Source organism: Thalassospira sp. GB04J01 (assembly GCF_000751115.1).
GTDB classification, from domain to species: Bacteria; Pseudomonadota; Alphaproteobacteria; order Rhodospirillales; family Thalassospiraceae; genus Thalassospira; species Thalassospira lucentensis.
Map to the genome: position 1 here is coordinate 172,668 of NZ_CCDX020000009.1, position 57,671 is coordinate 230,338.

Sequence of the window (57,671 nt, forward strand, 5' to 3'; positions counted from 1 at the left end):
CCTGATTGTCGAATGCGAACCCCACACGCATGAAGACATTCTCTGTGCCGCCATCCTGCATGACGTGATCGAGGATTGCGGCGCGACCCGCGATGAAATTGCCGCCTGTTTCAATGATACGGTCGCCGATATCGTGCTGGAAGTCAGCGATGACAAGGCCTTGCCGCGTGATGAGCGTAAAGCACAGCAGATCGAAACTGCCCCCGACCTGACCGAGGCGGCCAAACTGGTCCGCCTTGCCGATAAGGTCGCCAATGTCGGGGCGATGTTGACCGACACCCCGATTGGCTGGGACGAGGACCAAATCCTTGCCTATGTCAGTTGGGCCGAGGCGGTTGTCGCCCCGTGCCGTGTGGTCAGTGACAATCTGTCAGAACGCTTTGACGCAATTGCGCGCGATGTCCGGGCCTTCCACACCCCCGAAGAACAACAAAAGGCAGAAGCCGGGGTTTAATCCAGCCTCTGCCTTTATTTAAATCTAAGATTATATATCTGATCTTAGGTAGATATTTTATACTGTAAAGACAATCGATCCGTTGGTTTTACGGCCTTCAAGATCATCATGGGCCTGCTTGGCATCTGCCAACGGATAGGTCGCGGTAATGTCGATTTTGACCGCCCCGGATTTCAGCACATCAAACAGATCATTGGCCGTGGCCAGCAATTCTTCGCGCGTTGCGGTATAGTGGAAGATGCTGGGTCGGGTCAGGAAATAGGCACCGGGAGCCAGCGCCTTGATCGGCACGGGCGGGACAGGCCCGGATGACTGACCAAAAGTAACCATCATGCCCAGCCGTTTCAGGCATTTGAGCGAATCATCGAACGTGTCTTTCCCGACCGAATCGTAAACAACTTCAACGCCTTGACCCTTGGTGATTTCCATCACCCGTTCGGACACGACCTCATCACGGTACAGGATCGGGTAATCGCAGCCCTTTGCTTTGGCAATTTCGGCCTTTTCGGGCGATCCAACTGTGCCAATCACGGTCGCACCCAGATGCTTGGCCCACTGACAGACAATCTGGCCAACACCGCCTGCGGCGGCATGGATCAGGATGGTGTCACCCTTTTTAACGGTGTAGGTCCGGCGCAAAAGGTACTGTGCGGTCATGCCCTGCAGCATGGCGGCCGCGGCCAGCTCGAAACTGACATCATCGGGAATTTTGACCAGCCCCTTGGCCGGCATGACGCGTGCCTCGGCATAGGCACCCAGCGGCTGTGCGGCATAAGCCACCCGATCCCCAACCGAAAGGTCGGTCACCCCGGCACCAATCGCCTCAATCACGCCAGCCCCCTCAAGCCCAAGCCCGGATGGCAGGGACGGGGCCGGATACACCCCGGAGCGGAAATAAATATCGATATAGTTCAGGCCGACAGCCTTCTGCGCCAGGCGGACTTCACCTTCGCCCGGTGCACCAACCTCGACGTCTTCAAAGCGCAGCACATCACTGCCGCCGGTTTCATGAAAGCGGAATGCTTTGGTCATTTAAGACCTCCCGTTATTTGTTCGCGTTCTGTGAACGTCTGTTGCGTCAATGGCAGGAGTGTAGGTCAGATGTCACTGATTTGCAGCAGGGGATTACGCCGAACTGTTGTGCAGTGATGCAGACGACATGGGGCTCGCGCCAGACGACTGAAAATGTCGGTGGCTTCTTGCGGGCTCCTGACTCATCCTGTCATGAGTTTCTGCTAAGCTTCTTTACAACGGGTTTTGCTCTTGATGAGCAGAAGCTTATGCGTTTTCGGGCGTAATTTGGTCTTTAACGGGGAGTTTTATGATGTCTGTGATCAGTCACATCACATTGGGAACAAACGATAAATCGCGTTCTAAAGCCTTTTATGACGCCGCTCTGGGGGCCATCGGCTTTAAACGCGTGCCCAAGCCCGCTGAAAAGCCGCTGGCGTATGACCGTAATGGGCAAATGCCGACCATTTATATCTATACGCCCGAGGATGGCCGCCCGGCGACTTGGGGCAATGGCACCCATGTCGCCTTTACCGCCGACACCCGCCAACAGGTCGATGCCTTTCACGCCGCTGCACTGGAAAATGGTGGCATGGATGAAGGCCAACCGGGATTGCGCAGCCACTACGGCCCGAATTACTACGCGGCCTACGTTCGTGATCCCGATGGCAATAAATTACAGGCAGTCTGTTACGCCAGCGATGAGGCCAGATAAAGCCGGGACTCTGCGCAACGATTAGGCGGTACCGGATTAAAGATCAAAACTGCCCTGATCATCGCCAAGCGGAAGGTCGACACCCTCGATCTTTAAAAGTGCCCGCTTGGTTTCAAGCCCACCATCGCCGGAATAGCCGCCCGGCTTGTCGCCCGATGCCAGAACCCGGTGGCAGGGAATGATGATCGGGATCGGGTTAAGCCCGCAGGCCGTGCCAACCGATTGAAACGCCTTGGGCGATCCTGCGGCGGTGGCAAGGTCCTTATAGGTCGCGGTTTTTCCGGCCGGGATTTTGCACATGGCGTCCCAGACCGCCTTTTGGAAATCGGTGCCATCCGGGGCAAGCGGCAGATCAAAATCACCGCGTTTTCCGGCAAAATAATCCGCAAGCTGCGCTTTGGCGTCTTCGAGAACCGGACTTGTTTCCATCTCTTCGACAAAACCCCAGTCGAGTGCGACGATCACACCGTCAAATTCAAAGATGGTCAGCGGGCCAACCGGGCTGTTGATCGAAATCTGGGGCATGGTCTGTCGTGATCCTGTTAAAGACGGGCAGGGGCATGTGCTGCGGTGGCGCATATCCTCTTGCCCGTCAAAGCCGTGTATAAGTGCCTTATGCCGCCTTGGCCGGTAGGTCGGCAAGCAATTTGGTAAGGTCATCAGGTGTCGTCACCGGGGCGGAGCATACCGGCCCCTGACAGACATAGGCGGTTTCCTTGCCATCAATCGCGGTTTTGCCAGATGCCGGGTGACCCGCGGGCAGGGTATCGGTTTCTGACAGGATGGTGATCGCCCGGTTGGGCAGATAGGCGGCAAAGATCGCACGGCGCATCTCAAGATAAATCTGGCTGCGGTCCTTGGCAATCAGGACAATCTGCACCGGGTTTTGCAGCATTTCCGCGGCCAGAAGCAATCCCGGCATATTGGGGAACTGTTCGGTCAAACGCCCGCCAAAGGCCGACAGGGTGATTTCCGTGCGGTCGCGATAGGTCGTATCCCCGGTCAGCGCATAAAGCTTGGCCAAATTCTGCGCCATAATCGCATTGCCCGACGGGACTGCGTTATCCATATGCGGTTTCTGGCGGACAATCAGGTCCGTGGCATCCGAGGCCGACTGGAAATAGCCACCCTTGGCATCGGCAAACAGGGTTTCGACAGTTTCTGACCATGCAACCGCCTCACGCAGATAGGCATCCTCGCCAAAGCATTCAAACAGGCGCAAAGCAGCCCGGATCATATGGGCGTAATCCTCCAACATTCCGGTATGCTGGGCTTTGCCATCGCGGTAACTGTGCAAGAATCGGTCGCCGTCCGTCAGGGTGCTGGTGACGAAGTTATAGGCCAGCTTGGCATAATCGAGCCAATCGGCCCGCTTGAACGTCATGGCGGCTTCGGCCATGGCGGCAATTGTCATCGCGTTCCAGTCGGTCAGTGCCTTGTCATCCCAGCCCGGACGGATGCGCTTGGCGCGTTCGGTCAGCAATATTTGGCGCAGGCTCGCCAGTTTTTCCTCGATCTCCTCATCGGCAAGGCCCAAGCCCGACTGGGTGCGGTTAAGGATGGTATTGCCTTCCCAGTTGCCGTCTTTTGACACGTCATAGAATTTCTTGAACAGATCGGCGTCATCGCCCAAAAGCGCGTCAATTTCGGCCTCTGTCCAGACATAGAACTTGCCTTCAACGCCTTCGCTGTCGGCATCAAGGCTGGCGGTAAAGGCGCCACCGGTGATGCGCATTTCGCGCAAAATCCATGTGATGGTTTCTTCCACCCGTTTGGCATAAAGCGGATTGGCGTCGATGCGCCAGACATCGCACAAAAGATCAATCAGCTGCGCATTGTCATAGAGCATCTTTTCAAAATGCGGCACCAGCCATTGGTCATCCACGGCATAGCGGGCAAACCCGCCGCCCAGATGGTCATAAATGCCGCCCTGACACATGCGATCAAGGCTGTGTTTGACGATGCGTTTAAGTTCATCATCGTCGCTTCGCACCCCGGTCCGCCAGATCAGCGACAATAGGCTGGGCTGCGGGAATTTCGGCGCACCGGTTGTGCCGCCATTTTTGGCATCCATGATCTGCAAACAGCCATGCCCGCAGCGATCAATCATTTCCAAGCTCGGAACGGCACCATTGGCCCCGCTGTTCATTTTTTGAAGGGCTTGGGAAATCTGCGTGACGTTGTGGCGGATATCTTCGGGCTTTTCGGCATAAAGCTTGGCGATGGTTTTAAGGACCTCGTCAAACCCGGGGCGGCCATAACGCGCGGTTTTGGGAAAATACGTCCCGCCCCAGAACGGTTCCCCATCCGGGGTCAAAAACATGGTCAGCGGCCAGCCGCCCTGTTGACCGAGTAACGCCAGCGCATTTTGATACACCGCATCAAGATCGGGGCGTTCTTCACGGTCAAGCTTGATGTTGACGAACAGATCATTCATCAGCCCGGCCATCGCATCATCTTCGAAGCTTTCATGGGCCATGACATGGCACCAGTGGCACGCCGCATAGCCCACAGACAGAAGGATCGGCTTGTTGGCGGCCTTGGCCGCAGCCAGAACCTCCGTGCTCCAGGGCTGCCAGTGCACCGGGTTATCTGCATGCTGGCGCAGATAGGGGCTGGTTTCTGATCCAAGATTGTTTGTCGCGAGATCCATGTCATTTCCTGTGCCGCCAATCGGGTGGCCGGCGTTTGGTGGGCAGGTGCGAATCAGGTGGCGTTCATGATCCGTAACTCTTTGTTATGGTGTTTATCCTAAGGGTAGAACCATCATACTTAAAGGCCAACGGCGGTAATTCTTTGTCGGGTGACCCGATAAAGTGGTTTTTGCGGCGCGGATTTGCCGATTATGCCCGATTATGATTGAGATGCCGCCGGGGCAAGTCATAATGATTGCGACCAGACAACAGAAAAGAACAAGGAGATCGGGGCGATGAAAGTAACCGTCGATATAGATTGCAGCCCGGAAGAACTGCGCACCTTCTTTGGCTTGCCGGACGTTCAGCCGATGCAACAGGCGATGATGAAAGAAATCGAAGACCGCATGAAAGCCAATCTTGCGGCGATGGACCCCGAAACCATGGTCAATACCTGGCTGCCCCAGGGCATGCAGAACTGGGATCAGATGCAAAAGGCCTTCTGGGGCCAGTTCAACGCCACCGGACAAACCGGGCAGGGTGGAAAACCGGGCAAAAAAAGCGATAAGGACTGAATTGTTGAGCGACCATTACTATCAGGCACATGTGTTTGTCTGTCAGAACGAACGCCCAAACGGGCATGAGCGTGGATGCTGCAATTCCAAGGGTGCCACCAAACTGCGCAATTATATGAAGGTGCGTGCCAAGGAACTGGGCCTGCCGATGACCCGGATCAACACCGCCGGGTGCCTTGATCGCTGCGAATTGGGGCCGGTGATGGTAATTTACCCCGAAGGCACGTGGTATCGCTATGACACCATGGAAGACATCGACACCATCCTGACGGACCACCTTGTCGGTGGGCAGGTGGTGGAACGGTTGCGGCTTGCGGTGGATCAATGACGATCCTGACGTCGTCACGGTCCCGGGTTTCTAAGGTTTTGACCGCCAAATTTTCCGGCACCGATTGCTGTGTCGTGACTCCTGAGCAGCCATCATCTCAAACCGTCACTCCCGCGTAGGCGGGAGTCCATGGTGCTACAAGCGCCGACCGCTTGTCTTCGTGCCTATGAGAACGCCGTCTGGATACCCGCCGTCGCGGGCATGACGGGTGACGGGGAAAACTCTCTGAGACAGTTTTTTATTCTTCTGTTCCGGCCTTAAAGACCTGTTGGTATTTAAAGCGATATGTTGACCTTTCGGTCTGTCTGACCGATATCGACAGCACAGATTGAACCGATCGCGTTGCCACGCCATGACGCAGGCCGCATTGGTGCCACAGCCAAAACGACGGACAGATCATGATTGCACACCAAAACACCATTTTTGCCCTGTCATCCGGGGCCGGACGCGCCGGCGTTGCCGTCATCCGTCTTTCGGGTCCTGCGGCGGGCCAGACGCTCTGTGCGTTGCTGGGCCGTGATCACCTGCCCAAACCACGCCAGGCGGTCTATGCGCCGATCCGTGATCCGCAAACCGGCGAACGGCTTGATGATGCGGTGGCGATCTATTTTGCCGGTCCGGCCAGCTTTACCGGCGAAGATGTGGTGGAGCTTCATACCCACGGTGGGCGGGCCGTCATTGACGGGGTGCTGGAATGCCTGTCGCGCCAACCGGGTCTGCGGATTGCCGAACCGGGCGAATATACCAAGCGCGCCTTTGAAAACGGCAAGATGGACCTGACCGCGGCCGAAGGTATTGCCGATTTGATCGATGCCGAAACCGCCGCCCAGCGCCGTCAGGCGGTGCGCCAGATGGCCGGGGAATTGGGCGCGCTTTATGAAGATTGGCGCGCGCGCCTGATGAAGGCGCTAGCCCATATCGAGGCTGATATTGATTTCCCCGACGAAGATTTGCCCGACGGGATTGTGCCGGTGGTGCGCGGTGATTTGATCGCGGTGGGCGAGGCAATCACCCGCCATCTGGCCGACAATCGCCGGGGTGAACGCCTGCGCGAAGGGTTCCAGATTGTCATCCTTGGCGCGCCCAATGCCGGAAAATCAAGCTTGCTTAACCGTCTTGCCCAGCGCGATGCCGCGATTGTGTCGGAAATTGCCGGAACGACGCGCGACATGATCGAGGTTCACCTTGATCTGGGTGGGTTCCCCGTCACCATGGTTGATACCGCCGGCTTGCGCGAAAGTGGTGATGTGATTGAAACCGAAGGCGTGCGGCGTGCGACGGCACGGGCCGATAATGCCGATTTGCGCCTTGTGGTGATTGACCGCGACGACTGGCCGACCATTGATCCCGAAGCCGCCCGTTTGATTGATGGCAGCACGATATTGTTGATCAACAAGGTCGATGATCTTGGCAGCGCCGATATTCCCAAGGTCTGGAACGGGACATCGGCGGGTGGGGCCAAGCTGGAGCTTCCCGTTTTGCCCATATCGGCCATGACCGGGCAGGGGATGGAAAGTCTCTTGCAACTGCTGGAGACTCGCGTAAAAGAAGGGCTCGATTTTGCCGGTCCCGTACCCCTGACACGGTTGCGGCACCGCCGGGCACTTGAAAGTGCCAGCGACCATCTGGATCGCGGAATGAAGACCGATATCGCCGAACTTGCTGCTGAGGATGTACGCCTCGCGGTGCGGGAAATCGGCAAGATTACCGGACGTGTCGATGTAGAAGACTTGCTCGATATTATCTTCGGCGACTTCTGTATCGGCAAATAGGATTACCAGAAAGTGTTTCACGTGAAACATCGGCTGTTCCGATGACGCGTGTTTGACGTTTAGAACCCCTAAAAGGTTCGATCCCGCAAAACGACGGCGGGGGGATGGAATGAGGAAGTCGATGTCTCAGACTGAGCAGCATAACCGTTTTGATGTGATTGTGGTTGGCGGAGGCCATGCCGGTTGCGAAGCCGCGGCTGCCGCTGCGCGCATGGGGGCCAACACCGCACTGGTCACGCACCGTGCCGATCGCATTGGGGAAATGTCGTGTAACCCGGCCATCGGTGGTCTGGGCAAGGGGCATATGGTTCGCGAAGTTGATGCGCTGGACGGGGTGATGGGACGTGCGATTGACCGCGCAGGCATTCAATTCCGCATGCTTAACCGTTCCAAAGGACCGGCCGTACGCGGACCGCGTGCGCAGGCCGACCGCAAGCTGTATCGTCAGGCTGTGCAGGATATTCTGGCCGAGCAGGAAAACCTCACCATCCTTGAAGGCGGTGTTGAGGATCTGATCATTGATGAGAACCATCGCGTTTCGGGTGTGATCACTGGCGATGGCAGCAGCTATCATGCGGGTGCCGTCGTTCTGACCACCGGCACGTTTTTACGCGGGCTTATTCATATTGGCGAGAAAACCACGCCGGCCGGCCGCATTGGCGATGCCCCGTCGATGGGACTTTCCGAGACGCTGGAAAAATACGATTTCAAACTGGGCCGTCTTAAAACCGGGACACCGGCGCGCCTTGATGGCCGCACCATTGATTGGGCCAGCCTGCAGGAACAGCCGGGCGATACACCACCCGATCCGTTTTCCTTCTTAACCTCTGAAATCACCGTGCCGCAAATCCCGTGTCATTTGACCTGGACGACCGAGGCGACCCACGACATCATTCGCGCCAATCTGCACCGCGCGCCAATGTATAGCGGCCAGATCAACAGCAGCGGCCCGCGCTATTGCCCGTCGATTGAAGATAAGGTCGTGCGTTTTGCTGAGAAAAATCAGCACCAGATTTTCCTTGAACCCGAAGGGCTCGATGATCCGACGGTGTATCCAAACGGCATTTCGACGTCTTTGCCTGAGGACGTTCAGCTCGCCATGCTGGTGACCATTCCGGGTCTGGAAAAGGTTGAAATCTTCCGCCCGGGTTATGCGGTGGAATATGATTTTGTTGATCCGCGTGAATTGCGCCATACGCTGGAAACCAAAAAAATCGCCGGGCTATTTTTTGCCGGGCAGATCAATGGCACGACCGGCTATGAAGAAGCCGCCGGGCAGGGGCTGGTTGCCGGGGTCAACGCTGCCCTGTTGTGTGATGGCAGCGAACGTGAATTCCGGCTTGATCGGGCGGACGCCTATATCGGTGTGATGATCGACGATCTGGTAACCCAGGGGACCCGCGAACCCTATCGCATGTTCACATCCCGCGCCGAATACCGTTTGATGTTGCGCGCCGATAACGCTGATCAGCGGTTGACGGATCGCGGGCTTGAAATTGGCTGTGTGGCCTCACCCCGTGAACAGGTCTGGGGCGATAAAAAAGCCGCCCTTCAGGCTGCCAAGAGTGATGTGTCCAGTTTGGCCGAAACACCCAATACGCTGGTGAAATTTGGCATCAAGATCAATCTTGATGGCGTGCGCCGCAGTGCCTATGACCTGCTGGCCTATCCTGATATCGACTTTGACACCCTGACACAGGTCTGGCCGCAGCTCGCCACGATTGATCCCGCGATCAAGGAGCAGGTGGCGATTGACGCGCAATATAAAGGCTACCTTGACCGTCAGTCGGCCGATATTGCCGCCTTCCGCCGGGACGAGGAATTGCGCCTGCCACGCGGTCTTGATTTCGATAAGGTCGGTGGGCTGTCAGCGGAAATTCGCATTAAGCTGAAAGAAATCCAGCCGGAAACCATCGGCGCCGCGTCGCGGATTCCCGGTGTGACCCCGGCGGCGGTGACCGCCCTGTTGGGCCATATCAAAAGCCACAAGCATCAGGTCAAAAACGCCCGCAGCGCATAAAGGCTGTAAGCCGATAAGCGATTAGCCGAGCGAGGCAACCCCGACGCCTCCAACAAAATTCGTACCATCGACAAAGATCAACAGCCCGGTCGGTTTACTCCGATCGGGCTGTTTTCGTTTAGGTTAGTGCAACCGAACATCACACCTAAAGCGCCAAGCCGTATCTGCGTCCTTACGGGGTAACCTTTGAAGGAGAGGGGGCGAGGTCATCTGAAGGAAGTAAGTTATCTTTCAGTAAGATCAAGCCGCGCCCTCAAACGCCAAGAATCCATTTTCTGCCCGTCGCAAAGGGTCATCTGGCTAAACGGACACCTGTTCTCATTTTGGGGTAAGCCTGAGGGGGTTGATGTCAGAAGGGAAGCGATCTCTGAGGAAGAAGGTTGCCAAATTCTCGACAGGATACGAACGTCACGCCTCTGAGGTTGAGGGCGGCTTGGGGCTGACTTGGCGGCAAAGAATTTCAGCAAAGATTATTTTGTTGGACAGGCAGCGGTTTGGCGGACATCGCTGCCAGCGACCAACCCAGCGACCAACCCAGCGACCAACCCAGCGACCAACCCAGCGACCAACCCAGCGACCAACCCAGCGACCAAGAGGTAAAGGGTAGGTGTCTTGATATTCAGATACGTGCCCGCGAGCGCATTCTCATGAAGAAGCAAGCCGATGCAGTTTTCTGACAAAAAACATTCTTCTCAATGTTTCACGTGAAACATTTTGGCAAAAATTGATCCATTTTTGCTGCTCTGGGAGATAAAAAGATGCGTCAATGTGAAGTCAAAGCTGGCGTGTTTTGAAAACGCGGCGTATAAATCGTTTATGCAATCCATTTCCGAACCCGTAAAAACATGGTTTGAGCGCGATTTGAGTGTTTCACGTGAAACATTGGACCGCTTGAGCCAGTATGCAGACCTCGTTGTGAAGTGGCAGCCGCGGATTAACATTGTCGGCGCCAGCACAGCAGAAGACGTTTGGGGACGTCATTTACAGGATTCTGCGCAGCTTTGGCCGCATCTTCAGGACGTCGCGACCACTGGTAAAATCGTCGATTTTGGATCCGGGGCCGGTTTTCCCGGTATTGTCCTTGCCATTTTAGGGGCAGGGAATGTCACGATGATGGAATCCAACACCAAGAAAACCGTCTTTCTGATGGAAGCAGCACGGGTGTGTGGTGTTCTTGGGCAGACCAAGATTGCCCGCGAGCGAATCGAAGCGGCCCAGCCGTGCGAAGCCGATGTGGTGACGGCGCGTGCTTTCGCGCCCCTGCCAAAACTGTTGGAATTTGGCCAAAGACACCTGAAACCGGGTGGCCACTATGTGTTGCTAAAAGGACGTGCCTTTGAGGATGAACTGGCGGACGCACGCGACGCTGGTTGGACATTTGATGTAACCACGCATGCCAGCCTGGTCGATCCGGACGGCGTTGTGATGATCTTAAAAGGAGTAAGCCGGTGACCGACGTAATTGACTTGCCGCTTTCGACCAAAGCCAAGGGTGAAGGACATCGCCCGCGCATCATTTCGGTGGCCAATCAGAAGGGTGGGGTTGGTAAAACAACGACAACGATCAATCTGGCGACCGCCTTGGCGGCGGTCAACCAGCGGGTTTTGATTGTTGATCTTGACCCGCAGGGCAATGCCAGCACCGGTCTTGGGCTGCGCCCGTCAGATCGTCAGATCAGTTCCTATGACGTGTTGATCAATGGCAACACCCTTGAAGAAGCGCGGATTGATACGCCGATCCCGCGTCTGAGCATTGTGCCCGCGGGTATGGATTTGACGGGGGCGGAGATTGAGCTGGTTGATTTTGAACGCCGCGAAACCCAGTTGAAGGAATCGTTGGCCCGGTTGCCGCATGACGTTGATTACGTGCTGATTGACTGCCCGCCGTCTTTGGGGCTTTTGACGCTGAACGCGCTGGTGGCGTCTGACGCAGTTTTGGTGCCATTGCAGTGTGAGTTCTTTGCACTTGAAGGCATCAGTCATCTGGTACGTACGATCAAGCGGGTCAAAAAGGCCTTTAACCCGGACCTTGAGATTCAGGGTATTGTCCTGACCATGTATGACAAGCGTAATAACCTGTCTGCACAAGTTGCCAATGATGTGCGTGATTATTTTGGCGATGTGGTTTATCGCACGGTGATTCCGCGCAATGTTCGGGTGTCCGAGGCACCAAGTCACGGCACGCCGGTTCTGGTTTACGATATGAAATGCCCCGGTTCACGGGCCTATCTTAATCTCGCCAGTGAAGTCTTGAAACGCGAAGGGGTGAAAGCATGAGCGAAGCAAAAAAACGTGGGTTGGGTCGCGGGCTGTCGGCCCTTCTGGGTGAAGAAGACGAGGATGTCGGGGTTGCCGTTGCCGCCAATGCCGACGCGGCGGTCGCACACCCGGGGCCGGGTGGCACGACGCAGCATATTGCGATTACCGATCTGAAACCGTCGCCGTTCCAGCCGCGCAGTAATTTTGACGATGAAGCAATCGATGACCTCGCGGCCTCAATCCGCGAGAAGGGTATTATCCAGCCGATTCTCGTCCGCGCGTCGTCAACCGGCGAAACCACCTATGAAATCATTGCTGGCGAACGGCGCTGGCGCGCCGCACAGCGCGCCCAGCTGCATGAAGTACCGGTTTTGGTGCGCGACTTTGATGATCGCGAAACGGCTGAAATTGCCCTGATCGAGAACCTGCAGCGTCAGGATCTTTCGCCGCTGGAAGAAGCTGAGGGCTATAACCGCCTGATGAGCGAGTTTGCCCATACCCAGGAAGCGCTGGGTCAGGCGCTGGGGAAAAGCCGAAGCCACATCGCCAACAGTTTGCGCCTGCTGGCCCTTGCGGCACCGATCAAGCAGATGCTGTCAGACAAGGTTTTAAGTGCTGGTCATGCGCGCGCTTTGCTGGGTGCTGAGAATGCGGTCGAGTTGGCAACCCAGATTGTCAAAAAAGGCCTGAACGTCCGTCAGACGGAAAAACTGGTGAAAACCGACGGCGGCAAAACAGCCCGTCCGAAGAAGTCATCAGGCGGGCGTTCGGCCGACAAAGACCCAGATACAGTGTCTTTGGAACGCGATCTTAGCAACATGTTGGGGTTGGCGGTTAATATCGACTTTGACGGGGCGGCGGGGAAAATTTCGATCCGCTATGAAACGCTTGAGCAGCTTGACGATATTTTGCAGCGCCTGACCCACGGCAAGGCGGGGGAAATGGCGGGTGATGACTCCAGTGGTGATCCGTCTGATTCGGATGAAAACGAATTCGACTCGATGTTTATCGAAGACGATGAAGCCGGTAGCGGTGCGGAAAATGATGATGAGGATGCGCTGACGGTTGAGCTCGAATCGATTGCCGATGCGGTGCACGGCACTGAAGACAGGGCTGGGGACGTGCTGGACGACGACCTGATCATGGATGATGAGCCCGAAGGGGATGCGCCGATCGAACAGGAAGAGGTTGGCGAAGACGCGCTGGAGGAGGTAGCCGATGGCACCGGAAAAAAGCCGGAACGTAAAATCCGCATGCAAGATCTTGATCGCGACAAGATGAACGCGCTTAAGGCGCTTAAGCAAGAGCAGGATAAAGCCAGAGCCAAGGCCAACGGGACTGAGGTTGTAGTGAAGCGCATTCTTTAGGGTTTAAAGCCCGGCATACCGTCTCAGCGTCGATTTGAACCGGGTTATAGACTCATACGAAAAGAGAAGGGCTTTAGAAACCGGGGACTCGGCGCTATACAGCCGCTCCGAGCACTTTTGTCGCGCATCCAGGGTGTTGAGTCATGTCATTTACAGGTTAAGTCAGGCTTTTGCCGAGGCTGCCCTGTGATGTTTTAGCGGCGTGCCTGCTTTTGTCGGGCGACGGCGATCTTTATCATGGCACGGTGCGCGATGGTTTCAGGGACGGCAAGGCCGCTTTTGCAGTCTTTTTCGGCCTCGAGCAGGATTTGCAGTGCGCGTTGCAAGGTTGGAACGGCCCAATTGTTCAGGTTGGCCCGGAACTGATCGGCGGCCTTGAAAAACAGCGGCGGGCGCAGGGATTTCATTGCTTGTTCCGTATTGGTCCCTTGGGTGATCTGTCCCTTGACCAGATGCAGTTTCTGGAAATATCCGAGCATCATGCGAAGCGCCCCGACGGGATTGAGCCCTTCTTCGGTCAGGCGGGTGAGGGCAGTGTCGAGATTGACGACATTCCCCTGTGAAACAGCTTGAATGACATCGTCATAGTGGCGGGCTGAGCTGTCGCCAACGCAATCCATCGCATCGGCCAGTGTGACCTGACCGTCCTTGAGCGCATAAAGGGCGAGTTTTTCAAGTTCGCTTCGCGATATCATGCGGTCCGAACCAAGATTGGCGACCAGGTAACGGGTGGCATCGCGGTCAATGCGCAGTTTGTGATCATCCATCACCGTACTGATCAGGCCTTCGAGATCGCGGCCGCTGTCGGCATAGCACGGCAGCGCCATGCCGTTACCGGCCTTTTCAACCGCCTGACGCAATTTGGAACGGGTCGGCAAACTGCCGGCTTCGATTACGATCAGCGCGTCACCCGCAGGGTCTTTGAGGAAGTCGGCAATTGCCGGTGCCTGTGCATCGCCAATGTCGCGCAGGCGGATGACGCGGCGTCCGCCGCCAAAGCTGATGGCGGCGGCTTCATCGCGCAGGCGGCTGCTGTCTTCTTTAAGCTGGGCACTGCCCATTTCGATAACTCTGAACGGGTCCTTGAGGTCTTCGACGACCGTTTTGGCAAGCTTTACCGCACGTTCGCGCACAAGACCTTCGTCCTCGCCATAGATCAGCACCAGCTGTGCCTTGGCGTCTGGCGCACGGAGAAAGGTTTCGACCTGGGCTGCCTTGAGTTTCATGGGTTAGATACGTCTTCCAGAGAAGGTCTTACGGATTGGCGCGCAGGCCAACCGCAACCTGATTGGCGATTTGCTGTGCCAGATTACGCGCGGCGTCACGACGGGCGGCTTTTTCTGCTTCGAGGCTGGCAAAGTCCGAATCGACAATGTTGTAACTAGTGCGTGCCCTTACGAAGCCCTGACGCAACAGTGTGGCGTCGGACTTGCGGGTTAGTTGATAGGTTGCTTCAAGCAAATAGTCGGCAATTGTTGCTTCGTTGTCTTTGGTAAAGCCCTGTTCGCTGGTCGACTCGGATACTTGGACGTTCAATGTGTAAGCAGGATTGGAAGCCTGACCGCGGGGGGTAAGGGTTTCGATTAAAAGGTTGCGCGTAATTTGGCCGACACGGTCATTGATCAGGGTGACTTCGACCTGTGACATATCTACAGCGGTGCTTTGTCCACTGCGATCTTCCGCATAGAGCGGGCGAAAGCCGCAGGCACTCAGAGACATCAGGGCAATGAGGGTGAGTGCAGGGAAAAGGGCGCGCAATTTCATTCAATAGAACCTTTTATCCAAGGAGCTTTTATCAGACCGTGGCGACACAATAGGTCGTAACCGATAAAAGGGCAAAACAGAGTGAGATTGGCAAGGAAAGAATGAAGAGCATCCGGGCTTTCCGAGAGGCTATTTTGCATGCTTTGTGTCTCGGAACGAGCTGTCAGGTTTTGAAACATTGTCCGAAGATTGGCGATTGCGACGTTACTCCGTCCTGCCACCAGTGGCGGATATAGTGTGGCAAAGGTGCTTTTGGGTGTTACTGGCATTGGCTTAACACATTCGCTCGTCGGTGTTGCATCAGCCAATGTACGCCAGACCAGACGCAGCCAGCGCCAATGGCCAATCAGAGAGTTTTGCGTGATCAGCAGCGGTCTGTGCAGCGGGACATCTGCCAGCAAGGCAAGGGTGAGGACATCAAGACCGACTTCCTGACACATCGTTCGGGCATCTGGTACAACAAAATCCGTGGTGACTTTCCCTGAAGTGGTCGGGGTTGCGACAAGTTCTCCGCCTGCCATTGAGGTAATGGACTCGGCAAGTATCTGGCGCAGGGGGCTGAGCGGTCCGGAAAGTGCTGCATATATATTGGGGCGTTGCTGTGCAACGAAGAACCCCCAATCGCGCATCAGCGAATGGGGGTTGTATTCAGGCGATAAATATAAAGAGGTATCAGCCATTAGCCTACTCGGCGGTTGCGCTATCGATTCGCAACTGGCGGGCCCGGGTCAGAATGGCGTCTTCCATTGATGTGACAGTGCCCGGTTCGACCACGGCATCCTGCCACTGGTTGGGGCCGACATTGACCTGCCGGAAAACTGAAACCTTGATCGCGTCTGACCGAAGGGCTGTGCCGAGGATATAGGCCGTCAGTTTGAAACGCTCATCTGGCGTTTCACCGGGCGTGTACCAGTCGGTAATGATCACGCCGCCAAACGGGTCGGCTGAGTTAAGTGGCATGAAAGACAAGGTGTCGAGTGTGGCGCGCCATAAGAAGCTGTTCACGCCAATACCGGAACCGGTGCCTTTCTGCGCATCTTCTCCGCCAAACAGGTTCAGACTATCACCAAAGACGGTGCCACGCTCTTTTTCCTGCGCGCGGGTCATGGCGCGACCATTGATCCGTTCGTCCGTGTTTGCGGACCCGGGAAACTGGTCATAGTCGACAGAACTTGAAGAACAGCCCGCCAGCACGACAGCGAATCCGGCGCAAAGTACCAAAGATTTAAACGAAGACAAGGTCACCATTTTCGGCCTTTAAGATCATTGGAATGCAAAATTTCTGCGAATATAGGGCGGATCGGGTTTGTGATCAAAGAAAACCGGTGTGCTTTTTGTGCCACAGTGTTTGAGCAATGTATCATTTTGGACACAGTGTTGCTTGACGGTGCGATCATTTGGTGGCTCCATGCTTCTCGAACCGGGCGGCATAAGCTGTCCAAATAATTTTTGTAGCGTAAAACGCTTGCAAAGACGTTGAGGGAAAAGATGAAAAAGATTCTTGTTGCTTCCAGCGCACTCGTCGCTGTCGCATTCGCAGGCCAGGCACAGGCTTCCGAGAAAATCAGCCTGTCGGTTGGTGGTTACATGGAACAGTGGATTGGTGTTGCTGATCAGGACCGTGGTGAATCACGTAACGCTTTCCAGTCCGACACCGAAGTTCACTTCTCGGGTTCGACCACCCTTGATAACGGTATCGAAGTTGGTGCCAAAATCGAACTCGAAGGTGAAGGCGGCAACGCAGGCACCATGGTTGACGAACAGTACCTGTACGTTAATGGCGGCTTCGGTCAGGTCAAACTCGGTGCCGAAGACGGCGCTGCTGCTGACATGGGCATCACCGGTCCTTCTGTTGGCCCGGTTGGCGTCAACGATGGCGATCTGCCGAACTGGGTTGCTATCAATGCTTTCCCTGACACCGTTCCGGCTGGTGGCGATTCCAAGCGTCTGACCTATTACACCCCGGTTATGGGTGGTTTCCGCGCTGGTTTGTCCTATGCGGATGATGACTCTTCGGAAAACAGTGACACGGTGACAACCGGTGACAACCGCGTTTCCGGTGGTCTTGAATTCCGTCACGACTTCGACGGTGTTTCCCTTGGTGTTTCGCTTGTTGGTGAGCACATGGGTGAAGGCGAATGGTACGGCCTCGGCGCAACCGTTGGCTTTGGTAACTTCACCGTTGGTGGTTCTGTTTCTGAAACCGATGGCGAATTCGGCCAGGGTCAATCAGCCACCCAGGTTAGTGACACTACCGATTTCGAAATCGGCGTTGCTTATGCAATGGATGCAGCGTCTGTGTCCCTTAGCTATGGCTATGGTGAGAACGAAAGCACCGCAGCTGGTTCCACCGATGCAGCGACCAGCGGCGTTGATGAAATCAACACCGTTGACCTCGGCCTTGCTTACACGCTTGGCGCTGGCGTAACCTGGAAGTCTTCTATCTTCTGGTTCGATGACAAAGGTCAGAATGCTGGCAATGCTGACGACAATGACGGTTACGGCGCTGTTACCGGTCTTGCTCTTTCCTTCTAATCCTTATCGGATTAGCTGAAAAGTTGAAGGGGGTGGATTTTCCACCCCCTTCTTTTTTTGTTTGTTGCTATGTTGAGCAAATCCTAAAGCGATCAAACTTCTGGTGGGACGTTAGGATTTTGCGGCTAATAGATTTCTTCGCGGTTTCGGGTTCTAGATAAGTGGGTTGTTGGGCTTTCCGACCGTTTTTTAACGATGGCTTACGTCAAACCGGTTCTGGCAAAATCGTTCAAGTGGTTTCCCCAAGGTAAGAGGCTAGGTCCTAGACCATCCACAACGTCCACACATGCCGCATTATCATTTCCTCAATCGCTAAATCCCTGTGATTTTTCAATCGACTGTAGAGAATATGTTTTTCATCATATTTAAATGACCATTATTTATTTATATCGCTTATTTATGTGATTTTCTGATCATGCAGGTGTTTAATAGTAAAACAATAAGACGATTGATCAGTAAAAAGATCCACTTTACGGCTGGTTACGTGACAAAAATGCAACATTGCGATATATAAATAACTAATGGTCATTTATTGATATTGACCAAGGGTCATTTGATTGGTTTTATGGCTCTCGACAGATCGAAGGGCCGCTCGGTTCATTCCCCTTCGTCTCAAACCAATTTTTATCTCGAGGGTTACGATGAAAAAGATTCTTTTTGCTTCCAGCGCACTCGCCGCTGTTGCTTTTGCCGGTTCCGCACAGGCGTCCGAAAAAATCCAGCTTGAAGTTGGTGGTTACATGGAACAGTGGGCAGGTTTCTCTGACCAGGACAACACCCCGTCAGGTGGCCGTAACAATGCGTTCCAGTCCGATACCGAAGTTCACTTCTCGGGCAAAACCACCCTTGATAACGGCATTGAAGTTGGTGCCAAAATCGAGCTCGAAGGCGAAACCTCTGGTGACCAGATTGACGAACAGTACCTGTTCGTAAACGGTGGCTTTGGTCGCATCGAAATGGGTAAGAACGACAGTGCAGCTGATGCAATGGCTTTGCAGGCACCGTCGGTTGGTCCGGTTGGCGTCAACGATGGTGATTTGTCAAACTGGGTCGATGCATATTTGATCGATACCATCCGTTCGAGTGGCGATCAGAACCGCGTTAGCTACTTCACCCCGTCCTTCGGTGGTTTCCGTGCCGGTGCGTCGTATGCTGACGACAGCCAGCGCAATGGTAGCGGCGGCTACAATGGCACAGACGGCAGCGGTGATAGCATCGTATCTGGTGCACTTGCCTTTGATCATGACTTCAACGGTGTTGCTCTTGGTCTTTCGGCTACCGGTGAACATTCTGAAGACGGTTACTGGTACGGTCTTGGTTCGACTGTTGGCTTTGGCAACTTCACCGTTGGTGGTTCTTACGGCCACACCGAAGACGACTATGGTCTGAACGCCACCAATCAAGATCTCGATGCATTTGACCTTGGTGTTTCCTATGCGATGGACGCAGCAACCGTGTCCTTGGGCTATGGTTACGAAGAAGTTGACAACAGCGGTGATATCAGCACGGTTGACCTCGGCATGGCTTACACCCTTGGTGCAGGCGTGACCTGGAAATCTTCTGTCTATTGGTTTGACCAGGAAGCAGACAGCACCAACAATTCTGCTACCAGCGGCATCAGCGGCGACAATGACGGCTACGGCGTTGTTACCGGTCTGCGTCTCGACTTCTAATTCTTCGGAATTGGATTACAGATGTGAAGGAGGTGGCTTTGGCCGCCTCCTTCTTTTTTGTCTGTTTGACGTGTTTGATACCGATGATTGCACCGATTTAGACGCGATGACTTATGGCGTCGTCGGCATTTTCAAATCTTCGTCCAGCACTTGAAAAATCGCATCTTGATCAGACTGCAAATGCGAGACACAGGGCACGGTTGATTCGACAACCAGCTTTTCGGCCAAAGCTTTGTTGCTGGCCGCTGGAAGATCGCCCAGTTGGTCAAATGGCACTTTGAGGCTACCCATGCAGCCGATCTGGCCATCGGATGTTGCGCGTAGTTTCGCAAGCCCACAGGGGGCCGCACAAAAGTCGCCACGATAGGTGCTTTGCCAGTTGCGTAAATTTGTGTGGCGTCCTTGCAGGACCTTGGCCGCGGCGGACGTGTAAATCCCAAGGCCCGGTGTTTGAAACAGCTTGGTGATATGGGCCGGGCCGCTGTCGGCCAGCACGACGTAATCCTGCTTTTCCGTAAAACCGATCAGTTCGCCAATCGTGCGAAACCCGTCAATCACCGTGACATTTTCAAGCTCATCGGCGGCAATGCTGTCATTATAGGCGCGCATGACCCCCTGATAGGCATTTAAAATAAGCGTGACCTGATGCCCGGCATTTCCGAGCATCTGTGCGATGTCGCGCACCAATGCCGGGGGCAGGGTGCGCAACGGTGATGACGCCATGGGCAAAATGCCGATGTTCATGCCTGGCTTTGCCATTGGTTGGCGCGCCGGCAGGGCAATGGGTGATATTGCAAAGGCCGTGCACAGAGATTCTTCGGGGTTAACCGGCATCTGGGCGATTGTATCCCAGCCTTCCATTTCGCTGAGATCAATCACGTGATCAAAGCGGGCGAGCTGTTTTGACGATATGAACAGTTGGAAGATTTCGATGTCGGCAACCGTGGCGAAAATATCCGATGCGCTGGCACTGTTAAGCACAGCGATTTTTGCATCCGGGTATTTTTGGGCAAAGGCGCGAAAGAACAACACCATGCCAACACAATCGCCCAGTGCATCATCGGGGATCAGAAACAAAACACTGGATTTGGCAAAGTCGGTTTCCGACCATGCCGCACGGGGCAATACCCGGGGGTGGAAGGCATCGGACTTGATCTGGACCGAGGGTGCTGTCGCCAAGGCCTGCTGGCGCAGCAAGGATGTGGTGCGCGTGAAATAAATCGGACTGCCGTCCGAGGATTGGCCCAGTGTCGGGCTGACATTGGGCAGGCCGAACTGAAATGGCACCTTGGATGCGAATCGGGTGAATTTCTTGCGGGCAGGATGCAGCTTATGGTGCGGTTTTGCGGGCATTGCGGGGCGATACTCCATGCACCGGCGGGGGTGATCAAGCCCCAGAAAACCCGATCCCGGCCAAAGACGCAAGGGCTGAGCCGCGCAGTTTCCCAACATTTTCGCGATTGATTCCACCAAGTCCAATCGGGCTGATGGCGTGATGTGCACAGATGCGCGCAACACGTTGAACAACGCCAAACGGCATGGTGGATGCGCCGGGGTGGCTTTGGGTCGCAAAAACCGGCGAAATGAATAGGCCGTCGGGGCGAAAGCTTGCCGGTAAAAGGCACAGTTTGCGCGCCGTCGTCATGCTGTGACAGGCTGATGTGACGATCAGCCCGTCTGGGATTTGTCGATACATCGATGGCGATTGCCAGATGCGATATTCGGGCAAATGCACCCCGTCGGCCCCAAGGGTCAGTGCGAGTGCAACGTCATTGGCAATCAGCATCCGGTGGCCCAGACGGCGGCATTGCGAACGCAGTTTTGCCGCAAGGCTGGCCCGGTCAGGGTGATCATAATGGCGAAAAACCACCATGCTGTGACGGGGCAGTTTTGTAATTGCCGCAACCGGATCGGGCAGTCGGTGATCATCGGTCATGAGGATAACCGGTGGGAAAAGGCCATTGGTAACGCGGTTGCGCAAATTCAGTTGGTGTGCCTGCTTTAACAGGGAGGCGTCCATTGATAGTATCCCGATTTCGTAAGGCGTATTTCAAACCATTAGGACCCATCATCCATGAGCGATCATGATCTGTCATCTGGCAATAGTGATGTTGCACAGAACCTGCGCGATATTCAGGACAATATCAATGCCGCCTGTAAGGCGGTTGATCGCGATCCAGATGCGGTGACGCTGGTCTGTGTATCCAAAAACCACGAAGCAGATCATGTGCGCACGGCATTGGTTGAAGGACGACGGGTTTTTGGTGAAAACCGGGTGCAGGAAGCGGCGGGAAAATGGCCGGGCTTGCGCGATGAATTTCCCGATGTGGAATTGCATCTGATCGGGCCGCTTCAAACCAATAAGGTCAAGGACGCTGCCCGATTGTTTGATGTGATTGAGACGGTGGACCGGCCAAAACTGGCGCGCGCCTTGGCAAAGCACCGTGATGCGACCGGTTCTTGCCCGGATTTGTTCATTCAGATCAATACAGGTGAAGAACCGCAAAAGGCTGGAATTGCACCCGCCGATGCGGATGAATTTATCGCCATGTGCCGCGATGAGCTGAATTTGCCGATTACAGGATTGATGTGCATTCCGCCGGTCGATGAAGAACCGGCACCGCATTTTTTATTGCTGGGCAAGATTGCCGATCGTCACGGGATTGCGATCAGAAGCATGGGCATGAGTGGTGATTACGAGGCCGCAATTCGGTTTGGTGCGACACATGTCCGGGTTGGGACCGCAATTTTTGGATCTCGAGGGTATTAATTGGCAGATCAGGCGGTTTTAAAGGGGCATAATTTAATTTTCGTCCTGAAAACCGGCAAAAATGGCGTTTAAAATGCGATATTCCTGTTAATTACAGATAAAATCGGATTTTTCGGGTTTCTGTGGATAATCGGCGCGATATCCAAGACGCGCGGCAATCAAGTTTGTGACAAAAAATCCCGCTTTTTATTGCGGGATTTTTTTAAACCGATGATCACGCGATATTTCAACCTTACGGGATCAGCTTGTAACCGCCCGGCTCGGTGACCAGAATCGTCGCGTTTGACGGATCTTTTTCGATTTTCTGACGCAGGCGATAGACATGGGTTTCAAGCGTGTGGGTGGTGACCCCAGCGTTATAGCCCCAGACTTCATCAAGCAGGGTTTCGCGGGTCACCGGTTTGTCGCCTGCCCGGAACAGGAATTTCAGGATCGAGGTTTCCTTTTCCGTCAGGCGGACTTTCTTTTCACTGACCGTTTCGATCAGAATTTTTGCACTGGGCTGGAAGCTATAGGGGCCAATGACAAAGACCGCGTCTTCGCTTTGTTCGTGCTGACGGATGTGGGCGCGGATGCGCGCCAAAAGCACGTTGAGGCGGAACGGCTTGGTGACATAATCATTGGCGCCTGATTCAAGGCCAAGGATGGTGTCGGAATCACTATTGGCCCCGGTCAGCATGATAATCGGGGATTTGACGCCCGCACGGCGCATCAGTTTACAGACATCGCGGCCATCCATATCGGGCAGCCCGACATCAAGCAAAATCATGTCAAAATAGGCTTCTTTCGCGGCATCGAGTGCATCCTTGCCACTGTTGGCGACAACACATTCGAATTCCTCGTGCAGTCGAAGCTGCTCGGTCAAAGACTGGCTGAGTGCTGCATCATCTTCAACGACGAGAACCTGTTTACCTGTCGACATTCACCATCCCTTGCTGCTTGTCAGATCCCGGATCAATTTCTTGATCAGACATGGCGCTTCGGCGCGCCATTGTTTTTGTGGAATATCCGTTCATGCGCCGCCATATATCTGGGGAGAGCGTCGCATAATGCTATTTCAAGAACAAACTGTTTTCGTTTTAACCCATTGACCTCTGCCCGACCCGGATTAATTAATACATCCCAACCACCAAACGCTATGCTCTGTTGGTTGGCCGCGTCACAAAACCTTGAAAGATGTCTATCTTCCTGCGATTTTGCGCAAGACATCAGAATAAACCCGATTGAACTGTTCGCTTATATTAATCATTACGGCCCGTTATCTAGCCCCTTACGACCAGATCGCGATGTTGTGATCGCTTAAATGGCCTCTGACCCCTAACGATAAGATAACAATGACCCAAAGCTTTGCCGCCACGGCCCAGAATGACAGCAATTCAATCCCGGCCACCGATCTGGTGACAGTATCGCGTGCGGTTGCGGATTTACGCCGCGGTGAAATTGTTCTGGTTCAGGGCCATTTGGACGGTGCGGTCCACAGCGTTGCGGTGATTGCCGCAGAGCCCTTGTCGCAAGCCGGGTTTGAGCGCCTGTGTGACATTACCCACAACACCGAAAGCCCGGCAATTATTTTGCCGCGGGTGCGTGCAAGATCCCTGGGCGGTGCGTGCGAACAAGACTCGTTTGTTGCCTTTGTCAGCCAGAAGCAGTCCGACATTAATGCAGCCCGTTTGGGCGAAATTGCCAATCCGTTGCTTGATCTTGACCAGTTGCCAGACGGGAACTGGCGTGCGGTGAGCATGGCCGAAACGGCGGCAATCCGGTTGGCAAAGCTTGCCCGCTTGTTGCCCGCTGTTGTCACGGTGCCAGTTGGGGCCGATCAGCTCGAAAACTTGGCCCGGGCGCAGAATTTACTCGTTTTGCAATCTGAAAGCATTAACGGCTACGAAGATGCATCTGCCGCGAGCCTCCGCGAAGTCAGTCAGGCCCGTGTGCCGCTTGAAGATGCCGAAAACGCCACGGTGATTGCCTTTCGCCCCGAAGATGGCGGGCAGGAACATCTGGCGATTGTCATTGATGCACCAGCCAAGGATCAACCCGTTCTTATTCGGCTGCATTCGGAATGCTTTACCGGCGATTTGATCGGCTCGTTGCGCTGTGACTGCGGGCCGCAATTGCGCGGGGCGATTTCCGAAATTGCCAAAAGCGGGCAGGGTGGCATTATTTTGTATTTGCGTCAGGAAGGGCGCGGCATCGGGCTTGTCAATAAGCTGCGTGCCTATGCCCTTCAGGATCGCGGGTTTGATACGCTTGATGCCAACGAGGAACTTGGCTTTGATGCCGATGAACGGGTCTATCGCCCAGCAGCTGAAATGCTGCGTCAGTTGGGCTTTGGTTCGGTCCGGTTGCTGACCAACAATCCGGAAAAGCTTAAAGGGCTTGAAGGTTGGGGCGTTAAGGTTGCCGAACGCGTGCCGCACAAATTCCCATCCAACGGGCATAATGCGTTTTATCTTCAGACCAAGAAAGACCGTGCGGGTCACCTGTTTTAATCCGCCCCGAATGGCCTGCAAATGTCGGTTTCCCTGTGCTTCGGTGCTCACGTACTTTTAGTACGCTGCGCTCCGATACGCGTGAACCCATCATTTTCGGCACGTTCTGCACGGATTGACGGTTTTGGTCCCGTACCCGGCAGAAGATTCCGACAGGCAGAAATGGCGTCTGCCGAATTTGAATATTTCTCATATATAACAATAACTTAAATATGTGCCAGTTTGGCACTCCTTTTGCAAAGTATGGGGCAAGAGGAGGACAAACATGTCGATTGGAGCAGATTGGCGGCAAAATTCGCCCGGCAGTGTTGCGGGCCTGACCAAGGATGTTGCGAACAACAAATTCGCAAATTCGGGTCCGGGTGAGCAGCTCGTTGATGGCGCGCAAGAAGGGCGCGACTTTTCCGACTATATGTTCGGAGAAGACGGGTTTGAGTTTTCCGATGTGCTCGACGTGATCAATCCGCTGCAACATATTCCCGGTGTCGGGATGCTGTATCGGTCACTCACCGGCGATGAGCTGGGCAATGGCGCACGCGTTGTTGGCGGCGGTTTGTTTGGCGGTGTCTTCGGACTGGCCGGGGCGGCAATTGATGCCGTTGTTGACGCGGTCAGTGGTGAAGATACCGGCGCCCATGTCATGGCCTTCCTTGAAGACAGTTTTAATGGGGCGCCAACCGATGACGGCACAGCTGTTGTCGATGCAGCGCCGTCTGGCGCGGATGCGCCCGATGCGGTGACGGCCCGTGCTGATACCATTGCAAATGCTTCCTTTGACGGGACATATCAGGGTGATCTTGTTCTGCCGTGGATGGCCGGACAGGCAAGCCAGGGCCGACCTGCGGGAATTCCAGCTACAGCAGCAGAACAATCGACGATCGTTCAGGCCGCGCCTGTGGGGGGTGTTGAATATGCCGCCCTTGATGCGGGGCCGCAAAATGCCGCTTCGACCATTTCCGGGCCAAAGGCATCTGATCTTAATACCCCATGGGCGCAGGCAACACCGGCTGCGACTATGGCCGAAAACGCACCCCAAAAATCAGCTCAAGTTTCTGACTCAGCGCAAAGCACGAATGCGCTTCAGGAGATGGCGGAGGCGGTGCAGAGCGATCCGGCCGAACTGGCCGTTGCCATGGCATCGGCTGGCGGCAATAGCCCGGTGTCGAGCTTGACCCGGACAACAGCGGCGACACATTCACCGCAGAATGGCAGCAACCCGATCCGCCCGGCATCCTTTAGCAGTGAAGGCGGCGATACGGTGTGGGCCCGGGCACAAAGCAGTGGCCGTGTTAGCCGAACCACCAACAGCTTTGCCCTGTCACCGGAAATGGCAGCCCATGAATCGCGTCAGGCGAAACAGGCTGCTGCCAATGTTGATGCCGTTGAGGACATGAGCGGGCAGAGCCCATCAGCAGATCAAAACGCGCTCCGGGAAAATTCGGTAAGCCCGGCACAGGCGTTTGCTGATTTCAGGAATGGTGGAACGCCGTTGTCAGCAGCCGAAATGGCAGCAAAGTTTAACGCGGCCCTTGGCCGAGACTCGTCGCAAGCCATGGCCCAAACCCCGGCACAAGAAACTGTATCATCGGGTAACACGCCCGCCGCACAGGGTAAAATTTCCGGAAGCTTTAACCGCGATACCAGCAGCAACAGCGTTGCCCAACACGAAGAGACTGCGGCAACACCCGTCGTGCATCCTTTGATGGAGCAAGCCACCAGCCATATCGACGGCGATGCGCCAGTGGGTGCCTGGTTTAGCCAAACCATGATGGATGGTCTGAAAAAATATCAGGACATGCAGCAGAATCGCCAAAACCCGGCAAACGCCATCTGATTTGATGTTTGCGACTATGGTGTTTCGCTGATGAAAAAAGCCCGTCTGTCATGCTTGAAAAGCTTGGACAAACGGGCTTTTGGTGTTTCAGGCCAAGGTCGATTATGAATTCAGGAAGCCGACGGTTTCCTTGACCTCGCGCAGGATCGGCTGGGCGATGGCGTTGGCGCGTTCAGCACCCTTGGCCAGAACCGCATCGATATAGGCATTGTCGTTGTTCAGACGGGCCATTTCTTCGGTGATTGGGGCGAGGTTGGTTACAACCACGTCGGTCAGGGCCTGTTTAAAGCCCGAGAACTGGGTGCCACCATGTTCTGCCAGAACGGCATCCACCGTGCTGTCGGTGAGTGCCGCAAAGATGGTGATCAGGTTCTTGGCTTCGGGGCGGCCTTCAAGACCAGCGGCCTCGGACGGCAGGGGTTCCGGGTCGGTTTTGGCCTTGCGGATTTTTTTGCTTAAGGTATCCGCGTCATCGGTCATGTTGATGCGTGCCATTTCCGACGGATCGGATTTTGACATCTTTTTCGACCCATCGCGCAGCGACATCACCCGCGTTGCCGGACCAAGGATCAGGGGTTCTGGCTGAGGGAAGAAGCCTTCGACCTCGTAATCATTGTTAAATTTCAATGCGATGTCGCGCGCCAGTTCAAGATGCTGTTTCTGATCTTCGCCGACCGGCACATGGGTGGCTTTATAGGCCAGAATGTCAGCGGCCATCAGGCTGGGATAGGCATAAAGGCCAAGGGACGCATTTTCGCGGTGCTTGCCTGCCTTTTCCTTGAACTGGGTCATGCGGTTGAGCCAACCGATACGCGCGACACAGTTAAAGATCCACGCCAGTTCGGCATGGGCGGACACCTGACTTTGATTGAACAGAACATGTTTTTCCGGGTCAATGCCCGAGGCGATCATGCTGGCCGCAAGTTCGCGGATGTTGGAACGCAGTTCTTTGGGGTCTTGCCAGACTGTGATGGCATGCATATCCACGACGCAGAAGATGCATTCGAAATCTTTTTGCAGAGCAACCCAGTTGCGGATTGCGCCAAGATAGTTGCCAAGATGAAGGTTACCGGTGGGCTGAGCGCCCGAAAACACACGTTCCATTATGCTGTCGTCCATTTCAATAAAAACAAAACCGGGTTTGCAAGCTCCGCCAGGTTGTGGACACCCGCCGGCGGACGAGCTGCAAACCAACGCGCGGAGTTAAGCCGCCTGACCCGATTTGGTCAAGCAGCTTGTCGGTAAATGCGGGGTTTTAGGCCAATTATTCCTGTGCGGTGGGTTTTCCGCGCTTCAAGGTTGCTTTGAGTTCCGAGAAGCTGGTGGCACCGAGCAGCTGTGCGCTTAGCGCGTACACTGTAATCCCACCACAAACACAAGCGGCCATGATCAAGATGCGCGTGATTGAGGTGGCATCATTTTGCCAGAACATATCAATGGCAAACCAAAGGGCCGCCCCCATCAGGGCCGAGGTGATCAGAATGCGCGGCACGCGTTTAAGCAACCGGGCATCAAAGGTCAAATCGCCGCGTTTACGCAGCAAATAGCCCAGCAAAAATGCATTGACCCAGACCGACGTCGATGTGGCCGCGGCAATGCCCAAATGCCCGAATTGCGGCATTAAAACAATGATCAGAACAATGTTGAGCACCATGGCAAAGATGCCAATGCGGATCGGGGTTTTGGTATCTTCGCGGGCGAAAAAGCCCGGCGCGAGGACTTTAACCAGAACCGATGCCGGCAGGCCAAAAGCAAAGATGGTCAGCGCCAGACCGGTCATCTGGGTTTCGCTTGCGCCAAATGCGCCGCGTTCAAACAGAACATTAATCACCGGAATACCCATCACGCCAAGGGCCACGGCCGCGGGCAGGGTTAGAAGCAGGGCGATTTCAATGCCGCGATTTTGGCTATACATGGCAACTGCGGGATCGGTTCCCTGTAACTGGCGCGACAGGGTGGGCAACAAGGCCGTGCCAATCGCAATGCCAATCACGCCTAATGGCAGTTGTTGAACCCGGTCGGCGTAATACAGCCACGATACCGCGCCGTCAGACACAAGAGAGGCCAGCATGGTATCGATCAAAAGGTTGATCTGATACACCCCGGCACCAATCATGCCCGGGATCATGCGTTTGCCGAGCAGTTTCACCCGGTCATCAATTTTGGGAAGCTGCCATTTAATGGCAAATCCGGCACGTTTGCAGGCAATCACCAGAAAGATGAATTGCGCCACCCCGGCCAAGGCAACGCCCCAGGCCAACGCGTGGGCAGGGGTTTCGGTAATGGGTGCCAGGCCCAGCAGTGCGCCAATCAGACAGATGTTCAGGATAATCGGGGCAGCAGCAGCAGCGGCATAGCGGTGCAGGGTGTTGAGAACACCCGACATCAGGGCGACGGCGGAAATAAACGCCAGATACGGGAAGGTGATACGCGACAGTTCGACGGCAAGCGCGAATTTTTCCGGGTCTTCGGCAAATCCGGGGGCAAAGACATACATCGCCCACGGCATGATGATTTCAATGATCGCGACCAGAAAACCGGTGATGAGCACCAGCATCGACATGGCGCGCGCGGCAAATTCACGTGCGACATCAAGTCCGCGTTTTTCGATGTCCCCGGCCAGAAGCGGGATGAAGGCGGCGGAAAACGCGCCTTCGCCAAACAGGCGGCGAAACAGGTTGGGAAATTTAAACGCGACAAAAAACGCATCGGCAATGCCACCTGCGCCCAACATCCCGGCAATCAGGATATCACGACAGAACCCCAAAAGGCGCGAGATCAGGGTAAAGCCACTGACGGTGGCGATGGAGCGTACAAGCGACATTGCGTGTTTAATCCGTTTCAAGGAGCCGGTTATCGGCCTGGTATCGGCCCGGTATTGGCATGGGGAAATCTGACAGGGGAAAGTGAAGAAGTCGTAATCAAGGGCGATGCGGGGCGGCGTCAATGTCACAAAAATATGAAACCTGATGTTGCGAATGATTCATTTTCACAACTGTGACGACCGTCACAGAAAAATGCATTCAATAACGATAAGTTCCCTCTTGCTGAGATTCGTTGGGACGCGAGCCTCATTATTTGGATGGTCGGGGATTATAAGGGAGTCCACCTTAACCTGCTGCACTCCGAGGAAAGCGATGTCGTGAATAACAGGTCACGACGTCAGTTTTGGATTGCCCTTCCCCGTCCGTCTAAAATTCCAAAAGATACGCGCTTAAAAATAGTCGACCAGTTCGACTGGATTTGATCCTTTCTGGGGTGTCACCTTGCGTGGCACAGGAGTGGGGATCAAACCGGTCGAGCGGGGTTAAAGCATGGGGCAGATTAAATGCAACATGCTTTAGACTGCGACCCGTCAGGACAATGATCCTGACGGTCGCCTTAATGCTCTGGGTTCTGGCCCTCGTAGTGCGGTCCTAATTATTCTGGATCGCCTGATTAAGGGTTTCCTTGACCTGCACAAACTTGGTGCGGCTGTCGATTTTAAGCCCGAACACATCCTTCACATAGAAAACGTCCACTGCGCGTTCGCCAAATGTTGAGATCCGGGCCGAGGCGATTTGCAATGACAGATCACGCAAGGCACGGGTGATGTCATATAAAAGACCCTGACGGTCGCGGGCGGAAATTTCGATCACCGTGTGGGTGCGGCTGGCCTTGTTGTCGATAATGACGTTGGGTTCGACCTTAAAGACTGCCGTTCTGTGTTTGTTATCCTTGATCTGGCGGCGTTCGAGTTCCTGACTGGGGCGTACGCGCCCGGAAATCACCTGTTCGAGGGTTTCACGCAGCTTTTCAAGCTTGGCCTTGTCATTGAAGGCTTCGTCGTTGGCATCCTGAATAAAGAAGGTATCAAGCGCCATGCCATCGGCCAGTGTCAGGATTTTGGCATCGACAATATTCGCCCCGCACAGCGCCATTGATCCGGCAATCTGGGAAAACAGACCGGGGTGGTCGGTGGTGTGCACGGTGATTTCGGTGGCGTCAATTTCAGTATCAATGCGCACATCAACCGTGATGTCAGCGCCACTTTTCTTGGCGTCGCGGGTCAGATGGGCGTGATGAACGTGAACGTCGGTATCAAAACTCAGCCAATAGGACGGATAGCCGCGATCAATGAAATCTTCGATGTCATCGGTTGGCCAGTCGACCAGTGCTTCACGGAGCGCCATCTGGGCGTTGGCAACGCGCGAATCGCGGCTGTCGGCATTGAGCCCGCCTGACAGGCGATCCTCAGCGGCATAATAAAGTTCGCGCAGAAGGGTGGCTTTCCAGCCATTCCAGACATTTGGTCCCACCGCCCGGATATCGGCGACGGTAAGGCACAGCAACAGGCGCAACCGTTCCTGCGATTGTACCAGATCGCCAAATGCCTTGATCGTCGTTGGATCATTGAGGTCACGTTTAAACGCGGTCAGGCTCATCCACAGGTGGGCCTTGACCAGCCATGCGACGGTTTCGCTATCGGCGGGGGATAATCCCAGACGCGGGCAAAGCTTTTCGGCGACTTCAGCCCCCAGTTCGGAATGATCGCCACCGCGTCCCTTGGCAATGTCATGCAGCAACACTGCGACATAAAGTACACGCCGTGAAATCACCTTGCCCATGATGCGGGTGGCCACCGGCGCATCATCGACCAGTTCGCCATTTTCAATCTGATTGAGCACGCCAATCGCGCGGATGGTGTGCTCGTCCACGGTATAGGTGTGGTACATGTCGTATTGCATTTGCGCCACGACACGGCCGAAATCGGGGATAAATCGCCCCAATACCCCGGCTTCGTTCATTTTACGAAGGACAATGTCGGGGTTTTGACGCTGGGTGAGGATTTCAAGGAACACCTCGTTGGCGTCCGGGTCGTTTTGCAGCTTGTGATCGATGTGTTTTAAGCTTTGGGTGACCCAGCGCAGCGTTTCGGGATGAATGCCGACCCCGTTTTGATTGGCCACCAGAAACAGGCGCAAAATCTTGATCGGGTCTTTTTTGAAAACATTGAGGTTTTCAACCGTGAGACGGTCATTGCGCAGCTCAAACCCGTCGATTTCCTTGGTGCCAAACAGTTTGCCGGGGAAGCGGATCAGTGGGCGGCGCTGATGGCGTTCTTCCAACGCGGCACAGAAAATCCGGGTCAGGTTGCCGACATGTTTGACCATCAGATAGTAGTGCTTCATGAACCGTTCGACGCCCGATGCCCCGGCATGATCGGTATAGCCAAGGTGTTCGGCGATATCGCGCTGCATGTCGAACGTCAGGCGGTCTTCTTCACGATCCGACAGATAATGCAGCCAGCAGCGCACCGCCCACAGGAAGTTCTGGGCTTTTAAAAACCCCTGAGCTTCCTTGCGGGTCAGGACTTTAAGGTCAACAAGTTCCATCGGGGAATTGACGCGGTAAAGATATTTTCCAATCCAGAACAGCGTATGCAGATCGCGAAGCCCGCCTTTGCCGTCCTTGACATTGGGTTCCACGACATAGCGTGAGTCGCCCATACGCACATGGCGGTCATCGCGTTCGCCGAGTTTCTTTTCAATAAACTCAAGGCCGCTGCCCTTGACCAGCTCATCCATGAAGCGCGCACGAAAGACGTTATAGGTTTCCTCATCGCCCCAGACGAACCGGCTTTCGAGCAGGTTGGTGCGGATGGTGATGTCCTGTTTGCCCATGCGCAGGCAATCATCGACGGACCGCGTTGCATGGCCGACCTTCAGGCCAAGGTCCCACAGCATATAGAGGATGAATTCGACCACCTGTTCGCCATTGGCGGTTTGTTTGTAGGGAAACAGAAACAGGATATCGACATCGGAATGCGGCGCCATATCGCCCCGGCCATAGCCGCCGACAGCCACCACCGACATGCGTTGTTCATTGGTCGGATTGTGCAGCGGATAGATAAAATTGGTGGCGAAATCATGGATAAGGCGGACAATCTGATCCATCAGGAAGCTGTTGGAAAAGACGGTATCCTGCCCGGAATTGCTTTCTTCGAACCGCGCCCGGATAACTTCACGTCCGCTTTCCATCACCGATTTCAGCTTGGTCAGAAGGGCGCTGCGCTGTTTGAAATTATTCAGATCGGGATCATTGGCAATCGCCGTGAGATCGGCAAAGACCTTTTTGCGGTCAATGATTTCGCGCTGTTTCTTAATTTTATACATAGCGGGCTGCCGTTTCCTTGCGCCTTTTGACTGCAGGTTCTGCAATATCATTCACTGCATGTGCCATGCCAGAGTTTTGACCGATCACGATACCCCATGTTTACCATGTTTGGCGGCCAATCGCTGATCAAATCAAAACAGGCACCTGCCTGATATAGGGGCAAGGTGCCTGTTTTTCATGCGTTTTTTTGCAATTGGCCGCGACCTGCGTTTTATCGGCTTATCCGCGCAATGCCTGTAAGCGATAGAGCGCTTCAAGCGCTTCGCGCGGGGTCATGTCATCGGGATTGATATCACCAAGGGCATCGAGCAATGCCTTTTGATCGTCCGACAGGGCAGGTGTGGCTGCGCGGTCTTCCTGTGCGGCCTGCTCAATGGCGGCGGCGAACAAGGGCAGGTCATCGGCTAGTTTTGAAACCGCGCCGCCCTGTTGGCCCTTTTCAAGGGTTTTAAGCACCTGTTCGGCGCGTTTGATCACGGGTTTTGGCAGGCCGGCCAATTGGGCGACGTGAATACCATAAGACCGGTCGGCACTGCCCAAGCCGACTTCATGGAGGAAGACAACCTCGCCCTGCCATTCCTTGATCAGCATGGTGTGGCATGACAGATGATCAAGCTTGGCGGCAAGGGCGGTCAGTTCGTGATAGTGGGTGGCAAACAAACCCCGGCATTTGTTGATTTCATGAAGGTTTTCGACCACTGCCCACGCAATCGACAGACCGTCAAAGGTCGCCGTCCCACGGCCGATTTCATCCAAGATGACCAAGGAGCGGTCGGTTGCCTGATTAAGGATGGAGGCGGTTTCGACCATCTCAACCATGAAGGTGGATCGACCGCGTGCCAAATCATCGGCCGCACCGACACGGGAAAACAGCCGATCAATCACGCCAATATGGGCCTTGGCCGCCGGGACAAACGCCCCGATCTGGGCCAAAACAGCAATCAGGGCGTTTTGACGCAGGAAGGTCGATTTACCAGCCATGTTCGGGCCGGTGATCAGCCACAGGCTTTGTTCATCCTCAAGGCGGCAATCATTGGCGACAAAGGGCGAGTCGGCATTTTCGCGAAGGGCGGCCTCGACCACCGGGTGACGCCCGGCGGTAATATCAAACGACAGGCTGTCATCAATTTGCGGGCGGATGCAGTTTCGATCACGCGCCAGTTCGGCAAGGGCGGCCGAGACATCGAGCCCGGCGAGTGCCTGTGCACATTTGGCAATGTCATCGGCCTTGGCAAGAACGGCCTGAACCAGTTCTTCGAACAGTTCAAGTTCAAGGGCAAGGGCCTGATCGCCCGCCTTGGAAACCTTGCTTTCAAGTTCGGACAGTTCCACGGTCGTAAAGCGCACGGCATTGGCCATGGTTTGACGGTGAATAAACTCATCAACTTCCATCATCTTGTCGGCATGTTTGGCCGACACTTCGATGAAATAGCCCAATACGTTGTTGTGTTTGACCTTAAGGTTGGCAATGCCGGTTTGCTCGGTATAGCGGGCCTGAAGATTGGCAATCAGCTTTTTGCTTTCGCTTGAGAGCATGCGCAATTCATCAAGTGGGGGATGATATCCCCCGGCAATAAAGCCGCCATCGCGCGCCATCAGTGGCAGGCTTTCGGCAATGGCGCGGCGCAGAAGGTCAATCAGATCGCCGTGATGGCCCATGCGGGTGACATGATCGGTCAGCGATTCTGGCTGTGCGGTCAGGCCATCATTGCCACCATCGGGCTTGCCCAAAAGGGTGCCAATCGCAAACGAGCAGGCCAGACCATCGCGCATGGCGGCCAAATCACGCGGGCCGCCACGGCCAACGGAAAGCCGCGACAGCGCGCGTTCAATATCAGGGCATTCGCCAAGACCGGACCGTAAATCAGACCGCAATCCATCGCGATCATGGAAATATTCCACCAGATCAAGGCGTTTGTTAACCTCATCGGCACTGGTGAGCGGGGCCGACAGACGGGCGGCCAGCAAACGCGCACCAGCCCCGGTTTTGGTGCGGTCAATGACCGACAGCAACGATCCCTTGCGATCCCCTGACTGGGTCTGGATCAGTTCGAGGGATCGTCGGGTGGCGGCATCAATTTCCATTGCCGCCCCGGCGGCAAGGCGGGTCGGCGGGGACAGGCGCGGCATCTGACCTTTTTGGGTCAGTTCGACATAGTCAATCAATGCGCCTGCAGCAGATAGTTCGGCAACTTCAAAGCCGCCAAAGGCGTCGAGTGCCTCGACCTGATACAGCTTTTTTAGGCGCAATTGCGCGTTTTCGGCATCAAAGCGCGCAGAAGGCTGCGGGGTGATGATGTTTTTATATTCGGCGTAAAGATCAAAAACGTCCGGGCGGTTGAGCAACCGGTCGGAAAACAGGATTTCACCGGGATCAAGCCGGGCAAGTGCGGCAGGCAATCCGCCCATATCGGTCGGCTGAACGTAAAAATCACCGGTCGACATATCAAGCCATGCCAAGCCAACCTTGCCGCGCAGTTCCGATACTGCAGCGAGATAGTTATGGCGGCGCGCATCAAGCAGGCTGTCTTCGGTGAGGGTGCCCGGCGTGATCAGGCGCACGACACCGCGCTTGACCACGGATTTGGCCCCGCGTTTTTTGGCCTCGGCCGGGTCTTCCATCTGTTCGCAGACGGCGACACGGAATCCTTTGCGGATCAGACGCTGAAGATATGTTTCGTGACTATGGACGGGAACACCGGCCATGGGAATTTCGTTACCTTGATGCTTGCCGCGTTTTGTCAGGGCAATATCAAGGGCTTCGGCGGCTTTGACCGCATCGTCAAAGAACAGCTCGTAAAAATCGCCCATCCGATAAAACAGCAGGCAGTCCTGATACTGTTCCTTGATTTCAAGGAACTGGATCATCATCGGGGTCGCACCCTCCAGCGAAAAGGATGGTGCGATGGGTGTGGTATCGGATGTGTCAGCGATATTGTTCATGATGGTTTTGATAGCAAACCCTGAAGGCATTTACGAGGGGCAAGGAGCCGCGGTGATAAAACTTGATCTATGCCATTGCAACGCCTGAATTTCCGTAAAATATAGATAGTAAGGGATCTTTCGTTCCAGACGGCATGATGGCGTGAAAACGAACGGATGACCAGTCATCAAGGAGACAGCAAAATGTCAGAAGACCAGACCACAACGCAGGCCCCGGAACTGGTAGGTTTGTTCGACACCAAAGACAGTTTTGACGCGGCCGTGCGCGAATTGCGCGATAGCGGTTTTAAGCGCACGGATCTTTCGGTTTTGAGTTCCCACGAATCGATTGATGTCGCCGGATCAGACGGGCGGTCATGGGGTGATGTGCTGACAGCACTTGTCGGGGAAGTCAAATATGAGGTGCCCTTGGTGGCCTCGGGCGCAATTGCGCTGTTTGGTGGTGCGGCAACCGCCCCGGCGGCAATTGCGGTGGGGGCTGGTGTTGGGGCGGTGGCCCTGCGCGAATTTATTGGCGAAGTGACATCGACCCCGCATACCGATGATTTTGCCCGTGCCATTGATGCCGGGTCGGTGATCCTGTGGGTGCGGATTGCCCCGGACAATAAAACCGGTGAAAGTGCTGCGCAGGCGATTTTGCAAAAGCATGGCGCGACCAACATCCACCTGCATCAGGCAAAATAACGCCCGATTGCAGGTCAGGCGATAGATGAAAACGGTCCTGATTTTAAAGGCGGCCCATGGTGGTCGCCTTTTTTCACTCTGTGGAATGATCGCATAAGGGGGCATTGCTTGGCAAAACGGGGTCACGTTGGTGATGTCGACGGCGATGTAATTATCGCACTGAAAAAAAACGATAATTCCGCCAGATCATTGTCTTGATGCGGTCTGTTATGGCGGTGGGGGATACAATAAGGTGGGCAGTTCTGACCTGCCCAAATAGGGGTTGCTGCGGCGCAACATACGGAAAACGCTACGTAATTTTGCGGTTGCCGTTAACGTCGCCTTTGACCATGGGCGCGAAGCCTGTTTTATTGTTCGGTTCGATGAGGCGGTCCCACACCGCAAACTTGTCGAACGAAATGAACTACACACAGCTTTCCATCCCACCACGCAAGCGTCAGTGAAAACACAATGTCAGATTCAGAAATCAAGGTTCGCGACCGCGAAGCGCTGCTGTTTCATTCCAGCGGCCGTCCGGGCAAAATCGAAATCACGCCGTCCAAGCCGCTGACCACTCAGCGCGATTTGTCCCTGGCGTATTCGCCGGGTGTTGCGGTGCCCTGTCTTGAAATCGCCAAGAACCCGGCGACGGCATATGATTATACCTCCAAGGGCAACATTGTTGCGGTGATTTCCAACGGCACCGCCGTTCTTGGTCTGGGCAACCTTGGCGCGCTGGCGTCCAAGCCGGTGATGGAAGGCAAGGCTGTTTTGTTCAAACGCTTTGCCGATGTTGACGGCATCGACCTTGAAGTTTCGACCGAAGACGTTGACGAGTTTGTCAATTGCGTGCGCTTCCTTGGCGCATCGTTTGGCGGCATTAACCTTGAAGACATCAAGGCGCCAGAATGTTTCATCATTGAGCAACGCCTGCGCGAAATCATGGATATTCCGGTATTCCATGATGATCAGCACGGCACAGCGATCATTGCAGCATCGGGGTTGATCAATGCCTGTGACCTTACCGGGCGCAAATTGAAAGACATCAAGCTTGTGATCAATGGGGCTGGTGCGGCGGCGATTGCCTGCTGCGAGTTGGTCAAAAGCATGGGTGTGTCGCACGATAACGTTATTATGTGTGACACGCGCGGCGTGATCTATAAGGGTCGCGAAGATGGCATGAACCAGTGGAAATCAGCCCACGCAGCCGACACCGATGCCCGCACGCTTGACGATGCGATGGATGGGGCGGATGCGTTCTTTGGTCTGTCGGCCAAGGGGGCGGTGACGACCAAGATGGTCAAAAGCATGGCCAAAAAGCCAATCATTTTTGCCATGGCCAACCCGGACCCGGAAATCAGTCCGGAAGAAGTTGCATCAATCCGCGATGACGCGATCTGTGCCACCGGGCGGTCGGATTATCCCAACCAGATCAACAATGTGCTGGGCTTCCCGTATATTTTCCGTGGTGCACTTGATGTGCAGGCCTCAACGATTAACGAGGACATGAAAATTGCCGCGGCCCATGCGGTGGCATCCTTGGCGCGTGAAGATGTGCCTGATGAGGTGGCCGCGGCCTATTCCGGGCGGCGTTTGCAGTATGGCCCGGAATACATCATTCCAGCCCCGTTTGACCCGCGCCTGATCATTGCGATCCCCAAGGCGGTGGCACAGGCCGCGATGGACAGTGGTGTGGCGCGTCGTCCGATCATTGATATGGCGGAATATGAAAATCAGCTGCGCGGGCGTCTTGATCCGACGGCAGCACATCTTCAGCTGATTTCCGATTATGTGCGCGCACATCCCAAACGGATCGCCTTTGCCGAGGGCGAAGAAGAAACCGTTATTCGCGCCGCTGTTGCTTATCGCAATTCGGGCTATGGCACGCCGATCCTGATCGGGCGTGAAGACCGCATTCATGCCAGTGCCAAGAACCTTGGCATTGAAACGCTTGAAGGGGTCGAAATCAGCAACGCGGCCCTTTCGGACCGCAATGCGGAATATGCCGAGTTCGTGTATGAACGCCTGCAGCGCAAAGGGTATCTGTGGCGTGATTGCCAGCGGATGGTGAACCAGAAACGCAACGTTTTTGCTTCTGTCATGGTGGCAAAGGGGCATGCAGATGGCCTGATCACCGGGCTGACCCGGAACTTCAATCGCAGCTTTACCGATATTGCCAGCGTGATTGACGCCAAAGAGGGCGAAATCCCGATGGGCCTTTCGATTGCGATTGCCAAGGGCCGGACGGTGTTTATCGCCGATACCCGCGTGCATAATGTGCCCAATGCCGAACAGCTTGCCGAGATTGCCATTCAGGCGGCCGAGAAGGCCCGTCAACTTGGTCATGAGCCGCGTGTAGCGTTGGTATCGCATTCGACCTTTGGCAACCCGTATAGCGAAGATACCGACCGTATCCGTGAGGCGGTTGGCATTCTTGAACGCAGCAATGTTGATTTCGAGTTTGATGGCGATATGGCGGTGGATGTTGCGCTCGATACCGAGCTTTTGAAGCTGTATCCGTTCTGTCGTCTGTCGGGTCCGGCAAACGTTCTGGTGATGCCGGCCCTTCATGCGGCGACGACTGCGTCCAAACTGCTTGATAAGCTGGGCGGCGGTACGGTGGTTGGTCCGGTGATGATCGGGCTGGAAAAACCAGCACAGATTGCCCAGATGGGGGCAACGGTCAATGATCTGGTTAATCTGGCAGCGCTTGCCGCGCATGACGCCGAACATAACTAAGACCGGATTGATCGACGGTTGAAAATGGCGGGGGCGCATCGGCATCCCCGCCATTTTTTATGACGGATTGGTTTTGGTGTTACTCAATCGTCTGGCCAAATACCGCAATGGCAGCGCCAAGGGTCGCAAGGGCCAGATACCAGATGACTTTGGGGAAACCCGACTTCTGCTTGATGGCGATGACGGCGGCGAGCCCCGATTGCAGGCCGTAATAGATGGCAAACCCGCGTGAGGCGTAATTTACAATTGCGAAAATGTCGGCCGCCCATGTCAGGGCAATTCCGATCACGGCGAGAATGAAATAAGCCTGTGGTTCGCTGATGCGATTGCGCGACAGTTCGGTAAACAATCCGCCCGAACCGCTGGTGTCGGCGATGGCGGCACTAAGCTGTGAGGCCAGGGCGGCAGCAACCAGCAAGAAGGGCAAAATCGGCGCGACGATCTGCATCATGTTGATGATCCCGGTTTCGGTCATCGACATTTGGTCGGGGCGAAACACATAGGCAATCAGGACAATGTAGACCACGTAAATCAGGGTCGAGAGCCATTGGGCCATACGCATCGACCGTATCCGTGTTTGCGCATCATAGACCGCACCAAGATACCGGGAGGTTTCAAATCCTTGTACGGTGATCAGCAATCCCAGCGCCATGGTTATGGCCGGCCAGCCGGTGACGGTTTCGGGGTTGAAGATCAGCGTCTCATGGATTGCCCGATCGCCAAAATTGACAATTAATCCGATGACCAGTCCGGCAATGATCGCCAGTTTGATGGCGACGGAAAAATATTCCATCCGTTCGAGGCTTTTAAAGCCGTTGGTGCAGCCGATCAGAACGATCAGGATGAAAACGCCGGTGGTTAAAAGTTTGGCGTCAAACTGGCTATCAAACGGCGTCATGCTGAGCGCGAAGGCGCCGAGTAAATTCAGGTAATAGGAAACAGAAATAATATAGGCAAATGCCAATGCCCAGGATGAGATGGTCTCAATCCTTTTGGCCAATGTGCCGTGTTGGCCTGTGATGATTGCGTTTTCGCCTGTCGCAATATTGGACCGGATCACGCCGCCAAACATGTAGGCGACAACACAGAGCCCACCCATGACCCATGGTGCAAACCCGCCAAATGCATGGCTTAAAACCGGGCCAAGTAACAAAAAACCGCTGCCGATGATTGAAGCAAGCGGGGTGACAACCGCGCGCCAAAGGGTGAAATGGGCGACACGTGGCAGCACCAAAACCACACCGACAGCAAGTGTGGTTAATGCGATGATCAAATCAAATGTCATGAGGGTTTATACCAAGGATCATTTTACCAATGGTGCGCATAGGGGCGATACAGGGAAGGTGTTTAATGCAGAGCCTTGATTTCAGGCAGAATATAGGGTGGCGTCAGGTCATAAGATAGTGCGGTTTTACCGAGCGTATGTGGAAAGGCCCGCGATTGTGATAATCTGTTCCAGACTTGAACGCAGGGTCCTGAGCCTAAAAGGGCCAAAGTAAAAATATGACGTTTGTCTTGGCCTGATTTTCGCCGCATGGCGTGGGTAAAATAAGGTCATCTTTGCCGTTCTGTTAGAAAATAGGAAATTTTTCATGGGCCAAATGACCCGATTTTTTGCCGTTTTGATGTTGTTCCCGTTGCTTGCTGCCTGTGAAGGGGAACAGGCCAAAGGCCCAACTCCGGATGAAATTACCACGGCTGTGATCGAACGTTTCCGCGAAGACCCCTATGCCAAGGTCGGTCATGTGGAAAATGTTACCAAGACCAACAGCATTTCCGAAGATGATGACGAAGTCATTGCCATGGTGCGTTACGAACTGGTGTTTGACCGTACGGTGTCGGAATTTGCTGATGACGTGACGGAAAAGGGAAAAGCGGCGGGCGATGTGGATGCGGTTGGCGATACCGTTAGCGACGCCATTGATCTGGTGAAAACCAAGATGCTGGCCCTAAAGGAAGGCGCGTTCAAAGCCGGGGACCGCCGGGTTGTTGAAAATGAAATCCGTCTGGTGAAATCCGAAAAGGGCTGGATTTATCGCGATCGTCCTTAGGCGGCGAACTGAACGTTTTGCTCAAATAAAAAAGGGATCCATTTGGATCCCTTTTTTGTGACCTTTGTCATAGTGACAGCAGGTCTGATCAGTCTTCAAGAAATGCCAGGACCTTTGGCGGGGGTGGCACGTCATCTGCGGCAAACGCCAGTCCGTCAAGGTCGGTCAGATCGTTGACCCGCATGATGGCATGCAGGCTATCGACATATTCTTCGCCGCGTTCGGAATACTTTGTCAGGGTGGATGCAAGGTCCCAGCCTGTGACCAACTGCCCGTCGGCGCGCAGTTCAGCACGTTTTTCACGCAGGACCTGATAGGCCGGATGCGAATTGATGTTGCGTGCATAGGCCCGCACACTGTCCATCAGGCTGGCAAAGGCCTTGATGACGTGGGTTTTACCATCGGCGCGATCTTCGGGAACAATGCCTTCGTCATCGCCCCACGCCCATTGACCAAACAGGGCATTGCCCTTGCGCACGAAACGTGACGTGCCCCAACCGCTTTCCTCAGCCGACTGGGCGAGCATCAAGGAGGTCGGGATAATGTCGATGCGTTCAAGCAGGGCCGTGATGCCACCATCGGTCACGCGATAGCGTTTCATCAGTTGCTCGACCCATTGCTGATCATTGGCGTTGACCGGGATGCCGGAAATACCTTTGGCCTGAATGGCCATCAACCGTTCACGACGGACAATGATTTCCTCGTTCACGCGCATCGCCAGCGGCAGCATGATGCGGAGGAAAAGCTGTTTGCGTTCATCGACCGATGCCAGTTCGCCAAGCCCTTTGGGAACGCGTTTGATGTAAACGCGCGGGACTTCGGTAACATCGGGCAGGCGATAGCCGATGCTTTTGAAGTACTGGCCCAGTGCGATGACTTCAGGACCCCGGCGATAGGCCGGTTTGGTTTTTTTGACAACAGCATCATCAATCACTTCCACAGAAGTTTCTGTGTCGGGGCTTGTTGGTACTGGCGAAATATCAATTCCGGCAAAAATGCCAATATAGAGTAAGCTGACCGCTCCGACGAGCGAAGCGAGCGCAATTTTACGGTAATTTCCAGTTTCTGCGCTAGTCATCATTCTATCTCCAGGATCAGGTTCACTGTCCATCCCAAGTGGCCGTTATCTATGCCTGCCGATGGCGTTGATCGCAACGGACAATATTCCCGTGGTTGAGAAGTCCCCGCGATCCTTTACGTTCGGCGCGCAATAAGAACGCCCGGCGCACAGAAAAGTTTGCGCCGGGCGTAAGAATTTTTTAACGACTCGGAAAATTAGTCAGCCATGACGGGTTCAACAGCCTGAACTTCGGGCACGTAATAGCGCAGCATGTTTTCAATGCCCATTTTCAGGGTCGCGGTGCTGCTAGGGCAGCCAGCACATGCGCCGTGCATTTCAAGGTAAACAACGCCGTCTTCAAACCGGTGGAAGACAATATCGCCACCATCCTGCGCCACGGCCGGACGGACACGGGTATCAAGCAGTTCCTTGATCTGGCTGACCAGTTCGTTGTCACCTTCGGCCGCAGTGCTGGCACCGGTTGCGGCATCGGAGTTTTGATCGAGAACCGACTGACCAGAGGTGTAATGCTCCATGATCCCGCCGAGAACCTGGGGCTTCAGGGTCTGCCAGTCTTTGGAGTCGTCTTTGGTGATGGTGATGAAATCACCGCCCAGAAAGACACCGGCGATGCCATCAACTTCAAACAGTTTGCGCGCCAGCGGCGATTTGACGGCTTCGTCGCTTTTGACGAAGTTTGCTGTGCCAAGACGGCCCATAACCTCTTCGCCCGGCAAGAATTTGAGCGTCGCGGGGTTCGGGGTCGGTTCGGTTTGAATGAACATGGTTGCTTGTCCTCTCACTCTGATAGCCGGGGCGAATGTGCGCCCGCTCGGCAATCTGCGTTTCATATGGTTAGCCCTTAAATGGGGCAAAAAGGCGAAAAGATCAAGTCGCAGCGCGCGGGTCAGGTATTCGCAAGCTGCGATAGGGAGCCAAAATGATGATTAGCGCTGCAGGATACTGCTGATTTCGCGAATTTGGGTGCGGGCACGCAGCAGGTAAAAACCAAGCCCTGCCAGATGGTTGGGGAAAATGATGCCGTCAGCCGACCCATTGACCACCACCAGCGGATCAAGGGCGGCAGCGGCTTGAAGAGAGCCAACCATTTCTGCCCATGCCGGGGCGACTTGGCGCTCATTGATGACCTGTTCGAAATCCGTGCCAAGATCGCGCAGGATCAGGCTATAGGCGTAAAGGCGGCCCTTGGTGGCATAGAACACGTCATCAGCCGTACGATCAAAGACCGACGGAGCGTCAACCTTGTCGTCAATCACGGCCGATGCCGAGCCAAGATCATTGGCAAACCGGTTCAGGGTTTCCTGCAGGTTATCGGCACGGCGTTCAAAAACCGCATTTCCGTTGATCAGGCGCTGATTATATTTATCGAGCGAACGGATGGCGTCGCGATATTGCTGTTCGGAGGTGACACCGGGCAGCAACGATACACTGGGATCAAACACCCATTTGTCACCACGGAATTTCAACAGGCCCGCGGCATTATCAAGATCGGGATCGACCTGACTTGATCCGCGTGTGCGGCCAATCTGATCAGACAGCTCGATCGAAAAGCGTGACAGGGCATAGATAATGCCGGTCTGGAAGTTTGGCATATTGTCGAGTGCCCCACCGGGCAGGAAAAACGGATCATTTGCGGTCCAGCGGTTCTGATTAACTTCGCGGTCAATCAGGGCAGCGGCGGTGTTGACCGCATGGCTGCCACCTTGGTAATTGCCCGAAAAATCCGGATTATCATCGACGTTATGGATCATTGCCATGCCTGCGGGATAATAGACCACAGCGACAAGAACGATTATGGCAAGGCTGCGTACCCAGAATTTGCGCGATCCGAAAATACCTTTTAGACGCGATCCAAAACCTGCGATGCCACCTTTTTTATAGAGATAATCGTCTTCAATCATGACCTGTCCTGTAATTATATCCAGCCAATGAACCTAGGATGTCAGCGCTCAAACGGCAAGTGCATGATTTTACGGATTGATGGTGATGTATGTGTCATATGCTGCCAGACGCAGAACTGTTTCCAGATCGGGTTCTGACAAGGCGACGCAGCCTTCTGTGCCACTGTAATCGGGTTTGGCGACATGCATAAAGATTGCAGACCCTTTTCCGCGAACCGGCGGGTCATCATTATGGCCAAGGACAACCACGATGTTGTAGACGTTATCGTCACGCCATAGCTTCTCATGGCTGGCATCGAACGGCAGGCGTACCGGGCAGTTATAGTCACGATGGGCGGGGTCGTCGCACCAGCCATCAGCAAAGGAAATTGTTGTTACCGGCAATTTGGTGCGCGGGCACGGCCTGTGATCGGCGCGATACATCACATAGCGTAGCCGCCAGCGACCGGCCGGGGTTTTGCCATCGCCTTCGGTTTTATCCTTGGCCTCAATGACACCATTCACCCCCAGCGCGCAGCGAAATGTATCATCACCCACGCGCAACATGCCATCCGGCGAGACAGAAATCTCGACCGGATGGGAAACAGAATGTGCGATGGCTTCGCTTTGCATTCGATCAGTTTCCTCGCGGCAATGGAGCAATGTCGTCATGTACAGCCTTTTGAAATAGATATTCATCAGCTGTCACAGGGACGGTGCAAAACAACAACGGTAGAAATGTGGCAAATTGGACGTTTCGCAAGTCCGTTCACAAATCATTGATACGATTAATTTCGCCGCCTGGCCTTGTCGGTCTTTAAAATGACCTGTCGATAGGGTCGGGAATGGCGTGTTTGCCTGTATTTTAGATATGGCAAGCCCGATCGCATTTCGCCATAGGTGAAAAAAACAACGCCCTGCCATGAGGCAGAGCGTTGCTGGAAGATCGTATAATGTGGCGTCAGACCAATTACTTGGCGAGACGGGTCACACCTTCTTCGATCAGGCTGGCGGCTTTTTCAGCGCCTTCCCAACCGGTGACTTTGACCCATTTTCCTTTTTCGAGGTCTTTGTAGCGTTCGAAAAAGTGCTGAATCTGGTCACGGAAGATCTGTGGCAGATCTTCATGGGATTTGATGTCGGTGTAATAGGGGTCGATCTTGTCATGGGGAACACAGATCAGTTTTTCATCCTGACCGGCTTCGTCTTCCATGATCAGAACACCGACCGGACGGGCCCGGATCACCGAACCAGCAACTACCGGCTCACGGAACATGACCATTGCATCAACCGGGTCGCCGTCTTCACCAAGGGTGTTGGGGATGAAGCCGTAATTGACCGGGTAGTACATCGAGGTATGCAGAAAACGGTCAACAAATACCGCACCGGAATCCTTGTCGACTTCGTATTTGACCGGACCGCCCTGCGGAATTTCGATGACGACGTTGACGTCCCACGGAACATCTTTACCGACGGGAATCTTATTGAGATCCATCTGGGAAAATCCCTTTCGCTTTTATAAAGGCATGCCCCGAGTGATCGGGACGGCTGTTTTCGGCTTCGAAGGTGCGCAAATGCACCCGAAGGAGAATGATGCCGCCCTTTTATCGCGAAATGTTGCCAGTTCCAAGGGGGACAGGAATCATACTTTTGATCAGAACTTTTTAAGCTGTGGCTGAAAGGGGCATGAGACCACTTTTATTTGGAAGGAAGCGGTTCTTGTCTGTTTCAAGTTCTTTGAAATAATTGCCGTTATCGGCTTTGTTTGCATGGCGTTGACCAATGGAGCGACCATGATAAAGATGAAGCACGGGGGAATCGAACTCAACATTTTTGCGCTTGATACCTGATCTTATCATCCGCAGCACAAAGTCTGAGTCCTCTAAGCCGTGGCCTTCAAATGCTTCGTCAAACCCACCGATTTTTAGGATGTCCTCACGGAAAGCGGCGATATTGCAACCTTGCGCCTTCTTCCAGCAATTTTCATGCGCCCAAAGACTTTTATTGCTTTGCGGCAGGCGCATGAACTGAAATGGACGATTACAGTTTCCAGTCAAGCCGAGCATGAACAATGCTGCGCGGGGCCATTTGTGAAAGTTCAGTCGGTTCTTCATCGCAAATTTGGTAAAGCGTTGTTTCAGGAAAACGCGCTTACCAGTAACAAAACAGCCAGCCTGTGCTGCTTTGCGATGCCTTGATACAAAGTCAGGCATCAAGCAACAATCGCCATCAGTGAAGACGATGATGTCCCCTTCAGCCATAGAAATTGCGCCATTTCGTACCCGAGATAGACGATAACCGATATCTTCCTGCCAGAAATGCTTGATCGGAACGGGTGAAATTTTCTGCATCCGGGCGATGGATTCTGCTGTGGCAGGGCCTGAACCATCATCTGCGACGATTACTTCGAAATTAGTGTCTTGCTGATCTATCAAAGACTGCAAAACCATCTCAAGCGCTTCGGGCCAGTTATAGGTCGAAACGATGACAGACACCTTATGCACGTATTTCCCCTTTTCTACGTGTGAAATATCGTCCTGAAAATCCGTTTTCCAATCTTTCGACTAGAGAGTTTTTCTTGCTTATTGGTGGATCAACATGAAAGCTGAGAAGGACATGGTTAACCCGAAATCATTTTGGACGAAATAACCTATAAAACCTTAAGACATGGTTTTCATGTAAAAATTCCAAGAATGTTTAATGATGTCATGCGCTGAACCATATTTCGGGTGCCAGTCGAGTAGTATTTTTGCCTTCGCCGGATCTGCAACTAGTTTTGCCGGGTCACCTGGTCGGCGTGGCTCCAGAGACACTGGAAAGTTTCGACCTGTAATGCTTTGGCAAATCTCGATAATTTCTTTTACAGAGTAACCTTTTCCGGTGCCGATATTTATAATTTCAAAAGTTGTATTTTTTCGGGAAGTGAGATTCTGAACTGCCTTTACATGGGCGTCTGCAAGATCATCCACATGGATATAGTCACGTATGCAGGTGCCATCAGGGGTGTCGTAATCACCGCCAAATATTTTCATTTCGCTGCGTAATCCAGCGGCAGCTTGCAGCGCCAAAGGAATGAGGTGGGTTTCCGGATCATGTCTTTCACCTGCGCGCCCTTTTGGGTCGGCACCTGCTGCGTTGAAATAGCGAAGGGCAATTGCCTTAAAGCCATATATTGCGAAATAGTCAGCAAGCATGGTTTCGACCATTGCCTTGGAGCGCCCATAAGGGTTTTCAGGACGTACCGGCAAGCGTTCATCAAGCAGATCAAGGCCAGTATTGCCATAAACCGCAGCAGTAGAAGAGAAAACGATGTGCAGGCAATCATGACGGCGCATTGCATCAAGCAGGTTCAGGGAGCCTGCAACGTTCACGTTATAAAACTTTGATGGTTCTTGCATTGAGAGGCCAGCTTCAATCAAGGCCGCCATGTGAATGACGGCGGTTGGCTGAAACTCACTGAATGTGCGGTCCAATTTCTCGCTGTCGCGAATGTCCGCCTGAATAAAGGGTATATCGGGTGCAATTGCATCGCGGTGGCCATTTGACAAATTGTCAAAGACAACAGGACAATAACCGCTTTCGCGGAGTTTGAGACAAATATGTGAGCCGATATATCCGGCCCCGCCTGTTACCAAAATATTCTGCATGAATAATAAGTACTAAATTCCGTTAATGTGGCGGCAAGATCGTCGACAAATCAATTACAAAACCTTGCGCCGGGCAAGCGAAGCAGTTTTTGGATTGATCAGTTCGCGGATCCAGTTGGCGGCTTCGATCACGACCGGGTCTTTTTGCCGGGCCGGGCGGATCAGCAGGCGGTACCACCAGTGCGAAATAAAATCGGGGAAATTCAGTGCGACCAGCTCACCGCGTTCGACATAGTTACGCGCAACGACATCGGTGCTGGCGACGATGCCCTGTCCGGCACGGGCGGCTTCCAGCGCCCAGATATGGTGGCTGAAGGTCCAGCAATCAGCGAGAGAGAAGTGGGCATCCTTGAACCATTGCTCGATCTGGGAAAACTGTTCACTGTCGCTGTCGATCAGCAAGATATCGCGCGGACTGAGCTGCCCGACATCAATTTTGCAGGCATCAAACCCGCGTTTTTCCAGCCATTCCGGGGCGGCAAAGGCAGTGTAAACTTCGGGCGTCAAAAGTTCAGTAATCCAGTTTTCCGGGCCGGGCAGGTCTTTGGGGGCGATTTGCAGCGCCAGATCGATCTCAAGCGGATCAAGGTCGTCATCAAATTCGATCTTGCGAAACTGCACCGGAATGTCGGCGGGCAGGCGACCGCGCAGATTATCAAGTTCATACAGCAAAACCGTCAGGGCCGGGGTCGCCAGTGCGCCAATGCGGATGGCCTTGCCTTTGTCGGGGCCGACTTCGCCGGTGATATCGGCAATGCCGTCCAATGCCTCGGTCAGGCGCGGCAATAAAAGTTCGGCCGATTTGGTTGGGCTAAGGCCACGGCCCTTGCGGGTAAACAACACCACGCCAAGGTTTTCTTCCAACTGACGGAGTTGATGGCTGATCGCACTTTGCGTGACATGCAATTCCTCAGCCGCCCCCTTGACACTTTGGTGGCGGGCGGTGGCTTCAAAGGCGACAAGTGCGCGGAGCGGTGGCAGTTTTCGACGCATGGGGCATATCCGTCAGGGCTGATTTTTGCAGGGCTTTACTGTCTATCAGGATCGCTCGCGAAGTGGGGCAAAAAAATCTCAGCAATGGCTGAAAACTCCTCATTCGTATTTTGTGAAGTTTGCAGGCAGGATCATGGCCATAAGGGTTTCCGGCCTGCTTTGCAAAAGATGTCTCCTTGCGCCACCACGCAGCAGTCTCCCCGGGCTGCCGGAAACCCCCATTATCATTTTCATTCAGGAACGATCATGACTGAGACGCTGATGCGCCTTAGCGGAAATGTCCGCGGTGTTTTGTGGATGACTGCGGCGATGGCATCGGGCGTTTGTGTCGATGTCTGTGCCAAGCTGGTATCGCATGATGTGCCGACGGCACAGATACTTGCGATGCGGGCGCTTACCACGGTTCCGGTTTTTCTGATCATTGTGATGTTCCTCGGCACCCGTTTGGTGCGCACCAAACGCCCCATGGCGCATCTTGCCCGGGGGCTGTTGTGGTATGGGTCATTGTTCTTCGTGTTCTTTGCCCTGCGTCAAATGAGCATTGCCGAGGTCAATGCCTATTTGTTTATCGAAGCGCTTCTGACCGTGCTGCTGGCGGTGGTGATTTTGGGCGAAAAGCTGACGGCGCGTAAACTGATCGCCACCCTACTTGGACTGGTCGGGGTGTGGGTGATGTGCGCACCGCGTATGGACGGCTTTGGCGTGCCGCTTGGCGTTGGGGCGGCTCTGATCGGGGCGTTTTGTTTTTCCGCCCAGACCTTGTTTGCCAAGGTGCTGACGCGGACAGAGACCAATTTTTCAATGCTGTTCTGGCCGCAAATCGTTGCGGTGATGATCTGGGTACCGATTGCCATCATCACCTGGCATCCGGCGTCTTTGGCCGACTGGTTGTATTCATCGGGTGCCGGGTTCTTTGCCATGATGACCAATTACATGGTGTTGCGTGCGGTGCGTGTGGCCGATGCCAGCGTGGTGTCGCCCGCAGCCTATACCGCATTGCCGTTTTCGGTGGCCATGGATTTGATCTTTTTTGACATGCTGCCGATGCCGGTCATTTTCATCGGGGCGGGGATTGTTGTGCTGGCGGTGATGTTGCTTGATTACAAGGGCGGCGCGGCCCCGGTTGAGGTTGATGAGGCTGCCAGTATCGGGGAGGAGGCTCCATCCCCGAAACCGGTTAGTGTCAAAACCTAAGGCTTATTACCTGCCATGTCGTGATGAGCGTGTGAATCATCGGGTGCTTGATCGCGCGGTGTCATGCCGTAATCACGGATTACCCCGGCCACCCGAAGGCGGTAATCGGCAAAGACGCGGTTGCGGCCCTCATCCTGGGCCGCACGATGTTCGGCAACATTGCGCCATGCCTTGACTGCATCCTCATCACGCCAGAACGACAGGGATAAAACCTTGCCCGGTGTGGTGAGCGAACTGAACCGTTCGATCGAAATAAAGCCGTCCATGCTTTCAAGAATGGGCAGAAGATCGCCAGCGATGGCGAGATATTCGTCGTAATGCGCCTTATGCGGGGTGACTTCGAAAATCACGGCGATCATGGCTTGATAAGCTCCGTCTGCGGGCCAGCATGGGGTGTGGAGGCAATTTTCAGAAACTGGCGTTCTTCGCGCAGGATGAATTTTTCGCGCTGGGAAAATTCGTAGTTCTCGCGGCCCAGCGGATCGACGGCCAGCCTTGCGCGATAGGCCTCATAGGATGCCAGATCGGGGAGATGATAGATACCATAGGCGGTCGAAACCGATCCTTCGTGCGGCGCGAAATAGCCAACAAGGTCCGCCCCACAGCGCGGGATCGCCTGCCCCCAATTGCGGGCATATTCGATGAAGGCATCCTTTTTATATGGATCGATTTCATAGCGGATAAAGCAGGTGATCATTTTCAAACTCCTTGGATAGGGGGGGTGTTACGGTTTTAGGGAGGGTGATGCCTGTGATCGCAGGAATGTGCGCGGCACATTGATGATCGCGACGCCGGCAAGCGCGCAGAGGATACCGGCAACAGCCAGTGGGTTTATGGTTTCACCAAGTAATAGAGCGCCAAGCAAAACGCCGATCCCGGCGCGCAGATAGCTTTGGCTGGCGACCCCGATCGAGCCGAGTGTGCGCAAAAGCCGGAAATAGATCAGCAAGGCAAGTGCCGTGCAAAAAACCGACAGAGCGAGTGTTGCAAGAATGGCGTGTGTTGACGGGGTCAATGTCCAGGGACGGTCCAGTATCAGACTTGCCGGGATCAAAAAGATGCTGGCCCAGATCATGGTCGCAGCCGCGGTGACAGTGGCGGGCAGAGCGTTAAAACGTTTGCCATAGATTGCGGCTCCGGCATAAAGGATTGCACCGGTTAGAATGGCGAGCTGACCCCCGACTTGTTGTCCAAGACCCGTCATGACACCGGGACCGACAATCAGAATGACACCCGCGAGGCCAAGACATGCGCCGACGAGACCGAGCCGATCAAGCCGAGTTGGCCGTTCATGGCGTGCAAGACAGGCCGTGATCAGAAAGACAAAAACCGGAGATGTCGAGTTCAACACGCTTGCAAGACCACTTTCGACATGTTGCTGGCCCCAGGCAAGAATGGTCCAGGCACCGAGGCTGTTGAAAATTGACTGGATCAACAGCATGCCAAGAACCTTGCCGTTTCGCGGGAAATGTTGGTTGCGCCACAACATGACGGCAAAAAGAAAGAGCGATGCGACGCCAACCCTGATCGCAATCAGGGTGATTGGCGGGATGTCGGTTACTGCGATTTTGATGAACAGGTATGACGACCCCCAAAGCAGGGCGAGGACAGCCAGCAAACCGATTTCAAGTGGCAGGGATGGTTTTGACGGCGTCATGTGGTTCTCCGGACTGGATACAATTCAGAACAGATAACCGATTGTTTGCAGTCAATGCTTCGATTGGCATCGAACTATCGATATGGACAGGAAGGACAAAGGATTGTATTGAGTGTTATGTTATAACGTTACATTCAATAGGAGCATCTTTTGTTCAAAAATATTGCGCGCGTCGCCATGGTGAGCGGCGCGGTTTTGATGCCCGTTTTAGGGACATCAACCGCACAGGCTGCCGATGAAACGCGGCAGGCATGGCGTCTTTTTGTTACCGACCAGAAAGAGGGCGGCGTCACCGTTGTTGATCTGGAGAAAAAGGCGGTTATCGAGCGGTTTGACACCACGGGCTATGTGACCCATCTGGTGCCAAGCGAGAGTGGAAAGACTCTGGCCGCAGTTCAAATGGATCATGATGCCGTGGCGGTGATCGATAGCGGGATTGAGGTTTTCTCCCACGGGGATCACGCCGATATCGACATTCAGGATGCGGCGTTGCTGCCGGTTGGCATTAACGGTAAACGGCCGGTTCATGCGGTTCCCCATGACGGCGCGTTTTATATGTTCTTTGACGGAGAGGGCGTTGCAAAAGTCTTTGATGAAAAGGGCCTTCTTGCGGGGAGCTCTGCCCATGGTGACGTGAAAGCGACCGCACCCCATCATGGTGTCGTGGTGCCGATGGGCGATTACTATCTTATTTCCGAACCCAATCTTGCGGTTGAAACCAAGCCGGGCAGCTTGCCGCCGCGTCTTGGGCTTAAGGTTGTCGACCCGGCGGGCAAACAGGTTGGCGATATTCACACCTGCACCGGGCTTCACGGCGAAGCATACTCGACCGGGATTGTGGCGTTTGGCTGCGAAGAAGGGGTGATTACTGCCCAACTGAGCGGCAACGATACGCCAACGATCAAGATGCTGTCTTATGGCGAAGATATGCCAAACGGACGTGTGGGCCATTTGGCCGGCGGCAAAGCCATGCAATTCTTCCTTGGTGATTATGGTGCGGACAAGCTGGTGGTGATTGAGCCAACCGAAGATGCTCCATTCCGGTTGGTTGATTTGCCTGTGCGCTATGTCCATTTCGCGCTTGATCCGGCACAGGTGACGATTGCCTATGTCTTTACAGAAGATGGCTATCTGCATGCAGTGGATGTTCTGGATGGCAAGATTATTCGTTCGCAGCAGATTACCAAGCCCTATAGCAAGGATGGGCATTGGCGCGATCCGCGGCCCCGCATTGCAGTTGCCGGTGACGTTATTGCCGTGACCGACCCGCGTGACAATCTTGTGCGCCTTGTCGATGCCAAAAGCTTTGCCGATAAAGGCGAGATCACGGTTGAGGGACTGCCGTTCAACATCGTTGCGATTGGCGGGTCCGGGCTGTCGCACTAAGGCCGCTATCCCTTCGATGCATCTGGCATCAAAATGCGATGAAGCGGGCAGATATCGGTTCTGCCCGCTTTTTCACATCACACCTTTGGCTTTGTTGCCCGACGTTCATCATTCGATTATCATCGAACTATGAAAGAAGGACCCGATATTGCCCGCGTGGCCGCATTGCTTGGCGATCCGGCACGCGCAAATATGCTGACCGCCTTAATGGGCGGCAAAGCATTAACCGCAACCGAATTGGCACAGGAAGCCGGGGTGACGCCGCAAACCGCAAGTTCGCATCTGGCGAAGCTTGAAGCCGGACAGATTGTGATCCCGCGCAAGCAGGGGCGGCATCGTTATTTCACGCTGTCTGGTCCCGATATTGTCGAGGCGCTTGAAGTCATGATGGGGATTGCCAATCGGGTCGGGCATAACCGGGTGCGTACCGGCCCCAAAGACCCCGAATTGCGTCGCGCACGGGTGTGTTACGACCATTTGGCGGGGGATATGGGGGTAGCGCTGTTTGACGGTCTGTCAAAACGCAAGCTTATCAAGACCGATTTGAATGGAGTGGCTCTGACCGATGCCGGGGTGGATTTTGCCAACGGGTTTGGCATCGATCTGGCGGCGTTGCGCCAAAATCGCCGTCCGTTATGCCGTGAATGTCTGGACTGGAGTGCCCGACAATCGCATCTAGCTGGATCGTTCGGGGCGGCGTTGCTGGATCGGTTTTATGATTTGGGTTGGGCGCGGCGTATGAACGAGTCGCGCATTGTCCGGTTCAGTGCCGAAGGGGAGCAAAAATTTCGCGAACTGGTCGGAGACTAAAGGTCAGCTTTTTAAAAGCGCATCGACAAGGGCGGGGACCAGTTCTGTTGCCGGGCCATAGGTGCTGTGGTCAAACAGGGTGGCACCCGTGCTGGGTTCAAGGTTGAGCTCGACCGTTTCGGCCCCGGCTTCTTCATGGGCAATCTGAACAAATCCGGCTGCTGGATAGACATTGCCCGATGTGCCAATCGACATAAACAATCCGCAATCACCCAAGGCGGCATAGATGCGGTCCATCTCAAGCGGCATTTCGCCAAACCAGACGACATGTGGACGCAGGCCGCCAGCCTTGCCACACGACGGGCAAACAGTTTCCTTGGCGAGGTCGTCTGCCCATGCGGTCAGAAGATCACAGTGATTACAGCGGATTTTAAGCAGTTCGCCGTGCATATGGATCAGGTTTTTTGATCTGGCCCGGCCATGCAGATCATCAATGTTCTGGGTGACCAGCAAAACATCACCGGGCCATTCGGTTTCAAGCCGGGCAAGTGCATGATGGGCGGCGTTGGGCTGGATATTTGAATCCAGAAGGGCTGTGCGCCGGTCATTGTAAAAATGATGGACCAGATCGGGATTGGCCGTGAAGGCGTCGGGGGTGGCGACGTCAGAAATATCATATTTCGCCCAGATGCCGTCAGGATCGCGGAATGTGTGCAGCCCGCTTTCCTTTGAAATGCCAGCCCCGGTCAGAATGACAATCGGGGCGGCCTCATCGCGCAGGATGTCAATCAGGTCGGGACGAAGTGGCATGGGGAGGTGTCCTGTCGGGTTGGCAATCAATGTTTTTCGCGGGCGTGGCGACTGTAGAGGGATTCAGAGTAACCGTCTTGAGAGAGTACGTCATTCCCGCGAAAGGCGGGAATCTCTGTGCGTCTGGACTCAAAACGGCCCCGCCAAGTCTGTCTGGCAGGGCCGTTGATAAACCCGATCCGCTAAAACCGGTTTATTTTGGTGTTGTCGTGCTTAGGCCGAGGTGTCGACATTCCCGCCCGGGGTGTCGTCCTTGGGCGCTTGCTCAGCAGCCGGATTTTTGGTGACACCGACCATGGCCGGGCGCAACAAGCGACCTTTGAGCATATAACCGGCCTGCATGACCTGTGCGACATGCCCGTCCGGATAGTCCGGGTTCGGCATTTCAAACACGGCCTGATGCTTGTTCGGGTCGAGCTTTTCACCAAGCGGTTCAAGCTTTTCAACGCCGTTCTTTTCAAGCGCCTTGAGAAGCGTCTGTTCGGTCATTTCAACGCCTTCAAACAGCGTTTTCATCGCCGGATCGGCATTGGAGGTGTCGCCAGCAGCATCAAGGGCGCGGCGCAGGTTATCCCCAACGTCAAGAAGCTCACGGGCAAATTTGGTAATTGCGTAGTTGCCAGCGTCCTCGACATCCTTTTTGGCGCGGCGGCGGGTGTTTTCCACCTCGGCGGCCTGGCGCAACAGGCGGTCTTTCAGTTCGGCAACTTCGGCTTCAAGGGCGGTGATCGGATCTTCGATCACGACGTCTTCGTGCTCAGCCGCGTTCGCCTCTGCTGCGATATCTTCGGCTGCGGCTTGCTCTGCATTTACATCGTGCAGATCGTCCGGGGTGTTTTTTGCGGTTTCCGACATGGCTAACCTATGTACTTTCACGTTAGTGCGGCCTGACACGCAGCGCCGCGATTTATCCAATCAGTCGACCGACCAGTTTGGCGGTGTAATCGACCAGCGGAATGATCCGGGCATAATTGATCCGGGTTGGTCCGACAACCCCGATTGCGCCCACAATGCTGCCTTCGGCGTTTTGATAGGGCGAAATCACCATCGAAAGGCCCGATCCACCGAATAATTTGTTTTCCGACCCGATGAAAATCTGAACACCCTGGGCGTCCGTCGTCACATCGAGCAGTTCGATCATCTGATCGCGGGCCTCAAGCACGTTAAACAGGCGGCGCACGGATTCAAGCTGTTCAATCGTATCGATATTTTCCAACAGCTGGGATTGGCCCTTAACAATCAGGGACGATCCCTTGATCCCGCCGGCCCATGTTGCAAGGCCTGCATCAATCAATCCGGCTGAAAGGTCATCAAGTTCCTGGCGCAACTGATCGCGTTCCTCGGTGATCAGCAGGCGCGCATCGTCAAGAGTCTTTCCAGCCAACCGGCTATTTAGATAATTCGCGGCTTCTGTCAATGCCGAACCGGGCAAATCTGTTGGAACATCAAGGATTCGATTTTCAACGTTGCCGTTCTGCGACACTAGGACAGCAAGAACCTTGCCCGGCGAAAGTCCAACAAATTCAATCTGTTTGAGCCGCAAGCCATCCGTTTTTGGCGCCACGACAAGCCCGGCACAGCGCGACAGCCCCGATAACATGGTGGTGGCCTCGCCCAACATCTGATCGAGCGAATAACCGGCCTGTTCGCAATTTTTGGTCAGTTGATCGCGTTCGGCATTGGGAAGGTCACCGACCTCCATCAAGGCATTTACAAACAGACGCAGGCCCTTTTCACTGGGCAACCGTCCAGCCGAGACATGCGGGGCCACCAGCAATCCCATGTCTTCAAGGTCGGACATGACATTGCGAATGGTCGCCGCCGACAGGTTTTCAGACATCCGTCGCGCAATCGACCGCGACCCGATGGGTTCGCCAGTTGCGACGTAGGCATCAACGATCTGGCGGAACACTTCGCGTGTCCGCACGTTCATATCGCCAAGTAGGGTGTCGTCGAAATGCGCCATTTTCTGTGTGTGACCATAGTTTGCGCAAGATTGCGTCAAAAGGTGATACGAATTTAGTCAGCCCAAGTCCAACCGTCAATCGCACCGGATTTGCAGTGAGAAGCGCAAGGGTACCATCAATCAAGTACTTAGTTTCAAAACCTGTCAAAGCGCAATGCGAATCGCGCCAAATATCACGGGGAAACTGCTGGACCTTTGGCGGGTGTCATCTTACTTTGGGCGAAATTTCAGATTATTCGCGTTGGTCGCCAAGACCCGTGCCATACAGACAAACAAGAGGTTCTCCCCCATGCGCCCATCCGGCCGTACCCAAGATCAGCTTCGCGACGTTTCGATTGAAACCGGCATTTCGAAATATGCCGAAGGGTCATGCATGATCAAATTTGGCGATACCCATGTCATTTGTACGGCAACGGTCGAGGACAAGGTGCCGGGCTGGATGCGCAATTCTGGCAAGGGCTGGATCACGGCGGAATACGGCATGCTGCCACGTGCGACGGACTCGCGTATGAACCGCGAAGCCGCGCGCGGTGGTCAGTCGGGCCGGACCCAGGAAATCCAACGTTTGATCGGGCGTTCGATCCGGGCCGTGACCGATATGAAGGCCATGGGCGAAATGCAGATGCGCCTTGATTGCGATGTCATTCAGGCCGATGGCGGCACGCGCACTGCATCAATCACGGGGGCCTATGTTGCCGCCCATCTGGCGTTTCAGGGTGTGCGTCGCCTTGGCCTGATTAAGGAAATCCCGCTGACCCAGCCGGTCGCCGCCATTTCATGCGGCATTTATAACGGCAACGCGGTTCTTGACCTTGATTACGCCGAAGACAGCAATGCCGGGGCCGATGCCAACTTTGTTCTGGCCGGAAATGGTGGCATTGTTGAGGTGCAGGCAACAGCAGAAGACGTGCCGTTTGATCGTGCAGCGTATGATCAGATGTTCGCGCTGGCCGAAAAAGGCTGCAAGGAGCTGTTTGCCAAACAACGCGAAGCGCTCGGCCTTTAAGGTCGCTGATCTTCGTCCCATGCTGGCCTGCAAATGGCGGGTCGCTGCGCTTCCGATGCTCACGTACTTAAGTACGTTGCGCGTCGGTTCTCGCGACCAACCATTTTCGGCTCAGCATGAAACGAATCTCAACAACCTTATTTTTGATCTAACCCCATTTTGAAAATCGCTTTCAGGCAAGAACATGGCCCGTCGCTTTACGGAAAAAAAACTGGTTATCGCCAGTCACAACAAAGGCAAAATCAAGGAAATCGGTGACCTTCTCGCGCCCTTTGGGATCGAAGTGTTTTCGGCCGGTGACCTTGATCTTCCCGAACCCGAAGAAACCGAAAAGACCTTTATTGGCAATGCGCAGCTAAAATCGACTGCCGCGGCCAAGGGGGCGAACCTGCCAGCCCTTGCTGATGACAGCGGGCTTGCGGTATCCGCCCTTGATGGGGCGCCGGGGATTTATTCGGCGCGCTGGGCCGGGCCGGACAAGGATTTTGATATGGCGATGGAAAAGGTCCAGAACGGAATCGGCAGCCATCCGGATCGCCGGGCATCGT

51 protein-coding genes (2 of these 51 cut by a window edge) are annotated in these 57,671 nt (G+C 54.5%); 22 read left to right on the forward strand and 29 right to left on the reverse strand.

All coding sequences use genetic code 11. The features are described from left to right. A protein-coding gene (locus tag AMM48_RS08050; protein ID WP_102783605.1) for an HD domain-containing protein crosses the window boundary here: on the forward strand, window positions 1–454 show its 3' portion. It extends 110 nt beyond the left edge of the window; the window shows 454 of its 564 coding nt (coding positions 111–564); its start codon lies beyond the left edge, outside the window; the stop codon is at window positions 452–454. A gap of 57 nt (window positions 455–511) precedes the next feature. Here AMM48_RS08050 and AMM48_RS08055 read toward each other — a convergent pair whose 3' ends face one another. Further along, on the reverse strand, window positions 512–1,486 hold the full coding sequence (locus AMM48_RS08055) for a quinone oxidoreductase (RefSeq protein WP_102783606.1): 975 nt from the start codon (window positions 1,484–1,486) through the stop codon (window positions 512–514). A gap of 292 nt (window positions 1,487–1,778) precedes the next feature. Between AMM48_RS08055 and AMM48_RS08060 the strand changes: the two genes are divergently transcribed. Beyond that, window positions 1,779–2,180, forward strand: coding sequence for a VOC family protein (locus AMM48_RS08060; RefSeq protein ID WP_102783821.1), 402 nt, complete (start codon window positions 1,779–1,781; stop codon window positions 2,178–2,180). A gap of 36 nt (window positions 2,181–2,216) precedes the next feature. Here the strand turns inward: AMM48_RS08060 and AMM48_RS08065 are convergent, their stop codons facing one another. Together AMM48_RS08065 and AMM48_RS08070 are read right to left on the reverse strand one after the other, a co-directional pair. Next, on the reverse strand, window positions 2,217–2,705 hold the full coding sequence (locus AMM48_RS08065) for a methylated-DNA--[protein]-cysteine S-methyltransferase (protein WP_102783607.1): 489 nt from the start codon (window positions 2,703–2,705) through the stop codon (window positions 2,217–2,219). 88 nt (window positions 2,706–2,793) lie between these two features. Continuing rightward, window positions 2,794–4,833, reverse strand: coding sequence for a thioredoxin domain-containing protein (locus AMM48_RS08070; RefSeq protein WP_102783608.1), 2,040 nt, complete (start codon window positions 4,831–4,833; stop codon window positions 2,794–2,796). A 276-nt stretch (window positions 4,834–5,109) separates the two neighbouring features. Here AMM48_RS08070 and AMM48_RS08075 point away from each other — a divergent pair, with 276 nt between their 5' ends. The 7 genes from AMM48_RS08075 to AMM48_RS08110 all read left to right on the forward strand — a co-directional run bounded on the left by AMM48_RS08075 (window position 5,110) and on the right by AMM48_RS08110 (window position 13,133). After that, complete coding sequence (locus tag AMM48_RS08075; protein WP_102783609.1) at window positions 5,110–5,388, forward strand: DUF6489 family protein; 279 nt, start codon at window positions 5,110–5,112, stop codon at window positions 5,386–5,388. A gap of 4 nt (window positions 5,389–5,392) precedes the next feature. Next, entirely contained in the window at window positions 5,393–5,716 is a 324-nt protein-coding gene (locus tag AMM48_RS08080; RefSeq protein WP_102783610.1) for a ferredoxin, read from the forward strand. A gap of 398 nt (window positions 5,717–6,114) precedes the next feature. After that, window positions 6,115–7,488 (forward strand): tRNA uridine-5-carboxymethylaminomethyl(34) synthesis GTPase MnmE, encoded by a 1,374-nt coding sequence (gene mnmE / locus AMM48_RS08085; protein WP_101301767.1) that lies wholly within the window; start codon window positions 6,115–6,117, stop codon window positions 7,486–7,488. Between the two features lie 121 nt (window positions 7,489–7,609). Next, window positions 7,610–9,508, forward strand: coding sequence for a tRNA uridine-5-carboxymethylaminomethyl(34) synthesis enzyme MnmG (mnmG, locus tag AMM48_RS08090; protein ID WP_102783611.1), 1,899 nt, complete (start codon window positions 7,610–7,612; stop codon window positions 9,506–9,508). A gap of 714 nt (window positions 9,509–10,222) precedes the next feature. Next, window positions 10,223–10,960, forward strand: a complete 738-nt coding sequence (gene rsmG / locus AMM48_RS08100; RefSeq protein WP_244271164.1) for a 16S rRNA (guanine(527)-N(7))-methyltransferase RsmG — start codon at window positions 10,223–10,225, stop codon at window positions 10,958–10,960. After that, the gene (locus AMM48_RS08105; protein WP_101301452.1) at window positions 10,957–11,784 is read left to right on the forward strand and encodes a ParA family protein; all 828 of its coding nucleotides are present in this window, start codon (window positions 10,957–10,959) and stop codon (window positions 11,782–11,784) included. Before rsmG ends, AMM48_RS08105 begins: the two co-directional genes overlap by 4 nt. Further along, window positions 11,781–13,133, forward strand: coding sequence for a ParB/RepB/Spo0J family partition protein (locus AMM48_RS08110; protein WP_102783613.1), 1,353 nt, complete (start codon window positions 11,781–11,783; stop codon window positions 13,131–13,133). The genes AMM48_RS08105 and AMM48_RS08110 overlap by 4 nt, the downstream gene beginning before the upstream one ends. Before the next feature lie 194 nt (window positions 13,134–13,327). Here the strand turns inward: AMM48_RS08110 and holA are convergent, their stop codons facing one another. From holA to AMM48_RS08130, 4 genes are read right to left on the reverse strand one after another with little or no spacing between them, the layout of a single operon-like run. Further along, window positions 13,328–14,359, reverse strand: coding sequence for a DNA polymerase III subunit delta (gene holA, locus AMM48_RS08115; RefSeq protein ID WP_102783614.1), 1,032 nt, complete (start codon window positions 14,357–14,359; stop codon window positions 13,328–13,330). Window positions 14,360–14,387: 28 nt separating this feature from the next. After that, window positions 14,388–14,897, reverse strand: coding sequence for an LPS assembly lipoprotein LptE (gene lptE, locus AMM48_RS08120; protein WP_102783615.1), 510 nt, complete (start codon window positions 14,895–14,897; stop codon window positions 14,388–14,390). Further along, complete coding sequence (locus AMM48_RS08125; protein ID WP_146030393.1) at window positions 14,894–15,577, reverse strand: hypothetical protein; 684 nt, start codon at window positions 15,575–15,577, stop codon at window positions 14,894–14,896. Before AMM48_RS08125 ends, lptE begins: the two co-directional genes overlap by 4 nt. A gap of 4 nt (window positions 15,578–15,581) precedes the next feature. Further along, window positions 15,582–16,004 carry a DUF3576 domain-containing protein gene (locus tag AMM48_RS08130; RefSeq protein ID WP_347876275.1) on the reverse strand — a complete coding sequence of 141 codons (423 nt, stop codon included), beginning with the start codon at window positions 16,002–16,004 and terminating at the stop codon, window positions 15,582–15,584. A gap of 381 nt (window positions 16,005–16,385) precedes the next feature. On the opposite strand from AMM48_RS08130, the gene AMM48_RS08135 reads away from it, so the two are divergent. Further along, window positions 16,386–17,432 carry a porin gene (locus tag AMM48_RS08135; RefSeq protein ID WP_101301461.1) on the forward strand — a complete coding sequence of 349 codons (1,047 nt, stop codon included), beginning with the start codon at window positions 16,386–16,388 and terminating at the stop codon, window positions 17,430–17,432. 641 nt (window positions 17,433–18,073) lie between these two features. Next, the gene (locus AMM48_RS08140) at window positions 18,074–19,105 is read left to right on the forward strand and encodes a porin (RefSeq protein ID WP_102783618.1); all 1,032 of its coding nucleotides are present in this window, start codon (window positions 18,074–18,076) and stop codon (window positions 19,103–19,105) included. 111 nt (window positions 19,106–19,216) lie between these two features. On the opposite strand, the gene AMM48_RS08145 is transcribed toward AMM48_RS08140, so the two are convergent. Then, on the reverse strand, window positions 19,217–20,458 hold the full coding sequence (locus AMM48_RS08145; protein WP_102783619.1) for a glycosyltransferase family 9 protein: 1,242 nt from the start codon (window positions 20,456–20,458) through the stop codon (window positions 19,217–19,219). A 34-nt stretch (window positions 20,459–20,492) separates the two neighbouring features. Beyond that, window positions 20,493–21,125, reverse strand: coding sequence for a thiamine phosphate synthase (locus AMM48_RS08150; protein WP_102783620.1), 633 nt, complete (start codon window positions 21,123–21,125; stop codon window positions 20,493–20,495). 54 nt (window positions 21,126–21,179) lie between these two features. On the opposite strand from AMM48_RS08150, the gene AMM48_RS08155 reads away from it, so the two are divergent. Then, window positions 21,180–21,875 carry a YggS family pyridoxal phosphate-dependent enzyme gene (locus tag AMM48_RS08155; protein WP_102783621.1) on the forward strand — a complete coding sequence of 232 codons (696 nt, stop codon included), beginning with the start codon at window positions 21,180–21,182 and terminating at the stop codon, window positions 21,873–21,875. Window positions 21,876–22,107: 232 nt separating this feature from the next. On the opposite strand, the gene AMM48_RS08160 is transcribed toward AMM48_RS08155, so the two are convergent. Further along, on the reverse strand, window positions 22,108–22,797 hold the full coding sequence (locus AMM48_RS08160) for a response regulator transcription factor (protein ID WP_022733614.1): 690 nt from the start codon (window positions 22,795–22,797) through the stop codon (window positions 22,108–22,110). Between the two features lie 412 nt (window positions 22,798–23,209). Here AMM48_RS08160 and ribA point away from each other — a divergent pair, with 412 nt between their 5' ends. Both ribA and AMM48_RS08170 read left to right on the forward strand, forming a co-directional pair. Next, window positions 23,210–24,367, forward strand: a complete 1,158-nt coding sequence (ribA, locus tag AMM48_RS08165) for a GTP cyclohydrolase II (protein ID WP_102783622.1) — start codon at window positions 23,210–23,212, stop codon at window positions 24,365–24,367. A gap of 265 nt (window positions 24,368–24,632) precedes the next feature. Continuing rightward, complete coding sequence (locus AMM48_RS08170) at window positions 24,633–26,201, forward strand: hypothetical protein (RefSeq protein ID WP_102783623.1); 1,569 nt, start codon at window positions 24,633–24,635, stop codon at window positions 26,199–26,201. Between the two features lie 102 nt (window positions 26,202–26,303). On the opposite strand, the gene trpS is transcribed toward AMM48_RS08170, so the two are convergent. The 4 genes from trpS to mutS all read right to left on the reverse strand — a co-directional run bounded on the left by trpS (window position 26,304) and on the right by mutS (window position 35,300). Then, on the reverse strand, window positions 26,304–27,305 hold the full coding sequence (gene trpS, locus AMM48_RS08175) for a tryptophan--tRNA ligase (RefSeq protein WP_102783624.1): 1,002 nt from the start codon (window positions 27,303–27,305) through the stop codon (window positions 26,304–26,306). A gap of 160 nt (window positions 27,306–27,465) precedes the next feature. Further along, window positions 27,466–29,025 carry a murein biosynthesis integral membrane protein MurJ gene (murJ, locus tag AMM48_RS08180; RefSeq protein ID WP_102783625.1) on the reverse strand — a complete coding sequence of 520 codons (1,560 nt, stop codon included), beginning with the start codon at window positions 29,023–29,025 and terminating at the stop codon, window positions 27,466–27,468. A gap of 592 nt (window positions 29,026–29,617) precedes the next feature. Continuing rightward, window positions 29,618–32,407, reverse strand: a complete 2,790-nt coding sequence (locus tag AMM48_RS08185; RefSeq protein ID WP_279627480.1) for a [protein-PII] uridylyltransferase — start codon at window positions 32,405–32,407, stop codon at window positions 29,618–29,620. Between the two features lie 169 nt (window positions 32,408–32,576). Further along, window positions 32,577–35,300, reverse strand: a complete 2,724-nt coding sequence (gene mutS, locus AMM48_RS08190) for a DNA mismatch repair protein MutS (RefSeq protein WP_102783627.1) — start codon at window positions 35,298–35,300, stop codon at window positions 32,577–32,579. A 183-nt stretch (window positions 35,301–35,483) separates the two neighbouring features. On the opposite strand from mutS, the gene AMM48_RS08195 reads away from it, so the two are divergent. Continuing rightward, the gene (locus AMM48_RS08195; protein WP_102783628.1) at window positions 35,484–35,984 is read left to right on the forward strand and encodes a hypothetical protein; all 501 of its coding nucleotides are present in this window, start codon (window positions 35,484–35,486) and stop codon (window positions 35,982–35,984) included. Between the two features lie 450 nt (window positions 35,985–36,434). Continuing rightward, the gene (locus AMM48_RS08200) at window positions 36,435–38,702 is read left to right on the forward strand and encodes an NADP-dependent malic enzyme (RefSeq protein ID WP_022733605.1); all 2,268 of its coding nucleotides are present in this window, start codon (window positions 36,435–36,437) and stop codon (window positions 38,700–38,702) included. A 79-nt stretch (window positions 38,703–38,781) separates the two neighbouring features. Here AMM48_RS08200 and AMM48_RS08205 read toward each other — a convergent pair whose 3' ends face one another. Continuing rightward, window positions 38,782–39,987, reverse strand: coding sequence for a hypothetical protein (locus tag AMM48_RS08205; RefSeq protein WP_102783629.1), 1,206 nt, complete (start codon window positions 39,985–39,987; stop codon window positions 38,782–38,784). Window positions 39,988–40,294: 307 nt separating this feature from the next. On the opposite strand from AMM48_RS08205, the gene AMM48_RS08210 reads away from it, so the two are divergent. After that, window positions 40,295–40,753, forward strand: coding sequence for a hypothetical protein (locus AMM48_RS08210; protein ID WP_022733603.1), 459 nt, complete (start codon window positions 40,295–40,297; stop codon window positions 40,751–40,753). An 88-nt stretch (window positions 40,754–40,841) separates the two neighbouring features. Here the strand turns inward: AMM48_RS08210 and AMM48_RS08215 are convergent, their stop codons facing one another. The 8 genes from AMM48_RS08215 to AMM48_RS08250 all read right to left on the reverse strand — a co-directional run bounded on the left by AMM48_RS08215 (window position 40,842) and on the right by AMM48_RS08250 (window position 48,354). Continuing rightward, on the reverse strand, window positions 40,842–41,834 hold the full coding sequence (locus AMM48_RS08215; protein ID WP_244271165.1) for a glucosaminidase domain-containing protein: 993 nt from the start codon (window positions 41,832–41,834) through the stop codon (window positions 40,842–40,844). 194 nt (window positions 41,835–42,028) lie between these two features. Then, on the reverse strand, window positions 42,029–42,598 hold the full coding sequence (locus AMM48_RS08220) for a NifU family protein (protein ID WP_102783630.1): 570 nt from the start codon (window positions 42,596–42,598) through the stop codon (window positions 42,029–42,031). Between the two features lie 162 nt (window positions 42,599–42,760). Then, window positions 42,761–43,735 carry a DUF2333 family protein gene (locus AMM48_RS08225; RefSeq protein ID WP_102783631.1) on the reverse strand — a complete coding sequence of 325 codons (975 nt, stop codon included), beginning with the start codon at window positions 43,733–43,735 and terminating at the stop codon, window positions 42,761–42,763. Between the two features lie 69 nt (window positions 43,736–43,804). Continuing rightward, entirely contained in the window at window positions 43,805–44,347 is a 543-nt protein-coding gene (locus AMM48_RS08230) for a L,D-transpeptidase family protein (RefSeq protein WP_102783632.1), read from the reverse strand. Window positions 44,348–44,684: 337 nt separating this feature from the next. After that, a complete protein-coding gene (gene ppa / locus AMM48_RS08235) occupies window positions 44,685–45,209 on the reverse strand; it encodes an inorganic diphosphatase (RefSeq protein WP_101301482.1) in 525 nt (174 codons plus the stop codon). Window positions 45,210–45,378: 169 nt separating this feature from the next. After that, window positions 45,379–46,218 carry a glycosyltransferase family 2 protein gene (locus AMM48_RS08240; protein ID WP_102783633.1) on the reverse strand — a complete coding sequence of 280 codons (840 nt, stop codon included), beginning with the start codon at window positions 46,216–46,218 and terminating at the stop codon, window positions 45,379–45,381. A gap of 156 nt (window positions 46,219–46,374) precedes the next feature. After that, complete coding sequence (galE, locus tag AMM48_RS08245; protein ID WP_102783634.1) at window positions 46,375–47,361, reverse strand: UDP-glucose 4-epimerase GalE; 987 nt, start codon at window positions 47,359–47,361, stop codon at window positions 46,375–46,377. A gap of 54 nt (window positions 47,362–47,415) precedes the next feature. Beyond that, entirely contained in the window at window positions 47,416–48,354 is a 939-nt protein-coding gene (locus AMM48_RS08250) for a LysR family transcriptional regulator (RefSeq protein ID WP_102783635.1), read from the reverse strand. Window positions 48,355–48,600: 246 nt separating this feature from the next. Here AMM48_RS08250 and AMM48_RS08255 point away from each other — a divergent pair, with 246 nt between their 5' ends. After that, on the forward strand, window positions 48,601–49,548 hold the full coding sequence (locus AMM48_RS08255) for a DMT family transporter (RefSeq protein ID WP_102783636.1): 948 nt from the start codon (window positions 48,601–48,603) through the stop codon (window positions 49,546–49,548). On the opposite strand, the gene AMM48_RS08260 is transcribed toward AMM48_RS08255, so the two are convergent. Genes AMM48_RS08260 through AMM48_RS08270 form a run of 3 tightly spaced genes read right to left on the reverse strand, consistent with a single transcriptional unit; the run spans window position 49,545 to window position 51,205 of the window. Then, window positions 49,545–49,907, reverse strand: coding sequence for an antibiotic biosynthesis monooxygenase (locus AMM48_RS08260; RefSeq protein WP_102783637.1), 363 nt, complete (start codon window positions 49,905–49,907; stop codon window positions 49,545–49,547). The two genes, AMM48_RS08255 and AMM48_RS08260, sit on opposite strands and share 4 nt — an antisense overlap. Continuing rightward, window positions 49,904–50,245: an NIPSNAP family protein gene (locus tag AMM48_RS08265; RefSeq protein WP_102783638.1), complete on the reverse strand. Its 342-nt coding sequence runs from the start codon at window positions 50,243–50,245 to the stop codon at window positions 49,904–49,906. The genes AMM48_RS08260 and AMM48_RS08265 overlap by 4 nt, the downstream gene beginning before the upstream one ends. A gap of 27 nt (window positions 50,246–50,272) precedes the next feature. After that, on the reverse strand, window positions 50,273–51,205 hold the full coding sequence (locus AMM48_RS08270) for an EamA family transporter (protein ID WP_102783639.1): 933 nt from the start codon (window positions 51,203–51,205) through the stop codon (window positions 50,273–50,275). A gap of 150 nt (window positions 51,206–51,355) precedes the next feature. On the opposite strand from AMM48_RS08270, the gene AMM48_RS08275 reads away from it, so the two are divergent. Together AMM48_RS08275 and AMM48_RS08280 are read left to right on the forward strand one after the other, a co-directional pair. Continuing rightward, entirely contained in the window at window positions 51,356–52,591 is a 1,236-nt protein-coding gene (locus AMM48_RS08275; RefSeq protein ID WP_198413510.1) for a metallochaperone AztD, read from the forward strand. 129 nt (window positions 52,592–52,720) lie between these two features. Further along, entirely contained in the window at window positions 52,721–53,401 is a 681-nt protein-coding gene (locus AMM48_RS08280) for a winged helix-turn-helix domain-containing protein (RefSeq protein ID WP_102783640.1), read from the forward strand. 3 nt (window positions 53,402–53,404) lie between these two features. Here the strand turns inward: AMM48_RS08280 and AMM48_RS08285 are convergent, their stop codons facing one another. The 3 genes from AMM48_RS08285 to hrcA form a co-directional block, all read right to left on the reverse strand. Then, the gene (locus AMM48_RS08285; RefSeq protein ID WP_102783641.1) at window positions 53,405–54,151 is read right to left on the reverse strand and encodes an NAD-dependent deacylase; all 747 of its coding nucleotides are present in this window, start codon (window positions 54,149–54,151) and stop codon (window positions 53,405–53,407) included. A gap of 213 nt (window positions 54,152–54,364) precedes the next feature. Further along, a complete protein-coding gene (gene grpE, locus AMM48_RS08290; protein WP_102783642.1) occupies window positions 54,365–55,006 on the reverse strand; it encodes a nucleotide exchange factor GrpE in 642 nt (213 codons plus the stop codon). A 52-nt stretch (window positions 55,007–55,058) separates the two neighbouring features. Then, window positions 55,059–56,117, reverse strand: a complete 1,059-nt coding sequence (gene hrcA, locus AMM48_RS08295; RefSeq protein WP_102783643.1) for a heat-inducible transcriptional repressor HrcA — start codon at window positions 56,115–56,117, stop codon at window positions 55,059–55,061. A gap of 289 nt (window positions 56,118–56,406) precedes the next feature. Here hrcA and rph point away from each other — a divergent pair, with 289 nt between their 5' ends. Continuing rightward, window positions 56,407–57,123, forward strand: coding sequence for a ribonuclease PH (rph, locus tag AMM48_RS08300; RefSeq protein WP_022732873.1), 717 nt, complete (start codon window positions 56,407–56,409; stop codon window positions 57,121–57,123). A gap of 184 nt (window positions 57,124–57,307) precedes the next feature. Then, window positions 57,308–57,671, forward strand: the 5' portion of a protein-coding gene (gene rdgB, locus AMM48_RS08305) for an RdgB/HAM1 family non-canonical purine NTP pyrophosphatase (protein WP_101301500.1). The gene runs 233 nt beyond the window's last position; 364 of the gene's 597 nt are visible here — the first part of the coding sequence; its start codon is at window positions 57,308–57,310; the stop codon falls past the right edge of the window.

Bases quoted from the DNA above. Each gene is read 5' to 3' on its own strand.
- AMM48_RS08075 (WP_102783609.1), top strand. From the start codon at position 5,110: ATGAAAGTAACCGTCGATATAGATTGCAGCCCGGAAGAACTGCGCACC.
- AMM48_RS08135 (WP_101301461.1), top strand. From the start codon at position 16,386: ATGAAAAAGATTCTTGTTGCTTCCAGCGCACTCGTCGCTGTCGCATTC.
- AMM48_RS08205 (WP_102783629.1), bottom strand. From the start codon at position 39,987: ATGACATTTGATTTGATCATCGCATTAACCACACTTGCTGTCGGTGTG.
- AMM48_RS08200 (WP_022733605.1), top strand. From the start codon at position 36,435: ATGTCAGATTCAGAAATCAAGGTTCGCGACCGCGAAGCGCTGCTGTTT.
- trpS (WP_102783624.1), bottom strand. From the start codon at position 27,305: ATGGAACGTGTGTTTTCGGGCGCTCAGCCCACCGGTAACCTTCATCTT.
- mnmE (WP_101301767.1), top strand. From the start codon at position 6,115: ATGATTGCACACCAAAACACCATTTTTGCCCTGTCATCCGGGGCCGGA.
- AMM48_RS08220 (WP_102783630.1), bottom strand. From the start codon at position 42,598: ATGTTCATTCAAACCGAACCGACCCCGAACCCCGCGACGCTCAAATTC.
- mutS (WP_102783627.1), bottom strand. From the start codon at position 35,300: ATGAACAATATCGCTGACACATCCGATACCACACCCATCGCACCATCC.
- mnmG (WP_102783611.1), top strand. From the start codon at position 7,610: ATGTCTCAGACTGAGCAGCATAACCGTTTTGATGTGATTGTGGTTGGC.
- AMM48_RS08155 (WP_102783621.1), top strand. From the start codon at position 21,180: ATGAGCGATCATGATCTGTCATCTGGCAATAGTGATGTTGCACAGAAC.
- AMM48_RS08250 (WP_102783635.1), bottom strand. From the start codon at position 48,354: ATGCGTCGAAAACTGCCACCGCTCCGCGCACTTGTCGCCTTTGAAGCC.
- AMM48_RS08230 (WP_102783632.1), bottom strand. From the start codon at position 44,347: ATGCAAAGCGAAGCCATCGCACATTCTGTTTCCCATCCGGTCGAGATT.
- AMM48_RS08195 (WP_102783628.1), top strand. From the start codon at position 35,484: ATGTCAGAAGACCAGACCACAACGCAGGCCCCGGAACTGGTAGGTTTG.
- AMM48_RS08125 (WP_146030393.1), bottom strand. From the start codon at position 15,577: ATGGCTGATACCTCTTTATATTTATCGCCTGAATACAACCCCCATTCG.
- AMM48_RS08060 (WP_102783821.1), top strand. From the start codon at position 1,779: ATGTCTGTGATCAGTCACATCACATTGGGAACAAACGATAAATCGCGT.
- AMM48_RS08055 (WP_102783606.1), bottom strand. From the start codon at position 1,486: ATGACCAAAGCATTCCGCTTTCATGAAACCGGCGGCAGTGATGTGCTG.
- AMM48_RS08185 (WP_279627480.1), bottom strand. From the start codon at position 32,407: ATGATATTGCAGAACCTGCAGTCAAAAGGCGCAAGGAAACGGCAGCCC.
- AMM48_RS08225 (WP_102783631.1), bottom strand. From the start codon at position 43,735: ATGATTGAAGACGATTATCTCTATAAAAAAGGTGGCATCGCAGGTTTT.
- AMM48_RS08260 (WP_102783637.1), bottom strand. From the start codon at position 49,907: ATGATCGCCGTGATTTTCGAAGTCACCCCGCATAAGGCGCATTACGAC.
- grpE (WP_102783642.1), bottom strand. From the start codon at position 55,006: ATGTCGGAAACCGCAAAAAACACCCCGGACGATCTGCACGATGTAAAT.
- AMM48_RS08270 (WP_102783639.1), bottom strand. From the start codon at position 51,205: ATGACGCCGTCAAAACCATCCCTGCCACTTGAAATCGGTTTGCTGGCT.
- AMM48_RS08110 (WP_102783613.1), top strand. From the start codon at position 11,781: ATGAGCGAAGCAAAAAAACGTGGGTTGGGTCGCGGGCTGTCGGCCCTT.
- AMM48_RS08065 (WP_102783607.1), bottom strand. From the start codon at position 2,705: ATGCCCCAGATTTCGATCAACAGCCCGGTTGGCCCGCTGACCATCTTT.
- AMM48_RS08285 (WP_102783641.1), bottom strand. From the start codon at position 54,151: ATGCCACTTCGTCCCGACCTGATTGACATCCTGCGCGATGAGGCCGCC.
- AMM48_RS08145 (WP_102783619.1), bottom strand. From the start codon at position 20,458: ATGCCCGCAAAACCGCACCATAAGCTGCATCCTGCCCGCAAGAAATTC.
- lptE (WP_102783615.1), bottom strand. From the start codon at position 14,897: ATGAAATTGCGCGCCCTTTTCCCTGCACTCACCCTCATTGCCCTGATG.
- galE (WP_102783634.1), bottom strand. From the start codon at position 47,361: ATGCAGAATATTTTGGTAACAGGCGGGGCCGGATATATCGGCTCACAT.
- AMM48_RS08170 (WP_102783623.1), top strand. From the start codon at position 24,633: ATGTCGATTGGAGCAGATTGGCGGCAAAATTCGCCCGGCAGTGTTGCG.
- ppa (WP_101301482.1), bottom strand. From the start codon at position 45,209: ATGGATCTCAATAAGATTCCCGTCGGTAAAGATGTTCCGTGGGACGTC.
- AMM48_RS08150 (WP_102783620.1), bottom strand. From the start codon at position 21,125: ATGGACGCCTCCCTGTTAAAGCAGGCACACCAACTGAATTTGCGCAAC.
- murJ (WP_102783625.1), bottom strand. From the start codon at position 29,025: ATGTCGCTTGTACGCTCCATCGCCACCGTCAGTGGCTTTACCCTGATC.
- AMM48_RS08210 (WP_022733603.1), top strand. From the start codon at position 40,295: ATGGGCCAAATGACCCGATTTTTTGCCGTTTTGATGTTGTTCCCGTTG.
- AMM48_RS08255 (WP_102783636.1), top strand. From the start codon at position 48,601: ATGACTGAGACGCTGATGCGCCTTAGCGGAAATGTCCGCGGTGTTTTG.
- holA (WP_102783614.1), bottom strand. From the start codon at position 14,359: ATGAAACTCAAGGCAGCCCAGGTCGAAACCTTTCTCCGTGCGCCAGAC.
- AMM48_RS08070 (WP_102783608.1), bottom strand. From the start codon at position 4,833: ATGGATCTCGCGACAAACAATCTTGGATCAGAAACCAGCCCCTATCTG.
- AMM48_RS08160 (WP_022733614.1), bottom strand. From the start codon at position 22,797: ATGTCGACAGGTAAACAGGTTCTCGTCGTTGAAGATGATGCAGCACTC.
- rph (WP_022732873.1), top strand. From the start codon at position 56,407: ATGCGCCCATCCGGCCGTACCCAAGATCAGCTTCGCGACGTTTCGATT.
- AMM48_RS08130 (WP_347876275.1), bottom strand. From the start codon at position 16,004: ATGACCCGCGCGCAGGAAAAAGAGCGTGGCACCGTCTTTGGTGATAGT.
- AMM48_RS08140 (WP_102783618.1), top strand. From the start codon at position 18,074: ATGAAAAAGATTCTTTTTGCTTCCAGCGCACTCGCCGCTGTTGCTTTT.
- AMM48_RS08280 (WP_102783640.1), top strand. From the start codon at position 52,721: ATGAAAGAAGGACCCGATATTGCCCGCGTGGCCGCATTGCTTGGCGAT.
- ribA (WP_102783622.1), top strand. From the start codon at position 23,210: ATGACCCAAAGCTTTGCCGCCACGGCCCAGAATGACAGCAATTCAATC.
- AMM48_RS08265 (WP_102783638.1), bottom strand. From the start codon at position 50,245: ATGATCACCTGCTTTATCCGCTATGAAATCGATCCATATAAAAAGGAT.
- hrcA (WP_102783643.1), bottom strand. From the start codon at position 56,117: ATGGCGCATTTCGACGACACCCTACTTGGCGATATGAACGTGCGGACA.
- AMM48_RS08215 (WP_244271165.1), bottom strand. From the start codon at position 41,834: ATGATGACTAGCGCAGAAACTGGAAATTACCGTAAAATTGCGCTCGCT.